The following is a 57,671-nucleotide window of genomic DNA, read 5'->3' as shown; positions in this document are numbered from 1 at the left end:
GGTTCTGTACCCTTCAAGGCGGGTTTTATCCTGCTGATGGGTACCACTCCCAGGGCTACCTTGATTTATGAAATCTTTTTTGAATTGGCCAACAATTTTCACCACAGCAATCTGCGCCTGCCCCTAAAAACAGATGATGCCCTGGGGCAGATCATCGTTACGCCACGTATGCATGGCATCCACCATTCGGTAGTAGCCCGGGAAACCAACAACAATTACTCCGTTATTTTCAATCTCTGGGACCGGCTGCACCATACCTTACGACTAGATGTGCCACAGGAAAGCATTAATATTGGCGTTCCTTATGTGCGGCATCATCAGGAAGTAGGAGAGTTCCTGATGATGCCTTTTAAAGAGCAGGTAACGATGAATAAATAAACATCGCGCTCAGACAAAGCTGGCGGGAAGACTGTATTATGTGGCACCTTCCACGGTAAGCAGTTTCTTATTTTTATCCCGCTGCCCAAATACAATGGAAGCAGTATATTCCGGTTGTACAGAGTTTTTCTATGACGGTGAGAGCCAATTATCAATCTGAAAAAAGAACCAACCAGACCCAAGCCGAAAGGACTGGTTAGGGCCTCCATATCATTACAAAAAGATTTGTAATGATTTCTATAGCCAACTATTCCCATTCCATAAAGTCTGTTGATATTAACAGCCTGCCGCAAGCACTTCAAGAGGGCCATCAGTTTTTTATTGAGGCTGAAAGTGTTTATGACCAGGACGAAAGCATTAAGGAAACGATAGACATCTATCTCCAAAAGCTCAATGAATATCTGGGGGCAAAAGAAAGCAATGTCAAAGCTGATTCCGAACCAAAGGAAGCAAAGAGTAAAAGTTCTTTTCCTCCAAAAGCAAAGAATGAAGCCAATTCTGCTAAGGCTAAGATTAAAGCACCTCTAAAGAGCAGAGCCCCGGGCAAAAAGGCTGCCCCAAAAAGCAAACCTGCCGAACCTGTAAGCAAAAGCCAGCCAAAGTTGGTGGCTTCCCAAAGCAAAGATGTCCTTTTCATCAAGCGCTTTATCAATATGCACAATAAGGTAAAGTCCAGGCACCAGATCAATCTCTTTATTAAAGCATTGCAGAAAGCAATTGTAGGAAGGGAGATCAGGAAAACCTCTAAGCATGCCGGCCACATTAAAGAGATTCAAAAGAAGCTTTGCGATCAGCATAATAAGATGAGCGATGGCGATAGCGTGAAAATTGCGATCAATGAACAATGGCTGAATGAGCTGGTAGCTGCTGCCGGAGGGGAAAAGGTGTATAAGTCGGTGCAGCTTATTAAAAGGTATATCGGGCTGCAGGGTGAGATGCTGATCACCAGGATCGAAAGTTTGCTTAAAGCTGTGCAGGCAGCTTTGAGCAAAAAAGAAATCACCTGCAGCGATCCTTACTATGACAAGATCAAAACTATTCAGAAGAACCTTGAAATAGCTAAAGAAGGGGGCAAAGTAAAAATAGAAAAAGCAGAATTGAACGGACTGGAAGGTATCCTCAACGCCTGCGGATGTTCTGCTAATTTATCAGGCTTAGAGGATTATGATCTGCCACCACTTACAACAGACGGGAAAGTAAAAAAAAAGCCCGATAAAGACTTAGACATCTTTGATTCAATGGACCAGCTGAATAGCCAGCCTTCAGATAACTCATTCAGACTTAAAGGTGATTTGGGAAAGATGTTGGGCGAGCTCGAAAGGTTTGAGCTGGCCATTACCTTAGAAGGGGATCAGGGAGGAGGAAAGACCAGGTTCAGTTATCAGCTTGCCAATGCTTTTGCGGAAATAGGTTTACAGGTAGCGGTATTCTCCTTGGAAATAGGCAGAAGATCAGACCTGATCAGGCGCATGAGGGAAGCTTATATTGTGGAGGTAAACCGGAAGAATGTGTTTATCACCGATAAGCTTCCCGAAGGACTGGAAACCATTTACAAGGCATCCAAAGCATTTGATGTAGTGATCATAGATAGCTGGAATAAGCTGAATGTCCATTCTTCTGAATTTGATAAGTTTAGGAAATCCTTTCCCAACACCATTTTTATCGTCATTTTCCAAAGAACTACCCAGGGAACCATCCGGGGTGGAACCGCTCCCCTTTATGATTCCGGAATCAATATAGAAGTAGTGAAAGCAGATGAAGAATTCTCAAATAATTATGCCGTGGCCACAAAAAACCGGTACGGTGAAACAGGTAAAAAATTTAATATCTCCTCCCAGAAACTAATTGGGGAATACGCTGAACAAGAATAGAGATGATAAAATTAGACAACACCATCAATATCGGGCACTTGCTGTTTAGCTCCATTTCTTTGCTTACCGTAATCATTGGCCTTTGGGTCAATGTAAATGTAAAGATCGCCCAGCTGGAGTTTGAAATAAAAACTCAAAAAGAAAAGAACCAGAAAATGGAAGTTCTTTATGAGAAGTTAATCTCGGAAGTGACAAAGGCCAATAAGGACGTGACGAAGCTGCTTTACGAGATAAAATTAGAATTGAAGGATAAACAAGACCGGCAAAATCGATGAACTATTTGAAGTATTTAAAAACAGCCTTCCTGATTGCGTTGGTTGTAGTGGCGGTACTCTTTTACACCACCTACCGGAAAAGTAAAGAAGAGCTGAAAAGTGTTTCTTCCCTCTATGAGGCTCAAAATGCTGCTATAGAGAAGTGGAAAAATAAATCCGGAGAGAACCTGGCAAGGGCGAAAGCAGCAGAGGTTTATGCCGGAAATGTTAATCTGGTGCTCAACCAGGAGCTGGAGGCGTTGAAGCATGAAGTAGGAAACCTGCGCAGGAACTTGATCAGCTATTCAAAAATACAGACTTCTACGGCAGGAAATTTTACGGCCCCTTTAACAGATACGGTGATAGTCACCCCTAATGCTGAAGAGGTTAAAGCAAAGCACTTTTCATTTAATGATGACTATTTGAAATTTAAGGGTACTGTACTGAATGATACCCTTATTTCCAGTTATTCCATCCGGAATGATTTTACCTACTACCACTATTACCGCAGGCCAGGTAAAAAGCCCTTCAATATATTCAGAAGAAAGGAAGCAGTAGCCGAGATAAAGTTTAAAAATCCAAATACAACCGCAGACACTATTTACTCCCTTGTCCTGAAAAGGGAGCCAAGCTGGTTCAGGAAATTAGTAGGATATTAATTCTCATATGAGTCCTTCAGACACATAAGTTGTTTTCATGTATCTTTTTTCTATAATTACACCCATGAGGCCTTTGTGGTCCATGAAAACCTGAAAATAAAAATGGTAGCATTGGTCATTTATGATAGAGACGGAAGGTAGGAGAAAATTAATAAATGTACAGCTTCTAATTTTCCATCAATTATTGGAAATTCTAATTCCTATTTTATTCTTAAGTGGCTATATTATCGATCAGAAGCGAAAAAAAGAGCTGGTAAATACTGCATGAGTTTGTTGCATTAGAAATTCCTGAGCTAAAAAAAAATCGGGAAGGAGAGTATCTTTGTTAATAAGGATTTGTAGGGAATTCTCAAGCAATAGTTGAAATCTGTTTTTGTTTTTTAATCTAATTTTTAACTTTCAGATCTAATTTTAGTTATCTCTTAACCAAAATGCAGAATACTGATATTTTTAATATGAGAAAAAGCGATCATTCATCCGATAATCCTGATAAACTAAGAGAGGAAGGGGCAAAAGCTTTATACGAATCTCTTAAAAAAAATCATCCTCATACCACTCTTGAGGAATGCTATCAGATCTACGATAAGATGCAGCATAAAAACAAAGAGCCTGACAATCTCCGGGAAGAAACTAATAACCAAGGTTAATCAAACCCCTCACGAAAAAACTCTTCAAGCGTCATATCCAAAGCCCTTACCACTTTTAGCAAGCTTGTATACCGCAGATCTTCACCTTTTTCATATCTGCCGAACTGGGCACGGGAAATATTATGCTCGTAGGCAAAATATTCGTAACTGGTGTAGCCTTTTTTGATTCGCAATGCTTTTATCCTGTTCCCCAGCTTAATAAGATCTTCATTCGGTAGCTTATCCTCTTTTTCTCTCATTTCACAAAAGAAAAGGAGCGGCTATTATTAAGTTACCATTAAATAGATACTACTAATAAGTGGCTTTTGAGTGAAAACGGCTATATTGAGGGTATGGATAATAATAAAATAATCGATCAAGTTCGAAAGGCGCTGGTGTCCTACGACAAGAACTGGGACGAATGGCTGAATAGTGATGCTTGCTTCCTTAATTCGATTGAAATAAAAGCAATTGGATATGTGCTGGCGTTTCAGGATGTAGAGGAATCTGCCTATTTATTAAATATTTCACGGGATGAGTATTTGCTAGTTCTGAATCATACTATTAAAAAGCTTGAAGAACAGCAGTTCAAATACATTGCATGGCTCGCCAGTAAGATGGTTGTGAGCAATTAGATTACCTCTCCTACCTTTTCGTCTGATAGTGGCATATGAGATAGTCGAATTTCAGGAAATACTTCTATATCAATTTTTTAAAATTCATAATCCGGAGCAGCGGCTACTGTTTCGGTCCGGGTTTCGTTCTCCCGGAAGCAGTAATCCATAAATTTTTCCTACAGCTTTCGCTTATTTCGCCATAAACCTTTATCATTACTTTCTCTCTGGGTTTTAGATAAAAGTATGATAACAGATTTAGTTGAAAAGCTACCCACTCATAAGAAAAGAAAAAAAACCTTCTTTGAGAAAATTAAGATATCTCAGCGAGAGACTATAATGGCTAATATAATTGCCTATTACCTTAATCCTCGAGAGGATCATGGCTTAGGTGGCTTATTTATAAAATCTTTGTTGGAGTGCTACCATCGTGAAAGAGCTAAAGAGGGGAAAGCCGAAGGTGAAGCTGATATTTCAAAGGAATTAAAGCATATAAACTTTGATTCAGCCAACATCTGGACCGAAAAACCTACCAATGAGAATAATCGCATTGATATTCTGGTTGAATCAAAGCAATATGTGATTGTGATAGAATTTAAGATCAATCACATATTGAATAATCCTCTGGGTGATTACATAAATTTTATAGAAGATAAATATTCTGAGGTACCTGAAGGAAACAGGTTCTATATAATTTTAACTCCCAATCGAAAGCAACCTGAAGGGGAAGCGGAGAAATGCAGAGTCGATTATTTTAAGCAAGTCATTTTAAGCCATTTCATTAAGAGAGTTGAGGAAAATATAAAATTTAGCGGAATTAGCTTGAATGAAAATGATCCGCAATACCACTTTTACAATGACTTTGTAAAAACTATTAAAAATCGAAGAAGGGAAATTGATATGTTGGAAAGCTACCAGAAGTTTGCAGAAGACCCGGAGGTCAATCAAAAGCTTATTTCAATCTATGATGATTTGCAGAAAATCGAAAAGGTGCTAAATGAAAAAGTTGATAAGCTAGAAAAGCTTGTTGGTGGGTACACCAAAATCCAAAGCAGTGAAAATAAACTCTTTAGTGTTATTGAGAAAAAAGCAGATTCTTATACTGTCAAAGTTCGCTTAACTCTAAAAGGCTGGTCTATTGAGTTTTGGCTGGAAGGAATCGAGCAAAAAGGCCTGAAAGAAGGTTACGAATTCAAAACACCATTAGAAGAAGTGAGGCAGAAGGTTGAAGAATATGAAAGAAAAAGAGCCCAGGCCGTTGCAGTCAAAAGAGAGTCCGGATCAAGCCATTGAAAGGGAAGTATAAGAAGTTCCTGTTAATCTGACCGTTAGTTATTGGCTTAAAAAGAAAACCCATTTAAATATATAGTCCTTCAAGAATTAATGAATAACAAGCTAAAAAACAGGATAGAAGCAACGGATACCAGTATCAATGCTCTTCTAAAAGATCAAAAGTTCTACATAGATTATTTTCAGCGGGAATACCGGTGGCAGGAAAAACATATTAAATTACTTGTAGAAGATCTTACCACCACATTTTTAAAGTCTTACAATCCAGATAATAAACGCTCGGACGTAGCCAATTACCAAAGCTACTATTTAGGCCCTGTAGTATTTAGTGTAAATCCTGATGATGGTAGAAAGTCAATCATTGATGGCCAGCAGCGGATTACTTCCATTACCTTGTTATTAATTTACCTTAATCACTTACAATCGAATAGCGAGCAAAGAGTAGCAATAAGCGAACTTATTTTTTCTGAAAAGTATGGTGAAAAGTCATTTAATATGACAGACGAATTGCGGGAGCCATGCTTGAAGGCATTATTTGAAGAAGGAGATTACAGACTGCAGGAAAGTGATGATGAAACTGTTCAGAATATGATGGAGCGTTATGAAGACATAGTGCAATCATTTCCTGAAGAAATAGATCAATCAGCCTTGCCTTTTTTTATAGACTGGTTTATTGAAAATGTGGTAATTGTTGAAATTACTGCTTATTCAGATGAAAATGCCTATACCATTTTTGAAACAATGAATGATCGTGGGTTAAATCTCACACCTTCAGAAATGCTTAAAGGGTATGTCCTTTCAAAAATAACGGATGCAAAGCAGCGGGCAGAAATTAATGATTTATGGAAAAACCAAATACAAAAGTTACACGAATATGGAGAGTCAGCAGATCAAACCTTTTTTCAGGCATGGTTTAGAAGTAAGTATGCGAAAAGCATAAGGCCAGGCAAAGCAGGTTCGGAAAATCAGGATTTTGAGCTTATTGGCTCAAGATTCCATAATTGGTTTAAGGATAATCATAAGACCCTATTCAAATTAAAATCTTCTGATGACTTTTACCAATTCTTCAGAAACCACTTTCCCTTCTTTGTGAAGTGGTTTACAAAGATCTGGAATGCGCATTCTGAGCTTGATCCGGATATGCCCCACACTCACTTTATTAATCATTGGGGAATTGCAGAGTCTCTTCAAGATCCTTTATTGCTAGCTCCTATCAATTTTGGAGATGATGACCTAACCATAAAAAGAAAGGTAGACTTTACTTCCAGGTACATTGAAACCTTTACAGTAAGGCGGGCCGTTAACTATCGGAAATTTGGGCAGACTTCAATAAAATATACGATGTTTAATTTAATTAAGCATATTCGTAATAATGATTTAGCCCAGCTGGGAGAAAACCTGGCTAAAGAGATCAAAAATATCGAAGAAAAATGGGATGGAGTAGAGAACTTTGGCATGCACGGTCAGAATAGAAAATTTGTAAAGCATTTACTCTCAAGAATATCTGCTTACATAGATAACCTGGTTGGCAAAGACACAAATTACGTAAGCTACCATCACCCTCAGGGAAGGCAATTTGAAATCGAGCACATATGGGGAAATAAATTCTCTGAACATAGGGATGAGTTTGAGCAGGAAGGGGATTTTCAAAGTTGGCGGAATTCCGTTGGGGCTCTCATACTTTTACCAAGTGGCACTAATCAGTCCTTTAATAGCGATAAATATGAAGATAAGCTGGAGCATTATATAAAGGAAAATACATATGCCCAGACTTTACATCCAGCCTATTATGTAAAAAATCCTAACTTCTTGAAGTCGAACTTAATTGATGAGTTGCAATTTAAGCCTCATCCTCAATTTAAAACAGATGATATAGAAGACAGGCAGGAATTAGTACAGCGGATTTGTGAGCAATTGTGGTCGACAGATTATTTTAGTTTATACCAGTAACTAAGCTTTTAAAAGCAGAGCCTAATGGATTCATAGTGCTTCTGCTAACTGGTAAAATTGCAGAGACTACTGGAGGAGAAAATATAGCTTTAGAAGACTGGAGCTATTAGAAAATAACATTAAGAGATAACATACTATATGCCAACGCTCAACTGGATAGGAAAAGAGAAGGTGGTGAACCACCACAGAGATGTGCCTTTCCGTGTCCTTGAACATAAATACGGCTTTACAGCTGAAGAGGGGGAAAGCTCAGAAGCAACCGGAAGTGGGAACATGATCATTCATGGCGATAATTTAGAGGCTTTAAAAGCTTTACTTCCGGAGTATGAAGGAAAGGTAAAATGCATTTATATAGACCCACCGTACAATACGGGAAATGAAGGCTGGGTGTACAACGATAATGTAAATGATCCAAAGATCAGAAAGTGGTTAGGAGATGTTGTTGGAAGACAGGGAGATGATTTGAGTAGGCATGATAAGTGGCTTTGTATGATGTATCCCCGGCTAATGCTGTTATACAAGCTTTTAGCAAGAGACGGGGTAATATTCGTTTCCATCGATGATAATGCCCTGTCATATTTATTGCCATTGATGAATGAAGTGTTTGGGGCAGGTAATTTTGTAACTAATGTGATTTGGGAAAAAGCCGATTCCCCAAGAAACTCTGCCCGACAGTTTTCTACAGACCATGATTATATTGTGGTTTTTTCGAAAAATTCTGATTGGACGCCATATAAGCTTCCTAGAGACGAGAAATCTAATTCTATTTATACCAATCCGGATAATGACCCCAGAGGGCCTTGGATCCCAGGTGACCCTTATGCTAATAAACCTTATTCAAAAGGAGAATACACAATAAAGGGTCCAACTGGGAGAACATTTCAGCCTCCTAAAGGAAGATTTTGGAGGATATCAGAAGAAAAGCTTAAAGAGTTGGATAGTGACGGAAGAATTTGGTGGGGACCTAATAATTCTGCTAGGCCTAGCATAAAACGATATCTTAATGAAGTCTCAGATCTTGTGCCTCGGACTCTGTGGAAGAAAGATGAAGTTGGCAGTAACAGAACTTCAAAAAATGAGATGAGGGCAATTTTTGCAGAAACCTCTTCTTTTGATACACCAAAACCTAGCCTCTTAATAGAAAGAATACTAAGGCTATCAACCAAAGAAAATGATATAATTCTTGATTCTTTTGCCGGTTCTGGGACAACTGCTCATGCGGTAGTTTCTCTCAATAAGAGTGATGGAGGTAATAGGAAGTTCATTTTGGTTGAAATGGAAGATTATGCTAATAGCACTACTGCAGAGCGGGTAAAGAGGGTGGCGATTGGATATGGAGATAAAAAAAAGGCTGTAGAAGGAACAGGAGGATCATTCGATTATTTTGAGCTTGGTGCTCCATTATTTTCCGGAGATAATCAGGAATATCTTAATGAGGCAGTGGGGGTTGAAAAGATCAGGCAGTACATCTGGTATAGCGAAACCCGTACCCCACTAATACAAAATCCATCTTCCTCAGATAACCAGTATTATTTAGGCTCTAAAGAAGCGACTGCCTACTATTTTGTGTATGATAAAAAGGCATTAACTACTTTGGATTATGAGTTTTTAGCCACCATCAAAACCAGAGCAGGGCAGTATGTGATTTATGCCGATAATTGCCTGCTCTCCAAAGAGTATATGGCAAAGCATAATATCATCTTTAAGAAAATACCGAGGGATATAACCCGCTTTTAAATGGCACCATTACCTGATAATAGCAATAGTTTTCTGCTTTATACTACCCCCAATGGCGATGTGCGGGTAGATGTCTTCCTGGAAGATGAAACCATTTGGCTCACGCAAAAGAGCATGGGAGAGCTTTTTGGAGTGGTTAAATCTACCATTAGCGAACACTTATCTAATATTTATGAGAGTGGAGAATTGGAGAAGGAGGCAACTGTTCGGAAAATCCGAACAGTTCAATTAGAAGGCGATAGAGAAGTAAAAAGAAATGTAGAATTCTATAATTTAGACGCTATTATTTCTGTCGGGTACCGCGTAAATTCGGCTAAAGCTACTCAATTTCGCATTTGGGCCACTAAAGTACTTAAGGAATATATTATCAAAGGCTTTACTCTCGATGACCAACGACTTAAGCAAGGGCAAATCCTTTTTGGGAAAGATTATTTTAAAGAACTTCTGGAGCGGGTACGCTCCATCCGGGCAAGTGAGCGAAGGATCTATCAAAAAATTACCGATATTTTCGCAGAGTGCAGCATAGATTATGACCGTAACGCTGAGGTTACCAAAGCATTTTATGCTACTGTGCAAAATAAATTTCACTACGCCATCACGAATCAAACGGCCGCTGAGATTATTTTCCGGAATGCCGATAGCAGCAGGCAAAATATGGGATTAACAACCTGGAAAAATGCCCCCGATGGCCGCATACTGAAGTCCGATACTACAGTAGCCAAAAACTATTTGCAGGAAAAAGAAATAAAACAGCTGGAGCGAACAGTTTCCGGCTATTTTGATTACATCGAAAATCTTATCGAAAGGGAGTATACCTTCACGATGCATGAGTTGGCAGAGAGTGTCAATAAATTTTTGACCTTTAACGAATTTAAGGTGCTGGGAAATGCAGGCAAAATCAGTAAGACACAGGCAGAAAAGAAAGCGGGCCTTGAATACGATCAGCTTAACAAGACCCAGAAAATTAATTCCGATTTTGATAAGGTGATTAGAGATATTAAGAAAAGAAAAAAATAAATGGAACTCAAAAGCTATCAGCAGAAAGTGGTTGCCGATCTTCAGGCTTACCTGGAATATGTGCAGGAGTATAAGCGAATTGATGTTGCTTTTAATAAATATTGGGAAGATAGGATCGGACCTTTTAATCCTCTCACGAAAGAGGGAATGGAGCCTTATAAAAATAATATCCCTAATGCGGCAAATGTATGTATAAAAGTACCCACAGCTGGAGGGAAGACCTTTATAGCCTGTAATGCTTTAGATACCATTTTTAATGCCTATGGTACTGAGCTGCCAAAGGTTGTAGTCTGGTTAGTTCCCTGGAGCAACTTACTCGATCAAACAGTAGCAAATCTTAGTAATCCTGAACATCCGTACCGCCAAAAACTTGATGCGCTGTTTAATCACCGGGTAGAAGTATATGAGAAAAAGGATACAGAGCAAGCTTCCAATTTTAACCCGACCGTAGTTCAGGATCAGCTTTCAATTATTGTGATGAGCTTTGCCAGCTTACGGGCAAAAAATAAGGAGGATCGAAAGGTTTATCAGGAAAACGGACAGTTGGCTCCTTTTGTATCCCAATACAAGGATCGCTCCCATATAATGGAAGACGTAGACGAAACTGCTCTTATAAACGTCATCAGGAGTCTTACTCCGGTGGTGGTAGTAGATGAAAGCCACAATGCGGAAAGTACCCTTAGTGTGGATATGCTAAAGGCATTGAACCCTTCCTTTATTCTTGATTTAACCGCTACGCCAAAAGAAAATAGCAATATCATTAGCCTGGTTCCGGCTATTGAGCTGAAAAAGGAGCACATGGTGAAGCTGCCGGTCATTGTCTACAATCACCATGATAAAACAGAAGTCATTAATAGTGCCCTGCACCTTCAAAGAAAGCTGGAGCTATTAGCAATTGAGGAGGCGAAAAAAGGAGGTAAATACATTCGGCCAATCGTGCTTTTCCAGGCGCAGCCAAAAACGAAGGATGATAATACCACTTTTGAGAAAGTGAAGGAGCAGCTCCTTAAAGTAGGCATTCCGGAGGAGCAGATAAAAATTAAAACTGCGAACATAGACGAACTGAAAGGCATTGACCTGATGGATAAAAACTGTCCCGTTCGCTATATCATTACCATTAATGCCCTGAAAGAAGGATGGGATTGCCCCTTTGCCTATATTCTGGCTTCCTTAGCAGATAAATCTTCTGCCGTAGATGTGGAACAAATCCTGGGCCGGGTGTTACGGCAACCCTACGTCATGAAGCATGCAGCCTCTTTACTGAATGTCTCTTATGTGCTTACTGCTTCGGCTAAGTTTAATGAGACCCTTCAGAATATTGTAGAAGGCCTGCAGGCATCCGGGTTTAGCGAGCGCGACTATCGCCAAAAAGATATCATGCCTGAGGAGATCAAAAAGAAATCAGGCGGTGATCCGATGGAATCCTTTCTCTTTCCTGAACAGCAGGGAGCTCAAAACGATGCAGAGGATGAAATTAATACTGAAAGAATATCTTTCAATCCTCAAATCGATGCCGCCCCAGCTTCGCAAGACAATGTAGTTACGGAGATCCAATCCATGGCAGAAGAACAGAACAGGGAAATGGAGGCTGAAATAGAAAAGCAAAAGGCTAAACCTGTTGATGATAATCTATTAATGGAAATGGGTGATAAAGTAAAGCGCTACAAAATTGTTGAGAAAAATCAGGATATAACTAAACCCATTCAGTTACCGCAGTTCTTTCTGGAAACAACCCAAAGTGAATTGTTTGGTTCCGGAGAGGTTTTTCTCAACCAGGAAGCACTACTCAAAGATTTCAGGCTTTCTAATGAGGATACGAAGATTGATTTTGAGCAAATTTCCTCCGACCTCTATAAGGTGGACATTGAACAGGTAGGGAAAGATCAGTACACTCCCCGCTTTACGAAGATAGAAGACCAGCAGGTGAAGGACCCCATGGTGGAATATATTCTGGCAAAGCCTAAAGAGAATCAGGTAAAAGATATAGCCCATCAAATCATCCAGATGGTAGGCAGTATATATCCCATTCCGGACCAGGAAATAAGAAGGTATATTGAAAAAATCCTTGATAGCCTGAACCCGGAGCAGCTGAAGGATATGTTAATCCGCAAATACAGCTATTCTGATAAAATTAAAGCTAAAATAAGGCTTCATGCTGATGCCTATGCGGAGGAGCAGTTCAATGATATGGTGAAAATCGGGAAGATCAACACCAAACCCACCTGGGCCTTTTCCGACATGATAGTACCCGGATTATTGGGGAGCTCAATAAGTAACTCCTTATATGAGCGAGAAGGCTCCATGAATAATTTTGAGACCTCAGTTATTACCGATATGGGCACGATGCCAAATGTTGCTTTCTGGCATAGAAATTTAGGCAGAGGGAAGGGGTTTTCCATTAATGGCTTTAAATCCAACCACTTCCCCGATTTTATTCTTGTTACTAACTCCGGCCATGTGGTACTGCTGGAAACCAAAGGAGATGACAGAGATAATCCTGATAGTGCATCGAAGAGGAGGTTAGGTAATAAATGGGCAGATTTGGCGGGTAGAGAGTATCACTACTTTATGGTATATGATAAAATTTCGCCAGAGGATGCCTTTAGCAGAACTAAAGCGAAGGAGCTGATTTCAAGGCTTTAGGGACTTCAGGCCAATTGTTTGGGATTTGTAAATGGAGCTAAGCGTGAAAAGCCGAAAAAGTACTTTCGGTTTCTTAAGGGGGAAATAAAAAAGCCGCAAATTAAGGTATTGCGGCCAACCACGTCCTTTACCCTATGGGCAATGACAATACAAATATATAATTCTATGGGTTAATTAAAAACACGGAATTGTTGGCTTAAAATTTTATTCAGAGGTGAAGCTGGACCTCTCTAATCTTTCCAATTCTTCCAAAAGCTCTGCCGCAGCGGTGGACCGCACCATTCGAAAATGTAAAAATTTTTACAAGGGGCGATAGCCTCCTGTTATTAATTCCCGATGTTGTTTAATGATTCAATTTTCATATTTGCAACAGAGTCGAGTTTTGAAGATGCATTATTAACTAAAGAATCTAATTTTTTGACTTTATCATCCTTTAAATTAATTACAGAGTCTATTTCCAGTACTTTATTTATTTCATTATTTACCATAGAATCCAATCGCTCTGTTTGGCTGTTTATTATCTCATTTATTCTTCCCTCTGCATTTTCGCTCAATTCATCACAAGAAACCAATAGGCCTATCGCTATAAGCAATAACAGGTTACTTTTTAATAATGATTTTATATTTTTATTTTTCATTAATCTACATTTAACTCTAATTGTGTAACATAAAGATACTACATATAAATCCCCTATGGCCTCTTTTCGTATGAAACCTAAAGGTTAATCATAATTCGTGAGTTTTCAGGAGAACCTGTCTGGTCAAGCCGAAACTAAAATGACTGAATGCTATGCAGCAAACTCCAGTAATCCCAACTTCAACTTCAAAGCCTTTGCTTTCAGCTTTAGAATCTTCACCAGATCAGCTTTGGAAACCACTTTTCCTCTTTCATTGGGCAGCATGCAATTGTCCCCGTCTACCTCCTTTGCCCGGTAATCCAGCAGATAGTTTAGTTTGGAAAATTCAGCAGCTCTTTCTTCAACAGTAGCCCCTTTAATGGCGAGCTTTTCTTTTTTCTTTACCACCTCGTCCATTTTAGCAGCAATGTATTCCGGGCTCTTGGTTTCCTCCATTTCAGCGGTGATGACAGCTACATCTTTTTTGAATTCCTCAATGATCTGATCCACATCATCTTCCAATGAATATCCTTTCGATGCCAGTACAGACCGCTCTGCTTTTCGAACTTCTGAGAGGTACATTTTGAATTCATTAAAGTTGTATTCATTGCCCCGCTGGCCAACTTCCGATCCGAGCTTAAAGAACATTCTTCCCAAACGGAGTAATTCTTTATCCTCCTTCTCGGCAGACTCTATAAAAGCTTCGGCATCTTTGATATGCTTTTGAATCCGCTCCAGTAATGATTTTTGTTCCTTTTCCGTTTTGTTGGTCCACCACCATTGCTGAAAGATGGGACTTTCTTTACTGGAAAAGGTTTCTTTAAAAGTCCTGGTAAATAAACTGACCTGCTCCCGGCACTTTGCCTGGTACTCATAATATTGCCTCAGCTTCCAATTGAACCTGGCCAGGACCTCTACATTACTTTCTGCCACGGCCAATCTGCGCCTGATGTCTTTCCGTTCCTTATCGATGGTCATTTGGGCAAGTGCCTGTGTATTGGTAAACAAGGCAAACTTTACTTCTTCCGGATCCAGCGATTCCAGGTCAATAACATTGCCCCGGTCGCCCCGGTACCAGATATCGTTGATGCGGGCCGTCTTTTCCTCCAGCTTCTGGAATACAAACACATCCATGCTATCCTGCACCAGGGGCATCACCGAACGGACATAGCCAAATTCATTGCCCTGCCGCCAGATGCGCCCCTCCAGCTGCTTTACATCCGTAGGGTTCCAGTCGGGATAGCAATTGTAAAGCACCGTTCCCTTTTTCTGCAGGTCTATTCCTTCCCGGATAGTGGCCGTACCGATTATAACCTTCACCACCCCATCCAGAAAAGCATCTTTAATGGCTTCTTTTTTATCTCCCGATATACCGGAAGAAATGATTTCTACTTCATCAAAGACGGTCCGCCGCGCGGTTTTGCCGCTATGTTTTACCCTGGTTTTATAGCCAACTTCTTTTTCCAGGTATTCCTTCATCAATGGGAAATAATCTTTCCCCCGGTTGGCATAAATTACCTGGCCGGACACTTCCTCCTTCTTATTTTCGTGGTGCGCTTTTACGGACCGGATGCATTCCATCACATAAAGGATCTTCGGGCTTTCCTCTACAAAATCCTTATAATCTTCCGGAGGACGGTTGAACTTATAAAGAAAGGGAGAAAGGGCGTTGTCCAGCGATTGTCCCATGGCCCGCATAATACTTCCATCTTTGGCACTTCCCGATCTTGCCGCTTCAATGATTGCCTGCTGGTTATCTCTTTGCGGCCCGCTCATCTGCAGATAGGTGACAATCTGCTTGTCATTCGGCAATCTTTTAATGCTGCCGTCTTCCTGGGTGGCATTGATCCGGGGCAGATTGACTTTACAGGGTCTTTTCACCCCGGCTTCTTCCCCGGTTTTATAGGCGATATGATTATGGATCAGGCGCTGCAGGATGAGCCGATTATTAAAGCTCTTTACCACCACGGCCTCCCGGATGGTATCATCATAGCTATTCACATATTCCAGGGACTGTAGCACAAAAGTTTCCATAAACCGCTCCACCGAGATGATTCCCATTTTCCGCATACTTTCATGGCCTACCAGCGATAGCATGGAGTAGATCTCCAGAGGACTATTGGTAAAAGGAGTAGCCGTCAGCAGCATCACATTACTGCCGAAAGTGCGCTGAATATAATTGCAAAGGAAAAAGGCTTTGACTGCCCTTGAGCTTTGGGCGCCCTGAATTTTAAAGCGCTTCACACCATCCTCATCGGTGGGCACATCGGCAAAAACGTTTTTAAAATTATGCCCTTCATCTATTACAATGTAATCAAAGCCAAGGGTATCAATATCTGCGATGGTGTTTTTAAGTCCTACACCTATTAATTCCCGGAAGGTCTGGTACTTCTTCTCCAGGTCACGGGCTGATTTTTCCTCATCCCTTGCCTGAGCCAGAATTTCACTAAGCTCCTGGAATAGGAGACCCATAACTTTGGAGGAAAAGCCTATCTTATTAAGGCCTTCGTAGGTCAGCATGGTAATGGTATTTTCCTCTACGGCCTTCTCAAAATCAAGCTTTTTGATGATGTCAGTGCCGAGGTTGTACCAGTCATTTACTTTTACGCCGGTATGAGACAGTACCCCAGGGATAAACTCTCCGGAGCGCGGATCAGTATAGCCAATGATTTCCCGTACCCATTTCTGATAAGTGGGATTAGGAACCACAATGAAGGGGCGCTTACACTTTCCGGAAAACAAAGCGTTGGCAGCCGTAATGATGGCCGACATGGTTTTTCCTACCCCTACATCATACGCAATAATGCCGGAGCCTGCGATCTCCATAAAGGCAATCGCTTCCCGTTGCGCTGGTGTAAACTGTAAACTGAACTGCTTGAATTTATAGGAACATTGAAAGCCAATCGGCACCCGGTGATAGGGGATAGAGCTGTAGCCATTGTACACCCTGTTCCAGCTGAAGTCTATCTTTTGCTGATCCTCAAAAGTGACTGCTTCGTAGAGGAATTTACTAAATAGTTCTTCCCCTTCGATTCTGCCATATTTATCGATGGTGGACTTTTCTTCATCCGAAAACTTTTTGCCTAAATTTTTCCCGTTCAGGTAGTACTGAATGATTTCATAAGCAGATACTTCCCTGAAATGATGATTATCCAGAGAACGCAGCCATTCGGTAAAGGCTTCGTTAAGACTGTATCTGGCAACAGGAATGCCCTCCTTATCTTCGCTGTTGGCAGGAAATTCTATACCTGTTTCGTCTCTGAGCTCTGAAACAATGAAATTTTTGGCAAAGTCGGAAATAGCCAGGATCTTGGGTCTTTCATTAGGGTCAGGATTCGTTACGGTGATCAGCTTTGGTTTTAAAGAGTTAATCAGCTCCTCATGTTTACGGAAGACAGCCTCTCCGAATTTCTCCACAATAGCTTCCTTATCTTCCTTCAGCTGCAGCTCCCGGTCATACATATTGCCATAGGCGAAGTAGGGGTAAGGCAGGTAATCTCCTTTAGAGTAAAATAAGATCTCCTTTTCTACCCATTCATTCAGCACCTTTTCATCCGTTCTCATTCCGGTGCTTTGGCGGCTGACATGCTTTTCGTTGACCAGGTATTTATGGCCATCCGTCCCGATAAACACCAGATAGTTTATGCCGTCGTACTCATTGGAGAACTTTGTAGGCTTGCCGATGATATTCCCTTTCTTCACGCTGGTCACGTTCTCCCAACGGTTATCCTTGATAATGGTATCTTCAGTTGTCTTTAGAACTTCCTCGCTTTTACCCGCCTTTGAATGGACATAGTACTTTTCCCAGCCTTTCATGGGGAAGCCAAGCGACCTTTTATACCAGACCCATGCCTTTTTCTCTTCTTCAGAAATACCTTTGTTATAAAGAGTATCCACTTCTTCAAAAGAAAGAGTCTTCTTGTTTTGCTGTTTCTTTTCTTCCTCTGATTTTTTCAGAATAGAGTGTACGGTAAGATAATTCGTATTTACAGTTTCCAAATCCGCTTCACCCAGTTCGCCCAGTCCATCCAGAAAATCTTCTTCATCAAGGCCATTGAGGGCATAGTTGTTTAAGTCTTCCAGATTATCATTTCCTTTAAGCAGATCGAGTTTTAGTTTAAGGGCTTTGGCTTTGAGCTTCATCATATGAATAGTTGGTAGTTTTAAGTTTTCCCCAGCCATACCGGCCTTTAAGGTTCTTTCAATATCTTCTTTCAAGCCTTTAATCGTTAGCGGGAACTCTCTGGAGGTGCTGATAACTTCTTCCCCGGCTACTTTTTCCGGGTGTATTTCAAACCAGGTGTTGTACCTGCTGATTTCGGTAAAGGATAGCGGGGTATTAGGGTGATTTTTCTTTGATAGGAGCTGAAAAATCTGGTTTTGTGCTTCCTGATGTGCATTATTGGGTGGAAACACCCCATTCCGGAGCAGGGCAATATTCTTTTCTACAATTTCCCTTCTGCTTTCGCTGATGTTGCTTTTAAGCTCTTCTCTGTATTCATCCAGCAGATTTTCAATGTGCTCTATGCGGGCTCGGTAGTAGGAGAGAGATTTAGTCATTGTGAAGCCTCCTTGAATTACTCCATCTCACTTTCCAACTGGGCTATAGCGGCTCCTACACCCACTCCGTTAGTAATGGCATAGCTAATGGTCATGCTCTCCGCTTTTTTATAACCGCTTTGAGTTTTAATCATTTCGCAAAAGTTAGGCGTAGCCGACGGATTACAGCTTTGTAGCTCCCTGCGTATAAGGAGCCTAAGCTGTTTTACCTGGTCTCTTTGAGCGTCTTTGTGATTCATTCAGTAATGATAGCAGGAGGAAGCTCATTACTTTCGGGTTGATTCTGTTTTGGAAAGCTAAAGGGGGTACTAAATCCGCATTGTACTTGATGAAGAGATTGAGCCGTGGGAAGTATTAGTATTATTGAGCTTAATTATAGAATTAACTCTAAATTTAGCAAAGTTTAGAAATGATGGTCAGATGCAATGTGTCAGAAAAATATTAAAACCATAAGAAATATAAATCCCCTTTGCAATGGACTTTTTCCAGTAGCTGGCTGCCACTAAATAAGAGATAAGAATATGACTTATATCACCGGTTGGAAGAATAAGACTTCTGTTTTCATAGCAGCAGATAGTGCAATTACATACGACAACAAGGCAAGTGTTGAGAATGCAAAAGTTTGGAGTGATGTTTCAACTTTTGGTGAAAAGCATATTTTGGCAAGTGAAAGAGTTACACAAGAGCAGTGGTTAAAAATTTACAACCTTGAGGACCGTCTAATCTTAGCATTTGCAGGTAATGTGAGGACTGCACATGAAACAATTGACATCTTAAAATTCGCTTTAAATAATTCTGAATGGAGAGATATAAAAGGGTGTTTTGAACATGTGTGTAAAGAATATGGAGGTGGTGAAGTCCGAATCATTGCGGGGTTTATTGAGAACGAAATGCCCATTTTGGTTTCCTATGATTGTAATAGCGTTAAGGGTTATAAAGAGCATGATTTCTTTGAGCCAGTTCATGCGGGAAGTATAAGTTCTGAATTTGTTGAGTATTCCAATCAACTTTTCTTCGAACTTCGACACCGTACCATTAATGACGAGCAGAATTTAGTTAGTATTTGTGCTGTATTTCAGTCGTTTAAGTATGTAGCTGATTTAATTGGGCAAGGTGTAGGCGGGCATTTCTCTGGGATTCGAATAGATAAATTCGGCATCCACTGGCAAAAAGACATTAGCTACTTTCCATTTCAACATAATGGACAAAACCTCCAATCTTTCCATCTTTCTGATGTTTTTGGGGAGGCTCAAGCCGTAACAGTAGTGGTACGAGATAATCTGGAATTTATTGGCAATACATTTACACATTTTCGTTTTTCACGAAGACCATTTGGGAATTATCAACCTAAAGCCGTATTAGAAAGTCAAGAATGGCAAGATAAAAGGTTTAATTGGGCCTGTAAATGGAGCGAAGAGGTAAATCATATCATTGATATACTTGACGCGGATTATTTTATCTTTATCAGTACTAAACTGCCTATTATTATTTCAGTTTTTTCGAAGGAGTTTATAGAGGCTTTTTCTTTATTTGAACTAAAGGTAGAAGGAGAAGAAAAGGCATTCTTCTTTAATTCCGAAACTCTTTTTGACTTCGTTAAATCGCTAACTACTCCAGTAGATGATGAGTTTACTGTTCAACTATTCGTAGATCCTAAGATGCAGAGTTTGAGCAAAAAATAGAAAAACGTTAGGCAATAAATAGCCCCGAAACAAGGTGGGCTAAGGTAGGTAGCTCACTCCCGCTTTTCGTCGAGACGGCTATGGCAAGAAAATGGAATCATTCCCAATTAGATCAACCCTTCATCAGCGAAAGAATAGTATCCTTGTTTTGCGACAATTATATGATCCAGGACCGGGATATCGTGTAATTTTCCAATCTCCTTAAATTTATTCGTTAAAGTAATATCTGCCTGACTGGGCTTTAGATTATTAGAGGGATGATTGTGGCTTAAAATCATGCTGCTGGACAGGCTTTTTAAGGCAATGCCAAATACAATCTTTAAATCGGCAATGGTGCCAGCAACACCACCCTTGCTATGGCGGTAAAAGCCAATGATACTGTTTTTTCTGTCGAGGTAGATGACATTGAAATATTCCTGGGTTTCTATGGTTCCTCTTTTGTATTGCTTCCTGATAAAATCCTGCACATCGGCTGAAGATTTGATATTTCCCAGAATGCGCTTTCCTTTATTGTAGCTGATTTTAATTTCCGGAATGAGGTTCGGTTTAAACTGTCCTTTTAAGCCTGAAAGTTCTCCTATAATCAGGTCAGGCTTTTCGGAATAGCTATAAGGCTTTGGTTTAGCATATGCTATTAGGCTCTTCTTTCTGTCATTGTTACGTTTCATCTTATTTTTTTCTGAATACAAGAATATCGGTAGGTACGGGGCTGGATGCAAAAACCGGAGGCAAACGATATGCATCTATTAATTCGCAAAGTTTAGCCAGGTCCTCTTTCAGTTGATCGTAGGTATTGCCGTTTCTTAAAAATCCGGAAGAAGTAATGTATAATAGTAAACCTCCCGATTTCAAAAGAAGCAGGCCGTAATACATAAAAAATATCTCGATCTGCAGCACTTTGGGCTTTGGGAAATAGCTGCTGAACATATTTTTGTACTTCCCATATGGAGGATTCCCAATCACTAAACCAAAAGGGTACTCATCAAGCCAACTTACTCCGTTTCTCATCTTTTCTGTGAACCTTGGTGGTTCCAGAAAAGCCGTTTCAAAATAGCCCCGATGAATAGTGGCCTCAGGATAGTTTAATTCAGCAATCCGGGCCGTTGTTTCATTGATTTCGAAGCCTACAAGCTTACTTGCTTTTGGAGCGCCGGCAAAAAATCTTCCCGTACCACAGCTTGGTTCCAAAACACTTTCCCCCGCCTTAAACCCATGGTGTCTGGCGAGCTCCCACATGTGATTGCAGATAAATTCAGGAGTATAGTATTCGTATAGTACTCCTTCGCCTTTTGCACCTTTGCCTCCCTGTCCTCCGGATCCTTCATACTGATTAATAAAGGCAAGGTCACTTGGGGAATAGACTTCCTCCAGGACATCCTTCCTTTTAATAAACTCCTCTATCTCCTGGTTCAACTGGTGCTGATTCATGGCTGCGTAAAAGATTAAAGTTTACCTTCTTTTTTCAGCTCTTTTGAGGCCCGTTGAATAGCCTTCGTCCATTCTTCATTCGTTTTCCTGATTTGCTTCGCCCTACGGCTGATCATAGTAACTCTTGCGGTGTTGGCTTTTTTTCCTCCGGAAGAGCTCTTGCAGGCTGCTTGATTTTTACTTTTCATTTTCTTGGGATTCAAGTGGTAAATTGAAAAGTAATGATATGGAAAGGAGAGGATTAGGTTTCGCTTTGGTTCGGGATTGGGGAGGTATTTTTGCGGGTTTACTTCTTAGCTATTAAGCGTCTAGCTGCATGGAACTTAGGGATCATAGTTTGAAATTTGAAATCTATTTTCGTAAACTACCGTTTAAATTATATCACATAAGCTTTGAATATAATCAGTATATTTGCATTATTTACGTGCAATGAAACAGGAAACTCTTAAACGACTCTTTAAATCAATAGAAGGTGATAAAAACGATGACCTTGTCAAAGTTGCTTTGCAAATTATTAAAGAGGAGGAAGATAAGGGACATACAAAGCTGTCGCATCAGCTTAAAAATATTCTAGAGGAGAATGTTCATAGAAATGAGGGTCTTAAGAAGGAGCTAAAGAATATTTTCCCAAATGAGATTCCTATAAGCCAACGTACCAAATCCCCTCTAGTTTCCCAGATTAGCAGACAGGATCTAAGGCATCATATGATTTTGCCTGACATAATTGAAGATAGGTTTCAGAGAATAGAAAAGGAGTATGTTGCAAGAGAAAGGCTTGCTATACATGGACTAAAGCCGTCGCGTAAAATATTGCTTTATGGCTCTCCTGGAAATGGGAAAAGTATGGGTGCAGAAAGAATAGCCTGGAATGTTGGATTGCCGTTTTATAAAGTCCGGTTTGAAGCCTTACTCTCTTCTTATCTTGGGGATTCTCTGAAAAATTTAAAGAGCATATTTGAAATAGTAGGTGGACACCCTAGCGTACTTTTGTTAGATGAATTTGACTTTATAGCAAAGTCAAGATCATATACCCAGGAAGTGGGTGAAATGAATAGAATAGTAAATTTACTGTTGTATTTATTAGATGAGTATGATTCTGAAGGACTATTGATTGCAACTACAAACCTTGAAACATCCATTGATCCTGCTATTTTTAGACGTTTTGATGAAGTGATCGAAATAGGAAAGCCCTCCAAAAATGAGGTTAAAGCCCTCCTCAAGATGTCCTTATCTTCCATGAATACATCTAAAGATATATCATGGGAGAAAATACTAAATGAATTAGGGAATATATCTGCAGCTGAAACAGTAAAGATCGCTCAAAGTGTGTCAAAGCTTGCTATTATGAGCAATGAGAAAATTATAAACCAACAACATTTTGAGAAAATTTTAAAGGAGTTTAATCCTTTAAAGCAATAAATGCATTAAATAGTATATGCCAGATTTTCCTCATTTAGAGCTACCTGTAAAAGTCAAAGGTCAGCATAAGGCTCATGGTGGTGGTAAACCAAATCCCAAAACACAAGCTAACATTCAAAATAGGCAAGTTCATGGTTCGCAGTTAAATAATCTTTCAGGCAAAAAGATAGCTGAGTGGGAAGAGGCAAGGAAGAACAGGCCTGAAAATCTTCCTGATTTACCTGAATCTATTTCTTTATTTTTGGAAGTAGACCCTGGTAGTTTTTCAATTGAAACACTAGAAAGCATCTATGGTATAGAGCTTGTTTCAGAAGAAAGTGACGGATTTATTATCGGAGCTTCAACCGATGTGAGCTTAACCAAGCTTAAAGAGAAAATTGATCAATTCATCAATCAGTCAAGTCCAAAATACAAAAACTCTGCGGCCAAATTGTGGAATATAATTGAAGGGCAACAGTGGAAAGTAGAGCAAATATTATCAGATGAATTAAGGGAGAAATGGGATTTAATAGAAGATAATACTGAATATTATTTTGATATCAGTATTGCCTGTTATGTAAGAATTAGTGACTATCCTGAAAGAAAAGAAGGTGTAAGTGATGAAAAATATCTGGAGAGTCTTGAGCGGTGGAATAAAAAAAGGGAAAGTGCGCAAATAAAGCAAAGTGAGCTGGAGATGGAAAGGCAGACTCTTTTAGAAAATTTCATCGAACCTTATGGAGAAGTGACATCCGGATATATTGGATACGATGATAGCTTTACTTGTAGAATTAAAATTACAGGAGCAGGGATTAAAGATTTGATTTTTAACTTTCCGTACCTGTTTGAGGTGACGGAGTATGATGGTTTACAAGAACCAGCCACGGAACCACAGGAACATGATTTTGAGTATGATCCTGAGTTAATCGCCCCTTCAGAGGATGCCCCAAGAGTTTGCGTAATTGATAGTGGCATTCAGGAAGGACATAAGTTGCTAGAGAAAGCTATAGAATCGGGAAAGTCAAAATCTTATGTGCCTGACGATGGATCCGTAGCAGACAAAGTAGGAAATGGAGGACATGGTACTAAAGTAGCAGGGGCAATCTTATATGGGAATGTTGTGCCTAAATCTGGAAAGTTCCAATTAGAGACTTGGCTTCAAAATGCCCGCATCTTGGACAGTAATAAGTCTCTCGATAAGCTCCTCTTTCCTCCGGATCTTATGAATAAAGTGTTTTCCGATTTTTATGAGAGTGGGAGCACGAAAATATTTAATCTATCCGTTAATTCAAGATTCCCTTGTAGAACGAAGCATATGTCTGCCTGGGCAGCACAAATCGATAAGCTTTCTTATGATAATGATGTTTTGTTTATCGTATCAGCAGGAAATCTAGCACGTTCTACACCATGGAGGAATAATCCTGGAATTTTAGAACATCTGGATAGTGGAGCAGAGTATCCTGATTATCTTTGTAACAATTCCTGCAGAATAGCAAATCCATCGCAAGCGTTAAATGCATTAACGGTAGGATCCATTGGCATCAGTAAATATGAAAATGAGGACTTAATTTCTTTTAGTGATACGGATGATATTTCATCTTTTTCCCGGACAGGCTTAGGAATTTGGGGAAGTATTAAGCCGGAGTTGGTAGAGTATGGTGGTGATTTAGTAAGAGAGAAGAGTTCCATTAATGTAATTCCGAATGATGGCATTTCTGTTGATCTAGTAAGTTCAACGTTAGATGGCACACCTGCAGTAAGCAAAGATATTGGTACATCCTTTTCTGCCCCTAAAGTAGCTCATATTTTGTCCTCAATTCAAAAAGCTTTTCCTGGGGAAACTACTCTTCTTTATCGAGGTCTGGCAGTCCATTCAGCAAGGTGGCCACAAAAAGCGTTTGAGGCTGATAATCATCTAACGTCTTTGAGACATTATGGCTATGGAATACCCTCAAAAGAAAGGGCAATCAGAAATAACCTTGCCAGAATAACTTTCATTCAAACTGATACTATTAAACCAAAACAGGCAAATGTTTATTCCATTAAAATACCAGAAGCTCTCAGAAGACCTGGAGATAACTATCAGATTTTAATAGAGATAACCTTGTCGTACAAAGCTGAGCCCAGGAGAACCCGCAAAGGAACAAAGTCATATTTATCTACTTGGCTGGATTGGGAAACTTCTAAAGAGGGAGAAAAGTTTGGTGCATTTAAAAGTAGAATGCTCAAAAATGTTGACGCCGGGGATGATGCTGACAGCGATAATTCGGGAAGAGGAATTGATTGGGCTATAAGAAAGCAAATTGATAAAGGGATTCCGGGCGTGAGGCTTTCTGAAAGTACCCTCCAAAAGGATTGGGCTATTGTTCCTTCCTATAATCTACCTGAAGAAATTGGCCTTGCAATAATTGGCCATAAAGGTTGGGAGCGAAACTTAGAAGAAGAAGTGCCCTATTCTGTCATTGTTAGCTTTGAAGCTATTAATCAAGATATTGACGTATATGAAATCGTAAAAGTTGAGAATGAAATTGAAGTTGAAGTTAGGGTTTAAAACTGGTAAAGCTTGTTAAAGTTCAAAATTTTGGATTGGATTAGCTCTATCGCTCCCTTAAGGCTCCCCCAGCTTCTCAAACAAAAACCTCACCACCTCCGGTCGAAGGAGCTTGGTATGCTTCTTATACCCGAACCGTTGGAGTTCTTCAAAATAGAGGTGGATCCAGGCTGAGAAAGTTTTGGTGCAGACATTGTATAGAGCGGCCATCTCGTGCTTATAGTACGCTTTTTCTTTTACCCTTGCCTCATCGTCATGTAGATCGACCGGCATGAGCTTTTGTTTGCCATTATGTAGCAGGTCATAATAGGAAGTGGAGACTGGAGCTGACATATTAATGGTGTTTAAGGTAAACTAAATGACCAAAACGATTTATATAAGCCAGAGGAATGGTTTGGGGCCGGCTACCTAAAAATGGAGGATACTCCTCCGGAATATATTCTTCTCCAATATAATTTCCGATGAACCCTCCGATCAGGATAAAGGGGTATGTTTCTTCTGTCTTTAATCGCTTTGCCGCCAGAAAGCCTGCTAAGCTGCCTATTAAGGCCAAGCCTGCTTTTTTCGAGTTTTTAGAGAGTTTCATAAGCTTTCTGTTTGTAGTAAACATTGGCAAAGAGCAGCATGGAAGAAGCCATCAGGGTTCCGGCAGCTATCTTTTTGAGCGTCTGTTTTCTTTCATCCCGGAAATCTACCAAAGTGAGCGTAAAGCTATTCCCATGCTTCTGTCGGTGTATTTTAGCCAGCTGCATGAATTGCTGATAGTCCTCGATATTGGCAAATACGATACAGCCTGCAGAGTATTTATCAATCGTTTTGGTAGTTCCGGTCTGACTGGCCCTGTGAATATTAATGCCAAACATCCCTTTATCTTCCAATCCGGTTTCAAGCAGGTTGAATAAGCCCCTTCTGTCATAGTTTCTGATTACCGTCACCTCTTTTACCTGCACCAAGGCTTCATAAAGTCCCTGGTGGTATCCGATGGCATAGGCATTTTCATACTGGCCTTTCTTCAGGAAAGCCGTGCCCTGGGGATTCATTGGATTATCCAGCCAGAATTGCCCAGGGTCCGTGGTACCCTTGAAAATATGGTAGATCCACTTGCCTTCATCGTTCGTGTAGAAGACATGAATCTCATCATCAAAGGCATTGCTTCTTAAGTGCCTGCTACGGTAGGCGACAATGTTGAGCTGATAAGGCTTTTCGTAGATCTTAAAGCCTTTTGATTTTAATATTTTCCGGGTCTTGCTCAGCATTATTTTCTTCCTATAAAATCACTGACTGCATATACCTGTCTTCTGAGCCTGCGCTTTTTAAAAACACCTATGCCCTCTCTGGATCCTCCTTCATTGGTATTCCCCTCCACTGTAATTATCCAATTCTCACCCCACCTATCTACAAAGCCTATATGGGCAGGCCTGCCTAAGTGGGAATACCAGATGCTGAATACATCTCCTGCTTCAGGCTCTTTGCGTTGGAACTTGCCTCTTAGGTAAACTATCCTGCTTATTGTAAAATAGGCAGGTACCCATGCACTATGAGGAGCATCCACCTGCGCTTGCTGATAGCACCAGCTTACAAAGGCTGCACACCAGGGATAGCCGGGACCTAAGCCTGTAGAAGTTAAATATTCATTTACTTCTTTGCCCCGGTTTGCTCCCCCTTGCTCCACAATGCCTATCTGGCTACTGTAGATCTGCCTCACCTGCTCCCTTTTGCTTACAGCACCCTGGCCAGCAGCACTAAAGCAAATAGCAAAGCAAAAAAGATAGAGACAGATAATTTTAATTTTTTCCATGGTGCAATGAGTTGGAAGTCGTGAGCAAATTGATTATCCAGGTAATGATCGGTGGTAGGCCAGATCAGCTTCATCAGGATTCTCACCACTCCATGAAGGATGTATAAGCCGATTACTGCGAAGAGGTATATCTGGAATACACCTGCATCATAAATACCTGCTGTAGGATCCAGCATCCGTAAGAGGATAGGGCTGTTGAACCATAGAAGTAATCCCAACAGAATGGAGGAGAATTCCCGCCAGACCTTGGCAAAGCTCAGGGCTTTTCTGAAAAAGGGTTTGCTTTTATGGATAGCGTTCCCCCACCATTTTTTGAATTGTGTCATTTTAAATCAGTTTTAAATTTTGAGAAGGGGCATAAACGCTTTCTCCGGTTTTGGTTAAGATCTGAAGCACTCCCTTGTGCTCGTTGGTTACATAGCCAATCAGGGTATCGGGATTCAGTAGCGGGTGGATCACCTGGCCATTCCCATTCTTCAGGAGCGTAGGCCTCCTGGTAATAGCCATTTTTAAAAGCTTTGCATCTGCCTCATAGCCTTGTAAACTTCCAAAGCCAGATAAGGACCATACGCCTCCGGCATTCTGTTTCAGGCCCATCCTGCTGAACTCTGCTCTTATCTTTACCTTGGCCGGTTCATTATTGGCAAAGGCTACGCTTAGTAAAGCATTCACTAAAGAAGTAACTCTTGTTCCGAATATCCTTTTATTTATGAAATAAGCACTCACGGAAGAATACTGGCTGACATTCTGAATTTTTTGAAGACCTGCCAGTACGGCAAATAAATTTCTTCGGTTGGCGGCAGCAAGAATTTCGTCAGCAACCGCCTTATAGTTCGTAGAACTTGCAACACTTACACTCGTTTGAGCCGAGCCTGCTGCATTTTTTCCTACAATTTTCGAGAAATCGCTTTCAAAGACTATTTTGGCATATCCTGCAGCTTCCAATGCATTTTCAGTACCCCGGCCAAATACACCATCTACTTCACCGTTGGGCTTCATGCTGGTGCTTCTAATATGGCTTGCAGCTTGTCCTCCCAAGGCTATTAATGCCTTTTGAAGCATGGCCACCAGGTTTCCTTTTGAGCCGTTTTTCAGAGGGAAGTTTTCTTTGTTGACCTGGATAATCTGTTTTACCTCCTGATTCACCACCGGTTGAACCGTACTTCTTTTAGATGCATTGATGTCCTGCAGTAAATTATAAACCAGGTATCCACCACCCAACAAAATGCCTGTACCTAACCCGTAAAGAATATATTGCTGTGTATTTATCTTTCTACTAATGGAGGACTTAGTATTGCTGTCTGGAGCAGGCTTTTTAGAAGTAGTGCTCACTGCTTTTGAGGGAATATTTCCGGTACCCTTCCATTTTTGTCTGCTATTGTGGGGATTTTTCATATTCCTCTTACGATTTTGAGTTTAAAATCTGCATTGCCTGAATATAATCCTCTGTCGATAATTCATCTTTGAGGTCTGCAGCCAGGTTATTTCCATACAAATCGCGGTACGCATTCTGCACTTTTGAAAACATGGCTTTGCCGGGAATTTCTTCTAACGTTCTGAATACAACTTCTTCATCCGTTCCCCATCCAAACCAGGTATCATTCTCAAAGGCCATCTTCAGCTGCGTGGCATAGGCGGCAGGGTTCCCTTCATACAAGGCATTCTTTTCCCGCAGTCCCTGCTTCAGATTTTTCACCATATAGCGGATTCCGATAAAGGTGCCTGCACCAGCGGCTGTAGCCAGAATGGCTGCCACTATCTGGCTGCTCACATTTACCTTGGGTAAACTTTTATATGCCATCATAGCCGGAATCATGTTAACGGATGCCTAACTTTATTTTGACCAGATTCCTGACCAGGGGGTCGGAGTTGAATAACTTATTCATTTTGATGACTCCCTCACCGCTTACGCTGATGATCATATTTTCAAGGGCTTTCTGTACGGCCTTCGCTTCCTCAGTATCCTTGGCTTTAAACCGAATGGGTAAATTAAATTCCTGCATTTTCTTGGTCTTTTAACTGTTCTTTAGGTTCACTCTGTACCTCTTTATGATTTCTGGATGCTTTCCTTATCCTGGACAATTGGTTGAGGTAATACATTATTTTCTGCATAAGCTGCAGGTCCTCTTTTACCGCCGTTCCCATCAGGGAGACTATCTCAATCAGCTGCTCAAACTGTTTATCGTCAAACAGGCTTCTGAAGTATTCAGCGATATTTAATAAATTCCGCTGCTCCTCATCTAAGCCCGACGTTTCCAGCATTTTTCCCTCATCTCCGGCAAGCTCTCCCAGAGAGGCTGCCAGGCTTTTCAGCTCCCGGGGATACCTTCTTGCCAATCCGCTGATGGCGCCGGGCAGCAGCGTTTTGCCTAGCTCTATCAGGCCGAATTTCTTTGCCAGTTCCTCAATCTCCTGTGATTTCTCCTCCAGCTGGTCTTCGGCTTTTTCCAGCTTCTTTTCCAGCTTTTCGATTTCTCTGTTAAGATGATCCCTTTCTTTTTTCAGTGCCTCAAAGTCCCTTCGCAGCAGCTCTTCCTCCAGCATTTTATTGACCCGAATACTCACTCCATTCAGGCTTTCTTCGCTGCTCCGGCTCAGCTCTTCCAGTTTTTCCCTGAGCTGCTGATTTTCAAAAGCCGCTTTTTGAAGGGCCAGCTGACTGGCTAAAAGCTGCGGATGCTGATTTTCATTTTCACGCGAATCACTACGGGAGACTTTCAGATGGCCATTGCCATTGAGCTTGTAATTGACGTATGCACTTTCATTTGACAGACCCAGCAATTCCATTTCCTCATATTGTTCATCTGTCAGGCGAACCGCCCCCGGATTTCTTTTTCTATGTTCCTGTCGTTCTTCCATTTTTACTACTGTTGAAAAATCACCTGGATGAATTGTGCTCGTCTTGTTGAGGAAGTGTAATTGGTAATCCGGATCTGGTCGGCATGCTCATGTACATTTTCAGATAAACTGGAGTTGCCGTAATCATATTCGCCATAGTCTGATTGGATGGAAATTCCTTCATCTGCCGAGATAAGAAAATAGATTTCATTGAAGGCATTAATTTCTTTCGTTACTTCACCCTGAATGAGCAGGTCATGGTAGCGCATCAGAAATTTGTCATAGCCTCTTTCCTTCACTCGCTGTTCGGCATACCGGAGAATAAATTCTTCGCTCATGGTCTATCCTTTAAAGGCACCGGCTCTTCCTCTATCAGCAGCCATACTTTGATGCGGTAAGGAAACTCCCTTACATTCCCGGCATCTTTATAAGCGCCTGTGATGTATCCGGTGTTTCCCTCCACATCCACTACCTCCATGTTCAGGTTAACAGGAAAGTCAAAACCTTCTGAGAAATCTATTTTTGACAGAAGGTTGGTTTCTTCCTGGTTCTCCTGATGCTGACTGTCGTATACATCAGCCTTAAAAAAGAGGCCCTTCTTCTCAAATAATGCGATTTCTCCTGTTTTCATGGCTGAAGTACCTGTTGAATGATTTCTATTTCAATCTCGCTATGGTTATCTTCCTGGCTCTTCCAGATGTAGTAATCTTCCCGGATACCGGTTGCATCATCAAGTATCGAAGTAGTTGCCGGATTTCTGGATTCTACAGCTTTTCCACCCATTTTGATGACCGGATTACCCAGACGCTTAGGTTGAGCATAATAGGTCCAGTCATCGTGGTCATGATCATCATCGTCCTCATCCTCATCGTCCTTATGATGCTCTTTTTCATTGGGCTGAATCCGTATAACAGTTCGTTCAGAAAGGATAAGCTCTGAATCTAAAGACTTGATAAAGCTCTCAGAGGATTGTTTGCCCGGTCCTGTTCCAAAGTAGCACCTGCCAAAGACAGTAGGTTCGCTCATATCGCTGACGGTGCTGCAAACAACGATGCCCACCACTTTCGTGGCATTGAAGGGAAGCTTTTGAGCAAAAGTCTCGTATTGTCCTTTTGCATGAATCTCAATCTCCACAGCAAGCAGTTTTCTTTTAAGTAAAAGTGACTGGTATTCTTCCTGCTTGTCACCTCCCAGAGCTGTTATCTGCCGCTTTTCTATTTTCCGGAACATCTTAAATCCTTTCTTCTATTAAAAGGATCACCTTCACCTGGTAGCCACTTTCAATAGGTGCCCGCTGATGATCTTTATCCTCATAGCGGAGCTTCACGGATAGATCTCCCGGAAGGACATCTCCTAACTGAAAGAACCTTTCATGCGGGCCTACACTTACAGAAGACATCAGGAACTTACTGTCAAATCCTTCCGGAAAAATCTCATCACCGCCGATTTCTATTCGTTGGGCACCACGGTAATACAGTTTATCAGGATAATCGGAAGAAAGCTGGATAGCCCTCACAGCGATGGTTTTCTTATTCAGCTCCCAGTTAAGGGGACTGTAAGACTTATTAGCCTCGTTTACAGAAAATGTAAACACCTTCCTGATTTCTCTGCTTTCCTTTTGCATCCGTACTTACTTAATGGTTGTTCCGAAATAGTTCAACTGTTACGCCGGTATCGTAGAAGTACCGCCCAACACTACCTTGATCATGGATTTATCCGGGGCATCCTCACCAAGCTCAATGGTAAATTCAAATTCCTCGTCGTCCCGGATAAACCGTGGATTTTCGAGGTAGTAGGTGCCCAGATTGATGGTAGAGTTATTATCGGTAATAAACTCCTGCATGGGTCTTTCGTCAATAATCAGCTTCTTATTGGCCATCAGGGTAAATACACCATTTTGCAGACCGGCGATCTTTTTGATCGAATCAAAGTTGGCCATTTTAATCGCTTTCTTCCATTCCGAATCATTGGTGGGCACTTCGCCTTCCAGCATACCGGCCAGTAAGATGATGCGGTTGCAAAGGAAAAGTCTGTCTTTAGGAAGCTTCGTCTGGGTAACATTGGTTACACCGATCTCTTTGGCATCCTGGGTTTCGAACATATTGATATTCGCTTTTCCTCCGGACCTCTTAATGGAATAGTAAGCAGCATCCGCTAATTGCAGCCTGCCTTCCTTGATGTCCAGTGCCATCTTCACCATGGCAGGATCGTACTTTTTACCGGCATCTCGGAGGGCCGTATGGGCATTGACAATTTCCAGGAATTGTTCTCTTGAACCTTTTCGCATGTTCATTTTAGTTATGATTTTGGTTGAAATTTTTTTAGTGGAATTTTCCTTAGGCGATGGCGTTTAGCTCCAGTTCATCGACACCTGCCAGGGCAGTAATATCGGTGCTGCCCAGATAGCCCTGTAACTCGCTGATATCAGGGCTGCCAAATCCCTGCACATTCATGCCTGTTATATTTTCAGGGTTTCCCTGTTCTAACTGGCGGATAATTTCATCCACCTCCGAAGTATCAAAGCTGCCCCTGTCTACCATTTCGCTGCCTACAAAAACCATGGGTCGTTCTATCGCTGCCAGTTCTCCTAAATCCATTTTCTCTGCCAGGGAAGGGGAGAACTTGTCCAGGTATACCTTTTTACCGAGTGCTTTCAAGGAGCTCAATGCTCTGTTCTTAGCGCCTGCAATTTCCTGCTGAAGGCCATCCATTCCCTGCATCTCCTGTTCTTCTGTTTTTGAAATAAAACCATTGGAGGCGACCATGCCTACACCGGCAGCAGAAAGCCAGTCGTATTTGTACCAGGCTGCTCCAAAGAGGGTGACTATTCCTACGAGCAGGCTTGGCCTGCCTACTGCTGAACCGATCAGCATGCCCACTACGCCAGATCCCAGTTTCTTTCCGGTTTCGATAAGGCTTTCTTTTACCATTTCACTTTTTTCCATTAGACTAATATTTGTTGACCATTAAAATTTTCTACAGTAATACTTTCGGAGCAAGCTTGTCCTGCTTTCTAGGCTGCTTTTTTTTGCTCGAACTCTTTGAGGCCTTTGCGTTTTTTGCTATTGTATTTGCTGAAGGACTGTCTGAGTTGCTTTCTTGCTTTGCTGTCCCTGTTTTGGGTTTGCCCTTTACTTTCTTATTGGAAGGGATGCCGCTGACTGGTTTGCTTTTCTTGCTTTTTGACTGCTTTACCGCATACAGGATTCCGCCTGCAGCTACTGCGACCCCTGCGCCGACTATCAGACTGGTTTTATTCTTTTGGAACCAGCTTAGCTCTTCTACTGTGGAAGGCTTTTGGGGTGGTAATGTGATAGTTGGATCATTCGTAAACCTTTGGAGCGGTTGCGGTACTGTTGTTTTCGGAACAGTAGTTTGCAAGGCAGTAGTGCGCGGAATAGTTGTTCGCGTTACGGTCGATGGTCGTACCTGCAGGATGCTACTACTGGTCCTTGGAGTAGTGTAGCTTTGCCTGACAGCAGTTTGAGCTACTTTTGGGGCAGTATAGCTTTGTGTGACCGGCTGCGTAATCCTTGGTAGAGAGGGAGCTGGTGCAGATGGTGGTTTAGCAGTACTTATCAGGCTTTGAACCTGGTCTTTGGCATTTCTTGCTTTATCAAATACACCGGTGATCTTGCTGAGTAAAGCTGCTACGGAACCAACGGCAGCAGAAGCAGCTGCAATAGCAGTAGATGCTACTAGACCTAATCCTTCTATCTCTTCATCCATGTACTCCTCTACCAGATCGGGATCAGATTCCAGAATAAAGCGCTCGAATTCGTCAGCATATTCCGTCACTTCACCTAAACCCTCCAGTCCGCTTAAAGGCACTGCTTTATCTTTATTGCCTTTTCCTTTCAGGATAGCATTTTTCAGATTTTGCTTCTTGCCTCCGGCTAATTCATAAATTTGATTTGCCTTCTCGATAGCTCTTTTCAGCTTCCCAAATTCGGACATGTTTACCCCCCTTTTTCTTGCTTCGGCATCGCTGAGGTATCCGAACCGTAACCTTTCCGCTACTTTAAAAAGGTTTAGTTTCATGGAAGCCAGAAAACCGTTCCTAAGCAGAATGGTAGCAGGGTTGGCGTAGCGATTGACCGTGGAGATAACCGGTTTCAGGATTTTCTTTCCTGTGAACTTAGCTGCTGTAGAAATACCTTTGGCAACCGGCTTTAGCACTTTCTTTCCTACAAATTTGGCGGCATTCTTAAGACCTTTGCCAATCTTTTTGAGGAAGCCTAATTCACCCAAGCCATCTACCATATACAGGTTTTCCTCTGCATCGGCATACATGATTACATTGCCATCTTCATCCTGAATTTCATAGACTATTTCAGGATTCTGTACATAACCCAAGGCTTCCAATGCTTCAATCTGTGCGCCATTCAATCCATCTGTATAATCATATTCAACCTCTGCAATATCAACTGAATCGAGTCCGGCGGCATCCATGCCATCTAATCGGTGTAACTCCATGATTTTAATTGGTTAATTCTTTTACTATTTTATAAGTACCATACCCAACTCCTGCAATAGCCAGGGCAAGGCCTGCTATGTGAAGCGGTTTGTTCCATTGAGCATTAGCTGGCAGAACGGTTTGGACATATTGTTCTTCAGGAGCCAGTCTTAACGGAGCTATATTCTGTGATGCTAATCTTGCCTCAGATATCGTTGACACCTTACTGGCAGCGGGCTTTTCTGGAGGTTCCGGGGCAGTTCGGGCCTCATTACTGTACTGGTAGATGGATACCTTAGGCTCGTATTGAGTGCCGGAATTTGTCCTGGGCTTTGTAACGATCTGTCTAAGCGTTAACCGCTGCTTTATTACAGCTTCAGGTTTTAGAGTAAGAACACCTAAGTCATCCGATAGTAGATCTGCCGAATCCACACCACTCACTTCACCGAACCTTATACCATTAATCTCACCTGATAAGAGATTATCTCCCATGGTGAAATCCCGGCATTCTGAAAAGGGCACTTCGTAGTTCGGGTAATCTGCCACGCAATCAATGGTGATATAGCCAGAAGTAGAGTTGCTTAGCTCCTGGTGGTTATTTCCATCTTTTGGTACGATAGGGTAAATATGCTGGAAGTGGCTTTTACCTCCATACTTCGTGATCCTGACCTTGTGCGGGATATTTAAAATGCGAAGGATACTGGAGATAAAGACAGTATAACAGTCACAATCTACTCCCTGGTAGCGATCTGCCCATGTTCTGGAAGGTCTTCGTACCTGTTCAATACCCGCTTCATCTTTTTTGTACTGAATATGCTGGTAAACAAAATTCCATATATTCCGACAGGTCTCTTCCAGGTCTTTTCCTTTTAATATAGGCGCAATTACCCTGGTGTCATTTTTAGTCTCTTCGACTAATGACTTAATCAGGTTGATGGTATGGTGGAGTTTTGCTTTACCCTTTCCTTTTACTACCGTATCCTGCTTTACGCTGACAGGAAAAAGCTTATCATACTCCCGACCTGGTCTTATACGTCTGTGTCGTAATGTTTCCATCAGAAACTGAGTTTTATAAGGTCTTCTTTCAGGTAAGGAATACTATTCACCCTGGTAGAGGTAGCAGCGATAATTTCCAGATCAGTCTTTTCACCGCTTCTGATCCTGTTGATCAGGCTCGTTCCCAAGGACTGGATTAAAGTGAGCCAGCCAGCTGACTGTATGTTCAGGTCAAATGACTGTTCTCCATATTGAGGAATACTGATCACCTCATTCTTCAATGCGGAAGTGCCTAAGGAGGATCCTTTATACAAGATGTTTACAAAAGGATACTGGATCTTTAGTGCGATAGGATTAGGATTTTGTAAGGTGACCCTTGCTTTAAATTCTATACCGGAAAGGCTTACCTTATGGACCTTCACAGAAGTCCGGGTATTAATAGAGTTGGAAGCATTGTTCAGTCTCAACAAATATCTGCCGGCAAAAAAGGCAGCTATACCACCTGCAATCCATTTGATCATACTATCGGTTTTAAAAGCCCGAATCAAATGTGAGCAATCCTGAAAAAACATTCAAGGAGGCTTGTTAAAGGGGGTTTTTTGGAGAATTATTAAGGAAAAGAGAGCATTTCAGCGGTGGTTTGGGGACCTTGGATTGAAGTGCTGGAAATAGCTGGCGAAGCTGGGCTCTTTTGTTTTATTTGAAGTGTCTGTTGATAAAAAAAGCCTTATTTTTAGAAGGTGGATAAAGTAGCAACATTCAAATTCATGGGTAAATCTGAGCTGGCCGCAAAGCTGGGCATCAGCCGGGAAACCCTGCGGAAAAAGCTGAAAAAAGTGAAGGGGCTGAACACCGGCCGGAGGCAGCTGCTATATCCGGGGGAGTTAAAATTGATTTATGAAGAGTTTGGGATTTTGAAGGGTGGTTAAGCCTTTTTGATCTGAAAATTCATGTTCCCAGCGTGGCACAGTTGCTTAGTTCTTCTGCTTGATCAAATTATAATTTCCTTCACAATCATATCCTTTTCATCTGTTTTGCTTTCAGCGGTCATCAGGATCAACGTGCCATTGCCTTATCGGCTATACGCTTACTGCCATTTGAAAAGGGATGGTTGTTTGCAACAAAGTATAATAGGTTGGCTGCTGTTTCTTCAACGGTCGGATATAGATTCTGGTCTCCAAATGATTGGTAAATTGTACTAAGGGAGCTATTAAAAGAACCATCTTTTTCCCCTTCCAAATAGCCAGGATCCGCCAAATTTTTAATTTAAGCCGTGAAAGCCATTCAAGGCTTCCTCATAGGTAATTTTAAATACTTCATTTGCAGAAATTGTTTACCTGTAAACGCTGATGACCATAGACATCCAATATATCAAGGACATAGGTGTAATCTGTAACTACTCTTAGCAGACCTTGGGCCTCATCGGCAGAGAGCATTTTATTATTGATTACATTTTCAATTAATTTTACAGACTGCTGTATTTCTTTTTGCTCTTGAGTCTGATCCTGTAACCGCGTTTCATTAAAGGGCATACCCCTGTGCAAGATATTGTATTGTCTCAACAGATTAGTTGCCCAGATCCGAAATTGTGTACCCTGTTTTGATTTTACCCGATAACTTACGGAGATTATTCGAAATTCATTATATATTTTTGAGATGAGGTGGTTTACGATTGGAAAATATACTTGCTTGCCATTCTTTTTTTCGAATACGCACCTAAAAATATTTTCCTTCGGAAAGTTCTCCTACACTCCTCAAATCTTACGAACAAGAGAAGGAAGAATTTGCTACTAAACTTTATAGTTAATTTGATAGTATTCTTTTATATTATTCAGCACCTTCTGAAACAGGTGGGTCACATTTTAACCAATGCCATAACGATAGGCTCGCTCTTTTACTTAGGGCAACCTAAACAGACGAATATGAAAGAAGATTAGCCAGGAGAAGTGTGGCTGTATTATCTATAATTAATTGAATTTTCAAACTACATGGATAAATTTCTGGAACAATTAAATCATGAATTTCATAGGCCGTTCGAGAATTCGGTACTAATTTTTTGCATTATCCTTCTCATAATTCTTTTGGCACCTATACTGTTGCGCAAGATTCGGATTCCAGGAATAATCGGGTTAATTGTATCCGGAATTATCATTGGACCTCACGGCCTGAACATGATAGAGCAGAATGCGGCAGTAGATTTATTCTCAACAATTGGCTTGCTTTATATTATGTTTATTGCAGGCCTGGAGCTGGACTTAAAAGAATTTAGCAAGAATAAGCATAAGAGTGTGATCTTTGGTTTTCTGACCTTCATTTTTCCTTTGGCGATTGGGTTACCTGTGTGCATGTATTTACTTGGTTATGGATTTATGACCAGCTTGCTCACTGCAAGTATGTTTGCCACTCATACTTTAGTAACTTATCCAATTGTCAGCCGATTGGGAGTTTCAAAGAATGAAGCAGTTGCTATTACCGTGGGGGGCACTATTTTAACTGATACTGCAGTTCTAATAATTCTGGCAGTAGTAACAGGTGCTGTGGAAGGCGGGTTGACAAGCGAGCTTTGGATAAGGTTAGGTATTTCCTTTTTTGCTTTTGTTGCCTTTGTGGTGCTTGTTATTCCGGCTGTCTCCGGATGGTTTTTCAGGCATTGGGAAGATGAAAAGCATGCCCACTATATATATGTTCTTACCATTGTTTTTTTCTGTGCGTTTATCGCTGAAATTGCTGGTCTGGAACCAATATTAGGGGCTTTTGCGGCCGGCCTGGTGCTTAATAAGTTTATTCCCCATACCTCACCTCTCATGAACCGGATTGAGTTTGTTGGAAACTCTCTGTTCATTCCTTTCTTTCTGATCAGTGTAGGAATGCTGGTAAATATTGATGTGTTAATGCAGGGTCCTAGTGCACTTATTGTTGCGGCAGCCCTAACAATTGTTTCGCTTTTCGGTAAATGGATTGCCTCTTACCTTATTGCCTTGTTTATGAAATATAGCAAAGCCCAGCGCAACGTAATTTTCGGGCTCAGCAGTGCCCATGCCGCAGCCACACTTGCAGTAATCCTGGTAGGTTACAGAATCGGCATTATAGATGAAAATATCCTGAATGGAACTGTAATTCTTATTCTCATTACCTGCCTGGTTGCTTCCTTTGTCACAGAAAGTGCCGGAAAGTCCATGGCTCTTGTAGAGGACAGGAAGGATCCTACTACCTCGCAAAATCATGAGGAAAAAATTCTGGTACCTATTTCTAACCCTGATACGATGGAAAGGCTGGTAGATTTTGCCCTTACCATTAAGAATCCGGTTTATGATACTCCCATTTATGGTCTTGCAGTGGTGCAGGATGATGAAAAAGCACAGGTGAAGCTGTCAGAATCCAGAAAAATTCTGGAGAAGGCTATTGCGCATGCTTCCTCTTCCGACCAGCAAATAGAAGTAATTACAACCATCGATCAGAATGTATGTGACGGAATCCGGCGGGTTTCGAAAGAGGTAGCGGCTACAGATATAATATTAGGAAGCTCATCAAAAGTTGCCTTTTCTGACAGGTTTTTTGGGGGCTTTATCCATACGCTGCTTAATTCCACCCACCAGGAGGTGCTGGTTTATAACCCCTCCATGGCCTTAAATCTACACCAGAATGTGAGATTAATTTGTCCTCCTCATTCAGAGAAGGAGTTTGGCTTTCATAGCTGGTTGGAAAAAATCATGCGATTGGCAGGCGCCCTAACAGTTGATATTTATATTTACTCTTCTAAAACATCTTATGACAATATCAATAATTTTATCAGGGAAAATAAACTGAGTAATGAGGTGAAGCACAAGGATTTTAATGAAATAGAAGATTTTCTGGTGTTGGCTAAGGATTTTAAAAAGCAGGATATAATAGTGGTGGTATCGCCAAGGAAGGGCAGTCTCTCCTATAACTCCGTACTTGATATGGTGCCAATTAAATTAAATAAACACTTAGCAGCCTATAGTTATATTGTGGTATATCCTAAAGTGGAGGAGTCAAAACATTTATCTGAAATCTCTCAATATGTTTAATGTAGAACAGTTACTGAAAACCACCCAATACATTAGCAGGAGCAATAAAATGAAAACCTTAGTTCCGGTTTAAGTTTTAAACCTGCCGTAGTGAAAGAAGCCTTGTATTCATAGATTGATTTCTGGCAGCAGTCGAAAATAAAGGATGTAAAAACAGAAAGTCAGGAGAAAGTAAGAATTGCTTATCTTCTTCTTTAGGTGATATGCTGAAATATTGCTTTTTTATATAAACAAAGGATGTTTATGTTCCTTTATGCCGGAATTAGTACCGATTACCTGTAGAGATTCACATAACTGTAATATGGATTTCACAATAAAGAATCCCTGGGAGATTCTTTATTTAATTCTTTGTTTAAGCTAAGGGCGGCGCTTATTAGGCCAAGATGGGTAAAGGCTTGAGGGAAGTTACCCAAATGCTCACCCTTTACCCCTAGTTGTTCTGCGTAAAGCCCTACATGGTTGGCATAGCCAAGCATTTTTTCAAAAAACAGGGTGGCTTTATTTAGTTGCCCTGCCCTGGCAAGGCACTCCACATACCAGAAGGTGCACATGGAGAAGGTTCCCTCACCTCCAGTGAGCCCCTCCACTTCTTCATCAGGGCGGTAGCGATAAACCATCGAGTCAGATACCAGTTCCTCTTCAATGCGTTTAAGTGTGGAAAGCCACTTGGGATCGGTGGGGCTGATGAAGCGTATGATGGGCATAAACAGAGTGGCCGCATCTACCGTTTTGGCTCCTTTAAACTGGACAAAGGACTGTAGCTCCTCATCCCAAAACTCATGATGAATGGTATGGAAAATTTTATCACGCTCCTCCTTCCAGCTCGGGTTCAAAGGGTATGAATGATTATGTGCAATACGCATACCCCTGTCAATGGCTACCCAGCAAAGTAATCTGGAGTAAAGGAACTTTCGCTTGCCTCCACGCACCTCCCATATTCCCTCATCTTCTCTTTGCCAGTTATTGCACACCCACTCTACCTGCCTGGAGAGGTTTTGCCAGAAGCCGTAAGAGATAGGCTCCACATATTTGTCGTAGAGGTATACCGAGTCTAATAATTCACCATAAATGTCCAGCTGTATTTGATCATAGGCACCATTGCCAATGCGAACGGGCCGTGATTGTTTATAGCCCTCCAGGTGGTTAAGTTCTATTTCCTGCAGATCTAACTTTCCATCCAAGGTATACATCAGCCTCAGGTAATCTCCATCAGGAATTTCATTACATTGCCTTTCGACCCACCTCATAAAGGCGGTTGCTTCTTTTTTATAGCCCAGGTTGATTAGAGCATAAATAGTGAAAGAGGCATCGCGGATCCAGGTGTAACGATAGTCCCAGTTACGCTCTCCTCCCATATCTTCAGGCAAAGAAAAGGTTGGTGCTGCCACAATGGAGCCATAGCGGTAGGAGGTCATCAGCTTTAGTGCCAGTGCCGATCGATGCACCATTTCCATCCAACGGCCACGGTAATTACATTTTCCAGTCCAGTTTTTCCAGTAATTGATGTTGTCGAAGAGACTTTTTTCAACAAAAGATCTTAACTCTTCTATCTGAACGGGTTTTTGCGCTACCTCCTCCAGCATAAAATCAGCCAGACCGCCGCCTCCAAGGGTAAACTCGGCATAAACATCCCCATTTCTATGTTGAAGAGGTACACTGCTTAGCAGGCGCAGCATCAGTCGGCGGCTGCCCTGGCTGGTGAAGATTACCTCATGTTCGTTTATCTGGGTGATGGTATGATTAGCTCTGGCATAATCAAAGCGGGGGCAGCATTCCAGCTTGAAGCGCATTTTGCCCTTAATGCAGGCAACTCTTCGGATGATTTCTTTACCCCCATAGTTTTCTTCCTCGGGCATAAAGTCAGTGATCTCCGCAACACCTTCATCGGACAGGAAGCGGGTGAGTAATACGTTTGTTTCGGGTAAGTAGAGTTGCTTATGATTTATATCTTCCAGTATAGGATGTATATTGAAGAATCCACCCTTGTCTTTATCAAGCATTGCTGCAAATATGCTGGGAGAATCAAAGTCAGGAAAGCACATGAAATCGATAGATCCCCGCTTACTTATCAGAGCCACGGTATTTAAATCTCCAATAATCCCGTAATCCTCAATCGGCTGATAGTGCTTCATTTTGAAATTTATTAGTAATAGTTGCAAAACCTTGTTAATGGGTAATTGTTTGCACACCGATACCTTCTGTAAGGGGCCAATATAGTTTATATTAGTAATTCAACAATTTGAGTGAAATGTGAAGAAATAGCTCTATATACCTGACATAATCATTTTGAATATTTGGTTAACTGACTTATTATCAGGTGATAATCATTCAATATTCACCTTAAACAAAATTATAAAAGTTTGCTTTTATAAATAAAGAAGTATTACTACCAAGAGGAATTAGAAATCATGTTTAAAAAAATTGCAGTCCTGATTGAATTCTCTTCTCCGGTAGTTCCCCTTCTTTCTGAAGCAAAAAGATTGCAGGAGACTTTTAAATGTGAGCTTTTCTTTATTCACGTTGAAAAGAAAGATTTGTACGAACAACAGGTAGAGCAAGAGGAAGGAAAAGAGCAGGGATCAACACGGGAATTACTTTTCTTAGATCCCGAAGCCAAACAATTCATTATTTGGGAAACAGGAAACCCTGTAGTCAAAGTCCTGGATTTTTGTAGAAAGGAAGGGATAGATCTTTTAATCACAGGGGCCTACAAAAAAGATAGTTTGATTGATTATTATATTGGCTCCACAATTTTGGATATAATTAGAAATACGATTTGTTCTACTCTTATCCTGAAGGATCCTTCTGAAGAACCATTTCCTTTTAAGGATATTGTAATTGATGGTAGTGACCGGGGCTCTTCAATGAAGGCGTTGCAGATTGGATGTTCTATTGCCAGGTTTGCAAAATCTAATCGTATTCATGTGTTAAAAGGAATACAACTATTTGGCTTTAAGATGTCTGTTGCATCAGAATATTCACTAAAGAAATATAATACGAAGAGAAAAGGGTTAATAGAGGGTGAATTAGATAATTTAAGTGAGAAATTAAAAGCCATAGATACCTCAGGACTTAAAATCCATCTCCGGGTAACAAAGGGCAGGCATGGCGCAGAAGTTAGCAATTTTGCAAAGGAAATGGGAGCCGATCTTATAGTTGCACCGGGTCCTGATCACACTTTAGACATTATTGATAGGATTATTCCTCATGATATTGAATTTATTCTGAAGGATCTACCTAGTAATTTCCTTATTGTGGTATAGTTAAGCATTGTTTATAATGAAAAAGAAATATATATTACAGCTAAAATTATATTCAGCCGCATGTCAAATATAAGAACCACAATTCTTTAAGAAAGGTTATAATTTTTTGTAACCATTGATGGACGGGAGGTATCAAAAGCGAAAAGCCCGGAAAAACTTTTACATTCTTCCGGACTTTGAGGTATAACCATCTCGGTTACAAACTAGTCTAAAAAAAAATCGCACTAGAGAGAGATTAAAAAATAACCAAACTATTATTATAAACGCTGGTTATGGGCTTTTGTTGTAAAAATACTTTCCTCTTCATGAATAAAAGGTTATATGGTTTCTTTTGAGTGCTTGTTGGGCATAAATTTCGGAAACAAATAGCTAATGAAATTGTATTAGCTTCAACTTCATTAGCTATTTGTTTGAGGAACCAGTGTATCTGATTATACACAAAAGGCAGGAAGATGAGCGGTGGCTAAATCTGTTTATTTCGGCTTCAAACCTTTAACTTACCACGGAGAGCATTAAATTGTGTCTTTAAATTATTCCACCGTATTATTATCCTGGTGTTGCAATGCTAGTGTAGGTTTAGGCTTTTTCTCTGCTTTATGTACCCCCATATGCCCATTTAGTGCCTTAACAGTTCTGAATTCCCTGTGGCATTCCGGGCAAATAAATGGTTTCTCTATTTCTTCATCCATGTTTACAGCCTTGTTTACACTTTTGATTTCCGATATTTTCTCCACAAATAGTTCTGCATAGCTATATCCGGTAAAGGCAAGGATGGCTGAAAGAAATATTTTGGTAAACCCCGTGATGTAAACATCCTCTATAAAACCGAAAGGGTTATAATATAGCAGGTTGATTATAAAGGCAAAAAGGGCATATAATTCCGGCTTTCTTTTGATGAAATGGATTGTGAACACAAGGATGGTGAGATCAAAACTAATGGCATAAAATAGTGCATAAACACTTTTAAAATAGTTGTTGCCATCAAAGGGAGAGATCTTGTAAAACAGCTGGTGGGTATGCAATATCATGGGAATGGTACCGGCAATTACCACCAGAAAGATAAATTTGCGGGAGAACAGGAAAGTCTCAAATTGTTCAAAAGATGTGGTTTTCATAGTTTTTTGATTGTCCTAACCGGAATCGAATCAAAATTCGCACCGCGAAATAATTTGCGGGTTATATACGGTGCCCTCGTTTAAACTTAGCTAGTTCAGCTCCGTCGTCTTTATTTTCATAGATAATAGCCGTTTCCCACTTTCCCTTAAAGGTTTCCAGCAGCATTTTCTCTAGCCTTTGTATTCCTAAAGCCTGATTTTGCTTTGCTCTTCGGTGGTTTTTATCCAGAGAATAAAAAGTCCTCACATTGCCGTCATAAAACCACACAATGCACTTACTTAAAGCTTCACGCTTTCCTATTTCTGATATCATTGGAGTGGATTTTGATTTGTAAACTGTATTGTAAACCCGCATAATAGGCTTGCATCAAAGCTTCATCTTTAAATTTGCTCAGCCGCTTTTCATGGATTCTGAAAAGTTGCAGCCGGGAATGGTTCTTGAATCTACCTTTTTCTTGATTATGTGTCAGGGTTTCTTTTTTCACCTTCTCCAGCTCCAGTTGGTTGCGGATTTCTATTTTCAGAGTTTCCTGCCGGACATACCATTCCCAGGTGTTGATAAAGCCGTTCTTTTGATTTTGAGGATCAAAGTAAACATGCGGCTTTTGTGGTATCCAGTGGTTTACATCCCGATCCAGCCACCTTTTTACCATATCTACTCGTGCTAAAGCCGTATTGTGGTAAGCAATCCATTGACTTTGAGAATATCTGACCCTGAATTTACCGTAAACGGATTCCCAGATCAGGTTCAGCACTTCATTATTCTCAGGATCACTTAAAATTATATCCGGATAAAGGATTGTTCTGGCATGTTGCCAGAATTGCCGGATCAGCGAAAGTAGGAAAATGCGCTCCGCCTCCTCGCCATTTTTTTGTTCATGTTTCTGCTTAGGTGGAGCAGAAATGGCTTGTTTGGAAGCGGAGCATTTACCATTTTCCCCCATGTTCTTGTGGTGTTCCTGTAATGTTCCTGTGGCGATGCTTGGCTCGCCATTCTCGTCCGCCACCTTGCGGACTCCTTTGTCTTCTGGATTGGCTATATCAGGACTTATCGACTTACCAACAGTGCTATTAGCATTTTCTTGTTCATGGGGTTCATGAACTAAAGGGTGAAAATTTTTCACATTAGCGCAAAAAATATCGGAAATGGAAGGAATTGTATTCAATTTTTGGGCTGGAAACACCTCTCCCAACAACAGTTTTGGGTTTATCCACAGTTCTGTTCCACCGGAGCCCCTGCGTTCTTCCCCGATAATGATTCCGGCCTTTTTTAAGCGTTCTTTGTGATTGATGATGGTCCTGACCGTGCAACCCTGTTCTTTGGCAAGGCTTATATTAAATGTTCTAAAGCTTGGCAGCTGATCAGGAAGTACAGGTTGTAAAAGAGATGCCCTTTTCAACTGTTTCAGATAAAGCCTTACAATAGAAAAGACCGTTGCTCTGTGGCTGTTGCTAAGACAATCGGTAAGCCTGGACTGAGAGGAGTTGTGTTCGTCCATGTATGCTTTAGTATTGGCAAAAACAGTACTAAATTCAAGATATATAGGGCTGGATGAAATCTGTTGCATCGTCACTGCTTTAGAGGTTTGATATTTTGCAGTTCCCGGAGAGATGCTAAGATAGCCTTAAAGAGCCTGGCGTTTTTGTGAAACTTATCTCCTAAAAGCATTGCACTTTTCTCACCAAATTCCCTTTTTATGTAGTTAAAGGTTTGCTCATTTAGCTCACACTCCAACTCCAAATAAGCTATTTGTTCTTTGAGATTGGCCATGTTTACAGTTTTTAAGGCTATAAAATAATTTTCTGTCCTTCGATCACCTGATTAGCGTAGTGCACTAATTTGAGTAGGGACGATTCTTTAATGAGGGCGGATCTCTTTCTCCGGTCATAATATCCTTCCAGGATTTTGCATTTCAGGAATAACCCGAGTTCTCTTGGGCTCCAATGAAATTTTTCCATTACATCGGGGTATTTTTCGATCAGTTCGGCGGGGGTGAAAAAAAGGTTCTTCATTTTATTAATGGTTAAAGTGAGAGATAAGGCTTCCAAATATGTTGGGGTACCTGAAAACTGCTATTAATATAATCGAACATTCGATAAATCTATGTTGCGACGATTAAAAAAATCATCCTTTAAGTGCAATTAAAGCGTATTATCTTCAGCCTCATACATATATCTTTCCAGTTCGGAAGCATGTATTTGCCAAGCTCCTCTACTTCTCTCTTGTCTGGCCTTGAGTTGTCCTGTATTACAGTAATGGATAACAGTGCTGTACTTCATGCCGGTGGTCTGACTGAATTCTCTGGGAGTAAAGAATTCTTTATTATTAAGGCTGTTGGAAATAATGTCCCGAAGGTCATTTATAATCCTGCTGTAAAGGCTTTCAAGATCCCCCACAGTAGCCAATTGGTTTAATTCTTCCCTGGTCATCTTTGAATTATTTAGATGTTTACAAATAATGATGCTAAGGTCAAACTTTATTTTTTGCGCAAAAAGAGGATGAGTAGGAGGGCGTGCTAACATTATGTGGAACAGTAGGGGGAGCTTAACATTTAAGGATTGAGTATAATAATCTAATAGTTAGGTAGTTGGCCTAATGAGAAAAATTTTATGAAGGAATAAAATTTTTTATGAGTGAAGTAGATTAATCTATTTGGATAAGGGATGTCGCAATTATGTGCAGATGAATTGTAAACAGAGGGAAATTTTTCTAAATTTGCATTCCTGTTGCGAGGCAGTAATGCCACTTTTTTGTTTAACTTTTTGGTCCCGTAGTTCAACGGATAGAATAGGAGTTTCCTAAACTCTAGATAGGCGTTCGATTCGCCTCGGGACCACACTTTTTTCTTCCCTCAATTTACGTTCACTAATAGTTCACTAGCTAAATTTTAGCGCTTTAATTTTTTAGGTTAATGATCTTAAAACTAGCGAGTTAATAAATTTTAATAGAGAGAGGTAAAAAGTTTCCTAAACTCTAGATGCAAGCGGCCGCCGCTGCGGTTCGATTCTTGCCGGGACCACTCAATGAAAACAAGATCCCCTGTAAACTATGCGTTTGCAGGGGTTTTATTTGTTGTAGAGGGGAATTATCTGCGAGGCTGCTGCCAGTAAAAAAGGATCTGCCTCAGATTTCTTGAAAAGAGGGGAGATTTGCCTCGGGGAGCAGTTAAAGCCCCTTCCTTTTGCAGGCTGGTGAGATAAGCTCCTTTTGTAATGGTGATGAAGCATTAGGCATCGCAGGGATATGCCGCCCTGCCGGTTTAAATAAGATTATTGGCCGTGGCGTAGCGCATCAGGTCTGCTACATTTTTAGCATTTGCTTTTTCGCGGATGCGTGCCCGGTGGGTGAAAACAGTATGCTTGCTGATGTGCAGCTTTTCCGCGATGGCCTCGCTGCTGTTTCCTTCCAGCACCAGCTTCAGTATTTCCAGCTCCCGAACAGACAGGAGCCCTTCCCCTGCCTTCGGAAAGTAATGGTTCACCTGGATGATAGTCTGTATTCCCTCCTCATTCTTACATTTTACGACGTCTGTGATTTTATTGTCCTCCCTGAAAGAGGTAATATCTGTCCAGAAGCCTAAAATAACCAGCGGTCCGTGGTGGTCGGCCTTCAGTACTTTGTTTTCCTGCAGGAGGGTGATAAAGTACTGGTCACGGTGCTGAAAGCGAAAGGTGTGCTGAAAGCAGTAGTCAGGATGACTGTCGGGATCCAGTTCCTGGATAAACTGTATGCGTTTTGGAAAAATAGTATTGTAAAAGACTTCAGCATCCTGCTGGTTATGCTGGAGAATAGTAAGGGCAATGCCCTCTGCCAGAAACTGCTCCCTTTCATAGCCGGTGAGCTGCTTTACCCCCGCGCTAAAATGGTAATACCTCCCGGTCCGGTAATCCAGGATATAACTGACGGTTGGCCCTTCCTCCAGGAAAGGATGCTGCTCCGGGTACTTTTCTAACTCGCACACCTCCTCCCGGGAAGTGTTTAATGAGCTGACTTTTTGCAAATACTGGGTAAATGAATAGCCTGGTAGGTGTTCCATAAGGGTTAAAGCTTCCTTAGCTAAAAAATGACTGCTTAATTTAAAAAAATATATGTAAAATACACAAAATTGTGTATTGAAGTAAGTGGCTATCACGCGTATATTTGTTATAACATACTGATAGTAAGTGTGTAATAAGTTTGAAATGTAAGCAGCGGCTGTAAATTAGTTATGGCCACTTTAGCCGGACAGATTCCGGCTCTATCTTCTATCTCGGAAACATTTTTGAGGCAGGGAGGAATGGTGAGGAGAACATTGAACTTTCTGCTTCAGGAAGGTTAAGAGGTATCCGGGAATTTTTTATAAGACCATTAAACTTAAAAAGCATTCATTAAAAAAAGGACAGTACCAGGGAAGCTTTAAGCGGCTTCTTCGTACGCAAAAGAGCAGGTACCCCGGTACCGCAACCCATTACAAAGCCTACTCCGTTTCCGGCCCAAACCGGAAGATCCCCCGCAGATTTCCTTTTTCCATATTGCATCATCTTTTTTCCGGTATTAGCCTGCAAAGGCTACTGAAGATTCTTTCTGCAGGAAGAAAGCCGGATAAGAAGCGCCCGGGGCAGCCAGGCAGGCATCAAAAAGATCATACGCCTCACCGGATCTGGAAAAGGAAGAACAGCAGGGAAACCCGACCTCCCGCAAGGGAGGAAATACAGAAAAAACAAACTATGAACTGACCTTTTACAACAACAACACATGAAACTTTTTACACCCACCTCAGCAACGCTCCTTCTCCAGGGGAGCAGCTCACCCGGAAGAGGGTCTTCAACGGAAGGCATCTCCGTAATAAACCGCTCAAAAATGGAACTATGCCTCCTGTTCCTGCTATTATTAAGCTTTTGTAGTCTGCAGCTGCGGGCACAGGAAGCCCCCGCGCCGGACAAATATACAGAAGCTGGGCTGGCAGTCCCTACCGTAACATCAGATAAAGATGACTACGCACCAGGTGAAGCCGCCATTATCACCGGCACCGGCTGGGCTTTAGACAGCCTGGTCGACATCCACCTCGAAGAAGAGCCTGCCCACGATCACCACCATGGCTATCATGACACCAAGGTAAATGCTGATGGCAGCTGGGAAATAAGGTACCCGATTGAGGAACGGCATTTGGGTACAAAATTTACTGTTGTTGTAGATGGTAAACAGAGTGGCTATCAGGGATTGGCTTATTTTACGGATGCAATCAATACTTCTATATCACTAACAAGCCCTTCATCTGCTTTGCAAGGTTCTAGTATAACAATTACTGCAACTTTAACACAAATCAATGGAACAAAAAGTGGATCTGCTGTAAGTAACGCAGAAATTAAGTTTTACTTAAATAATATTTTAATAGGTAACTCAAATACAAATTCATCTGGTGTCGCTTCTTTGTCCCATGTTATTGTGCAACCTACAGGAAGTTATAATGGAAATAGTGGTATAAAAGCAGAATTTTTAGGGACTACTGAATATAATAAAACATCTTCACAAAACCCTTTGACGGTTACTTCTTCTACTTGTACTGCACCAGCAATTACTACACATCCTTCTTCTACACCTACAGGATTTACATATGGTAGTGATGCAACATTTAGCACAACTATTTCAGGAATTGCCGATAGCTATCAATGGGAATACAGAATAAGTAGCACAAGTACAACATGGATCCCTATAACAGGCGCAACTTCTACTTCTTATACAGTTACTAAGCCAATGGTTTCAATGAGTGGATATCAGTATCGCATTAAAGTTTCTGGTTGTAATACCAATGTTTACAGTAATGCTGCCACATTAACTGTTAGTCCAAAAGGCATCACAGGTTCATTCACAGTTCCTGCAAGCAGAGCTTATAATGGCCAGACTGGTGCTACAGTATCTAGCCGCAGCTTGAGTGGTGTGTTAACTGGTGATGTGGTGACATTAGACGGTGGTGAAGCAAACTACGACAATAAAAACGTAGGCACTAACAAAACTGTAAATCTGGCCGGTGCTTCTCTTTCTGGTGCCCAGGCTGGTAACTACAGCCTATTAGGTGTAAATACTACCACTGCAGACATCACTGCCAAGCAGCTTACAGCTTCTATTGTGGCTGAGAATAAGGTATATGATGGTAGTGATGCGGCTACTGCCACAGGTAGTGTTCCATCTTCTGACGTAATCTCAGGTGATGAGGTATCAGTGAGTGTATCCGACGCTAAGTTTAACAATGCCAACGTAGGTACAGGTAAAGCGGTAACTGCTAATGTTGCAATCAGCAATACCAACTACAGCCTGTCTTCTGCCACGGCTTCTACCACTGCAGACATCACTGCCAAGCAGCTAACAGCTTCTATTGTGGCTGAGAATAAGGTATATGACGGCAACACTTCTGCTACGCTTAGCAGCCAGTCTGTAAGTGGTATGGTGAATGGTGAAAAAGTAGGCTTAGCTGTAACAGCAGCTAACTTTGCCAGTAGTGAAAGAGGTACACATACAGTAACGGCTACAGGTCTTAGTCTCACTGGTGCAGGTGATGTAATCAGAAACTATAGCCTGCCTAGCGGTGCTACTGCTACTACTACTGCCACTATATTTGCTGTACCAACTATACTTAACTTGACAGTTTCAGCACCGATGCCCCTTAATAATACATCAATTGCAAATGTCACTTTTGGACCAGATGTATTTTCCCCAACTTGGGTAATTACTAGTCCGTCTAACACGACAGCAACCAATACTACTACTGTAAGTAGTTCTGCAGAACTTAAGATTACGAGTTCAGTAGTTGGTGTACATTCCGCCTATTTAACCTACAAGGATGGAATGGACAAAGTTTACACTTCAGGAATAGTGTATTTAGTGTTCTATGATCCTTCTGCTGGCTTTGTTACGGGTGGCGGTTGGATAAATTCCCCTATAGATCAATCAGGCGAGCGACCTTATATGGCAGTATCCGGTAGAGCTAATTTTGGGTTTGTTTCTAAATATGAGAAAGGAGCAAATAAACCTTCAGGCAATACAGAGTTCCAGTTCCAAGCTGGTGGGATGAACTTCAAAAGCTCCAATTACGAGTGGTTAACAGTAGCAGGAAATAGAGCCCAATATAAAGGTTCTGGAACAATCAATGGTTTTGGAGACTTTGGCTTCATGTTAACAGCAGTAGATGGTGATTTATCCACTACCAAAACTGACGATTTGTTGAGAATAAAGATTTGGGACAAAAGCTCTGGTAAGGTTGTATATGACAACTTATTAAATGGTAACCAAGATGGTGGTAATGATCCTTCTTTATTAACTGAAAATTCTGGCACAAGAATTACCGGCTCTATCGTAATTCACCAACCAGTAAAAAGTGGCACTAAGAGCGCTCGTGAAACAACTGAAATCACTGAAGAGCTGGCTCAACCTGAAGCAGGTGAGTTCCTGAGCTATCCGAATACCTTCTCTGAGCGCACAACCATTGCTTTTGTGCTGGAAACAGAAACCGCCTATTCGCTGGAAGTGTATGACCTTAGAGGCGTGCTGGTGAAGGAAGTAGCAGCCGGAACGGCAGAAGCTGGTAGGCGCTATGAGTACGAACTGGATGGCAGTAAGATGGCAAGCGGCATGTTTGTGGCCCGCCTGCTAACTCCTTCCGGTATACAGCAGCTGAGGATGATTCGCCGGTAAACCGCTCACAGAATAAGAAATCCTTACATAATTTTAATGAAACGAAGGCCCGGAAGCATCTTCCGGGCTTTCCTTTTTTAAGACCTGTCTACCCCTGGCTTCATGTGTTTTAGTACTAACCCTTTGTTCAATAGCCGGTGGGGCCCTGGTGTTCCCGTTCCTGCCCAGGCGGAATCAGCTGGTTTAGCTTTAATCTGCCTGTGGCCCCTGTTCCGGGAGATTTGGAAGAGGAACGCTTCAGGCCAGCAGCAGTGCTAAAGTGTAAATAATGGGGAAAGGGATGGGTCAGGTATAGTTTAAATTCAATTTTATTAAGTAGATTTAATTCAGTAAACGAATCAGAACCTTTCATACTTACTTTTATTCAGATGTCCAGTATTTTAAAAAGTTCATTGCTGATGGGTGCAGGTTTCAGCCTGCTTTCCTTGCCTGTATGGGGGCAGCAAAGCAAATTAATAAGCCGCGCCAACCAAATGGCCGAGAAAATTGAGCAGAAAGTCATTGACTGCCGCCGTTATTATCACCAGTACCCGGAGCTGAGCAACCGCGAGTTTAAAACAGCTGCTAAAATAGCCGAACAGCTAAAGGCGCTCGGTATAGAGGTAGAAACAGGGGTGGCCAAAACCGGTGTAGTCGGTGTTTTAAAAGGAGGAAAGCCCGGACCCGTGGTGGCGCTCAGGGCCGATATTGATGGTTTGCCTGTGACGGAAAGAGCCGACCTGCCGTACGCTTCTAAAGAAGTGGGGGAGTATAACGGGCAGGAAGTAGGCGTAATGCATGCCTGTGGGCACGATACCCACATCGCCATGTTGCTGGGTGCAGCCGAAGTGCTGGTGAGCATGAAGGATCAGCTGAAAGGAACAGTTAAGTTTATCTTTCAGCCCGCAGAAGAGGGAGCCCCGGCCGGAGAGGAAGGGGGCGCTTCGCTGATGGTAAAAGAAGGAGTTCTGGAGAAGGGGCCAAAGCCTGAGGTGATTTTTGGTTTGCACATTAACTCTCAAACCCCGGTGGGTACGCTTAAGTATAAGCCGGGTGGTACCATGGCTGCCGCCGATATCGTCCGAATTAAAGTAAACGGAAGCCAGACCCATGGCGCATACCCCTGGAATGGCGTGGACCCTATCGTAGTATCGGCCCAGATTATCAACGGCCTGCAAACCATTGTAAGCCGCCAAACCGAGCTTACCAAAGAACCGGCTGTAGTCACTATTGGGATGGTGCATGGCGGGGTACGCAATAACATTATACCGGAAGAAGTGAAGCTGGAGGGAACGGTGCGTACGCTGGATCCTGAGATGCGGAAGGATATTCATGAGCGCATTCGCCGGACAGCCACGAACATTGCCGAAAGTGCCGGCGCTACGGCAGAAGTGGTGTTCGACCCGCAAACGCCTGTTACCTTTAACGATCCTGCCCTTACCGCGCAGATGTTACCCACCCTTGAGGCCATTGCCGGTAAAGACAATGTGGTGCTGGCAGATGCCGTACTGGGAGCAGAAGATTTCGCTTTCTTCCAGGAAAAGATCCCCGGCCTCTACCTTTTCGTAGGCGGTATGGCAAAGGACAAGAAGCCATCTGAAGTGGCTCCTCACCACACCCCGGACTTTGTAATTGATGACAGCGGCCTGACACTTGGCGTAAAAACCCTCACCGGCCTTACGCTGGACTATATGGAAGCCAAAAGTAAAAAGTAAAGGATAGCATTTTCTTATCCTGTTTTTACCGGGAAGGTCAGCTCAACAAAATAAAAATCCGCTGCAAAATGAATTGCAGCGGATTTTTTGTTTGGGAGGAGAGTATAGGTGATTTATTAAGGATTCGTAACCTCGAAGGTCGATTCATTTTCCGTGGTGTTGCCGGCAGCATCGGTGGCGGTAATGGTTACATAATACGTACCGGTGGGTGCATCGGAAGGAATCGCCTTTGTTTCCTGGATTGCCTGCCGGGTTGGGTCTTCAAATTCGGTAATCGTTTCTTCATATAACGACTGCTGGCTTCCGGCTATCCAAACCGTTACTTCAACATGTACCTCCGCCAGGTGCTGGTTGTCGGTTACCAGGGCATCGACATACACTTCGCTGCCGCGCGCATGGCTGCTGCCTGGCTCGGGCGAGTAAAGGGCAATGGCGGGAGCTTCTGTATCGGCTTCCAGTAAAATTATCTGTACACTGCCTTCGGTGCTATTGCCGGCCGTATCTGTGGCGCGCACAATAAGGGTGTAGTTTCCGGCAGCAAAACCATCTACGGAAATGCTTTCCGTTAAATCAGCTTCTTTTGCATTATTTAAAAAGTCCTGCGGGTTTTCGGTATGCACCAGCTGCGGTTCCCCGGCAGCGCCCTGCAACCAAACAGTCACCTCTTCGAGGCTTGCTTCATCTTCGGCCAGCGCCTCGAGCGCAATATCCTGGTTCAGGTAGAATTCTGCATTGGCAGTCGGGCTGCTGATGGTAACAGAAGGAACAGTGGTATCGGGCTTCCGTACCTCAAACTCAATACTTTTATCCCTGCTGTGCCCCTGCAGGTCGGTGGCCATGGCGGTAAGGGTGTAGGTCCCTTCAGGCGCATCGGAGGCTAAAACAATCTGCTCTGTAATGTCGGTTTCAGTGCGGCTGTCGGTAAATTCTTCGGCATATATTTCCTGTGTCTGCCCGTCGGGGAAGCTAAGGGTTAAACTGGCGGAGGTCAGGCCTTCTTCATCTGTAACGGCAGCATTTGCTTCGACTGTTTCGCCGGGGGTAAATACGGTTCCGGCAGCCGGTGAATGGAGGGTGATAGAAGGAGCCAGCGCATCGGAGGCTTTCAGCAGGATGTTTACACTTTTCTCAGTGGTATTCCCCCCGGAGTCGGTTACTTTTGCAGTAAGCGTATACTCGCCAAGCGGCGATTCGGCACTAAAGGCGTGGGTTAGGCGAATTTCCGTGTTGGTACGCCTGTCGGTATAGCTTTTGGTAAACAGCTCCTCCACCTGCCCGCCCGGAAGGGCTAACTGCACCAGGGCACCGGCCAGTTCAACATTGTCGCTGGCATTGATTTCGACCGACATTACATCGTCGGTATCGAATTCCCTTCCTTCGCCGGGGTTAAGAATGCGGAGCGTGGGAGCGGAACCATCGGCTTCCCTTAGCTCAATTTTAGTGGTTTCAGTAGCTTTATTTCCTGCTGGGTCGATGGCTTCCACGGTAATAGTATATTCGCCGGCGGCCGCCTCACTATCCATAACAATCTGCTCTTCAATGACGGTCTCTGCAGGCTGTTCAGCCAGCTCCTCCGTATAAACCTGTTGAGCTTCTGCTCCCGGAGCAGTTACATAAATATTTACTGTTTTTATGGCAATGTTATCTGCCAGGCTGGCATTAAGGGCTATTTCCTCTGCAGGGCCAAAGGTAGCGCCCTCGCCGGGGGTGTTAATGGTAATGGCCGGCGCCTCTGCATCGGCCTCTTCGGCTTCCCGGATGTTAATGGTAATGCTTTCGTCTGTAACATTGTCGAAAACATCGGTCGCCTGTACGGTGAGCAGGTACTCCCCGGGGGCAAGGGTGCCCAGCAGGCTTAAAGAAAGGATGCGGTCAATGAGCACTTCCCGATTATTGTTGGTGAAATTGTCTTTGTTTTCGTTCAGCACCATGGCCTCTCCCGCTGGTGGTGTAATAATAAGGCTTACTGCCTCCAGCTCAGATTCGTCCGTGACAGCGGCTTTAACTACCACATCATCTTCCTGCCCATAAGTAGCGCCATCGGAAGGGGACGTGATGGCTACCAGGGGGGCGGTGGTATCGGGTACAGCTTCATCTTCGCAGGCCATAAAAAGGCAGGCGAGGACGGCAAAAGTTAAAAGAGAAAACTTATTCATGCTTATTCTTCGGTTGAGTTTAAAAAGAAAATGCTGAAGCAGGCCGTAAAAAGTTGACTGGCTTAAAGGGGGCTTCAGTTTATATAGGACTGATAAAAGAGGGAAAGGTTGGGTTTTAGGGGAACATTTTTAAGGAGGCTCTTTCTTTTCTTTTAAAGGTACAATGCCCTAACGGTTTAGCTATATTAAAGTGTTGCGGAGAAGCCTTTACCAGGAAAGAGGATGCGCCACTATCAAATAATTAGTACCTTCCGGCTTCAGGAAAACTAACTGTTCCGCCTTTGGCAGCCTTCCCTTCTGTAAAAGCGGCGGTTAAGAACAGAGCAGGTGTAGGGAGGGGCCAGCTTTAATCTTTAACGGCCATTTCCTTGCTGAAGTATACCGTAAATTCACTTCCTTTTCCTTCTTCGGTTACTACCTCTATGCGGCCTCCGCGGTTTTCGATGATTCGTTTAATGGTATACAGGCCAATGCCGGTGCCCTCTACGTGGGTGTGCATGCGCTTAAACATGGTGAAGAGCTTTTTTTGCTGCTGTGGGTTCATGCCCAGTCCATTGTCCTTGATGCTGAGCACCAGTTCATTTTCCAGCTCTCTGCTTTTAATTTCTATGACTGGCTGCTTATGGGGGTTCCTGTACTTCAGGGCATTGGAGAGGAGGTTGTACAGGATGCTTCGCAGGCTGCTCCGCTGGTAAGTGATTTCCTCCACCTCGTAGTTTTCCCTTATTTCTGCATTGCTCTCATCAATCAACTGGCCAATATCGGTCTTTACATCCTCCGCTACTTCCTTTAGCTTCACTTTTTCCACCACTGCCTCTTCCAGGTCGCGCTGTACTTTGGTTATTTCGACAAGGTCTTTGATGATGAGATTTAACTTTTTTACCGAGCGTTCGACCATTTCGAGTAATTGTGCCTCATGGGCGTCGGCTTTAGGCAGGAGACTGGGCCTGAGGAGTGTCATGAGCCCTTCCAGGTTTGCTACCGGCGATTTCAGGTCATGAGAGGCGGTATACACGAAATTGTCGAGATCGGTATTAATACGGAGCAGGTCGGTATTTTTCTTTTGAAGCTCTTTATTTAGTTTTTCAAGCTTTTTGTTAAACTCATCGAGCTGCTCCCTTGCTGCCACCTGGTCGCTTACTTCATAGCCGAAGGTGATAATACCATCTGTTTTACCCTGTGCATCTTTAATGGGTTCCAGAATAATGGTAAAGTAGCGGGTGTAAGGCTCTCCTGTATTATCCCAGTCGAGCTGTACCGGAAACTCTTTGCTCATAAACCGCTCGCCACTATCTACTACCTGTTGCAGCAGCTGATGGATAGAAGCGCTAAGGTCGGGTAGTACTTCTTTCAGAGGCCGCCCTTCAATAGGTCCGGTATGACCTAAGGCTTTTACATATTCAGGATTCGCTAACTCGTATTCCAGCTCAGGGCCACGGGATATCGCCAGCAGAGCAGGGGTTTGCATAAAAAGATTATGCAGGCGGTTGCGCTGCCTTTCTGCTTCTGCCAGGGCCTCTTCCTTTTCTTTATGGGCTTCCCGCAGGCTTTGCAGCAGCTCTTCCTGCTGTGCCTGGGCATTTTTTTGTTCGGAAATGTCCTGTGCCATCAGGAAAATGCCTGCCACCTCCTCATTTACCCGGTGAGGAATAATATGCACTTTGGTATGCATATTTCCCACGCCATACTCCTGGTATTTTTCATAGCTCAGCTGTTCGCCGGCCAAGCCTCTGTCGATATACTCCTTTGCATTTTCATACGCCTTCCGGCCGGTGGTTTCCCAGATGGGCCTGCCGACAATTTCCTCTTTCTTTTTACTGAAAAAGCTTTCATAGGCCTTATTAACAATGCCGTAACGGTAGTCTTTCTCAATATAGGCAACATAGGCAGGAAGGGCATCGATGGCGAGTCCTAACTGCTCCTCGCTGCTCTGCAGCTCCTGCTCGCTTTGGGCCAGGGCACTGCTGCTCTTATTATATTTTTCCTCCAGCGCCTTATTCGACTTCGCCAGCTGCTCCTGGGCGGTGCGAAGTTCCTCGAGGGTCGTCGCCAGCTCTGCATTTTGCTGTTGTATCAGCAATTCTGCCTCTTTCCGGCGCGTGGTTTCATGTACCACAAAAACACCACCTGTAATTTCGCCTTTTAAGTCTTTAAGTGGTACTACGGTGGACTGGTAATAGCCTTTTCTGTGTAAAAATGGCTTTTCAGCAAGGTGAATGGTCTCTCCTTTTAGTACATCCTGTAACCGGAAGCCAGGCTGGCTGCCCTTGTAGGAAGGGAATACTTCATAAATATGCCGACCGATGACACCTGCCTTAGAAATGCCATGCCACTTCTCCATTACCTGGTTAAACTCGGTTAT

General features: G+C 42.1%; 56 protein-coding genes, 1 tRNA gene and 1 pseudogene (2 of these 58 cut by a window edge). 20 read left to right on the top strand and 38 right to left on the bottom strand.

Going from position 1 to position 57,671, the window contains the following annotated elements; translation table 11 throughout:
• From F752_RS0105570 to F752_RS0105545, 5 genes are all read left to right on the top strand, one after another.
• Positions 1–378 carry the end of a sterol desaturase family protein gene (locus F752_RS0105570; RefSeq protein ID WP_017730746.1) on the top strand. The gene continues 441 nt to the left of window position 1, outside the view, so only the last 378 of its 819 coding nucleotides appear in the window; its start codon lies beyond the left edge, outside the window; its stop codon occupies positions 376–378.
• A 230-nt stretch (positions 379–608) separates the two neighbouring features.
• Positions 609–2,249 (top strand): hypothetical protein, encoded by a 1,641-nt coding sequence (locus tag F752_RS0105565; protein WP_017730745.1) that lies wholly within the window; start codon positions 609–611, stop codon positions 2,247–2,249.
• Between the two features lie 2 nt (positions 2,250–2,251).
• The gene (locus tag F752_RS0105560; protein WP_017730744.1) at positions 2,252–2,524 is read left to right on the top strand and encodes a hypothetical protein; all 273 of its coding nucleotides are present in this window, start codon (positions 2,252–2,254) and stop codon (positions 2,522–2,524) included.
• A gap of 5 nt (positions 2,525–2,529) precedes the next feature.
• On the top strand, positions 2,530–3,162 hold the full coding sequence (locus F752_RS0105555; RefSeq protein ID WP_152425040.1) for a DUF6549 family protein: 633 nt from the start codon (positions 2,530–2,532) through the stop codon (positions 3,160–3,162).
• A 431-nt stretch (positions 3,163–3,593) separates the two neighbouring features.
• On the top strand, positions 3,594–3,809 hold the full coding sequence (locus F752_RS0105545) for a hypothetical protein (RefSeq protein WP_017730741.1): 216 nt from the start codon (positions 3,594–3,596) through the stop codon (positions 3,807–3,809).
• On the opposite strand, the gene F752_RS0105540 is transcribed toward F752_RS0105545, so the two are convergent.
• A complete protein-coding gene (locus F752_RS0105540) occupies positions 3,806–4,048 on the bottom strand; it encodes a helix-turn-helix transcriptional regulator (protein WP_017730740.1) in 243 nt (80 codons plus the stop codon). The genes F752_RS0105545 and F752_RS0105540 overlap by 4 nt on opposite strands.
• A 93-nt stretch (positions 4,049–4,141) precedes the next feature.
• Between F752_RS0105540 and F752_RS0105535 the strand changes: the two genes are divergently transcribed.
• From F752_RS0105535 to F752_RS0105510, 6 genes are all read left to right on the top strand, one after another.
• Entirely contained in the window at positions 4,142–4,423 is a 282-nt protein-coding gene (locus F752_RS0105535) for a hypothetical protein (protein ID WP_017730739.1), read from the top strand.
• A 225-nt stretch (positions 4,424–4,648) separates the two neighbouring features.
• Positions 4,649–5,695, top strand: coding sequence for a PD-(D/E)XK nuclease family protein (locus tag F752_RS0105530; protein WP_017730738.1), 1,047 nt, complete (start codon positions 4,649–4,651; stop codon positions 5,693–5,695).
• Positions 5,696–5,785: 90 nt separating this feature from the next.
• Positions 5,786–7,642 (top strand): DUF262 domain-containing protein, encoded by a 1,857-nt coding sequence (locus F752_RS0105525; RefSeq protein ID WP_017730737.1) that lies wholly within the window; start codon positions 5,786–5,788, stop codon positions 7,640–7,642.
• A gap of 138 nt (positions 7,643–7,780) precedes the next feature.
• Positions 7,781–9,379 carry a site-specific DNA-methyltransferase gene (locus tag F752_RS0105520; protein WP_017730736.1) on the top strand — a complete coding sequence of 533 codons (1,599 nt, stop codon included), beginning with the start codon at positions 7,781–7,783 and terminating at the stop codon, positions 9,377–9,379.
• Positions 9,380–10,396, top strand: coding sequence for a virulence RhuM family protein (locus F752_RS0105515; protein ID WP_017730735.1), 1,017 nt, complete (start codon positions 9,380–9,382; stop codon positions 10,394–10,396).
• Positions 10,397–13,039, top strand: a complete 2,643-nt coding sequence (locus F752_RS0105510) for a DEAD/DEAH box helicase (protein ID WP_017730734.1) — start codon at positions 10,397–10,399, stop codon at positions 13,037–13,039. It abuts the gene before it with no gap.
• Between the two features lie 326 nt (positions 13,040–13,365).
• On the opposite strand, the gene F752_RS0105505 is transcribed toward F752_RS0105510, so the two are convergent.
• The 3 genes from F752_RS0105505 to F752_RS0105495 form a co-directional block, all read right to left on the bottom strand.
• Positions 13,366–13,677 carry a hypothetical protein gene (locus F752_RS0105505; RefSeq protein ID WP_017730733.1) on the bottom strand — a complete coding sequence of 104 codons (312 nt, stop codon included), beginning with the start codon at positions 13,675–13,677 and terminating at the stop codon, positions 13,366–13,368.
• A 150-nt stretch (positions 13,678–13,827) separates the two neighbouring features.
• The gene (locus tag F752_RS0105500; protein ID WP_017730732.1) at positions 13,828–18,216 is read right to left on the bottom strand and encodes an SNF2-related protein; all 4,389 of its coding nucleotides are present in this window, start codon (positions 18,214–18,216) and stop codon (positions 13,828–13,830) included.
• A gap of 17 nt (positions 18,217–18,233) precedes the next feature.
• The gene (locus F752_RS0105495) at positions 18,234–18,455 is read right to left on the bottom strand and encodes a hypothetical protein (RefSeq protein ID WP_017730731.1); all 222 of its coding nucleotides are present in this window, start codon (positions 18,453–18,455) and stop codon (positions 18,234–18,236) included.
• Positions 18,456–18,737: 282 nt separating this feature from the next.
• Here F752_RS0105495 and F752_RS0105490 point away from each other — a divergent pair, with 282 nt between their 5' ends.
• Entirely contained in the window at positions 18,738–19,898 is a 1,161-nt protein-coding gene (locus F752_RS0105490; protein ID WP_017730730.1) for a hypothetical protein, read from the top strand.
• A 107-nt stretch (positions 19,899–20,005) separates the two neighbouring features.
• Here F752_RS0105490 and F752_RS23550 read toward each other — a convergent pair whose 3' ends face one another.
• Genes F752_RS23550 through F752_RS26205 form a run of 3 tightly spaced genes read right to left on the bottom strand, consistent with a single transcriptional unit; the run spans position 20,006 to position 21,514 of the window.
• Positions 20,006–20,566: a JAB domain-containing protein gene (locus tag F752_RS23550; protein ID WP_017730729.1), complete on the bottom strand. Its 561-nt coding sequence runs from the start codon at positions 20,564–20,566 to the stop codon at positions 20,006–20,008.
• 1 nt (position 20,567) lies between these two features.
• The gene (locus tag F752_RS0105480) at positions 20,568–21,326 is read right to left on the bottom strand and encodes an N-6 DNA methylase (protein WP_017730728.1); all 759 of its coding nucleotides are present in this window, start codon (positions 21,324–21,326) and stop codon (positions 20,568–20,570) included.
• A 14-nt stretch (positions 21,327–21,340) separates the two neighbouring features.
• On the bottom strand, positions 21,341–21,514 hold the full coding sequence (locus tag F752_RS26205; protein WP_160164086.1) for a hypothetical protein: 174 nt from the start codon (positions 21,512–21,514) through the stop codon (positions 21,341–21,343).
• Between the two features lie 241 nt (positions 21,515–21,755).
• Here F752_RS26205 and F752_RS0105470 point away from each other — a divergent pair, with 241 nt between their 5' ends.
• Together F752_RS0105470 and F752_RS0105465 are read left to right on the top strand one after the other, a co-directional pair.
• A complete protein-coding gene (locus tag F752_RS0105470) occupies positions 21,756–22,745 on the top strand; it encodes an AAA family ATPase (RefSeq protein WP_017730726.1) in 990 nt (329 codons plus the stop codon).
• A gap of 16 nt (positions 22,746–22,761) precedes the next feature.
• Positions 22,762–25,275, top strand: coding sequence for a S8 family peptidase (locus F752_RS0105465; protein WP_017730725.1), 2,514 nt, complete (start codon positions 22,762–22,764; stop codon positions 25,273–25,275).
• 57 nt (positions 25,276–25,332) lie between these two features.
• Here the strand turns inward: F752_RS0105465 and F752_RS0105460 are convergent, their stop codons facing one another.
• From F752_RS0105460 to F752_RS0105375, 18 genes are read right to left on the bottom strand one after another with little or no spacing between them, the layout of a single operon-like run.
• Entirely contained in the window at positions 25,333–25,608 is a 276-nt protein-coding gene (locus F752_RS0105460; protein ID WP_017730724.1) for a DUF4248 domain-containing protein, read from the bottom strand.
• Between the two features lies 1 nt (position 25,609).
• Positions 25,610–25,861, bottom strand: a complete 252-nt coding sequence (locus F752_RS0105455) for a hypothetical protein (protein WP_017730723.1) — start codon at positions 25,859–25,861, stop codon at positions 25,610–25,612.
• A complete protein-coding gene (locus F752_RS0105450) occupies positions 25,848–26,531 on the bottom strand; it encodes a hypothetical protein (protein WP_017730722.1) in 684 nt (227 codons plus the stop codon). The genes F752_RS0105455 and F752_RS0105450 overlap by 14 nt, the downstream gene beginning before the upstream one ends.
• Positions 26,531–26,980, bottom strand: coding sequence for a CHAP domain-containing protein (locus F752_RS0105445; RefSeq protein WP_017730721.1), 450 nt, complete (start codon positions 26,978–26,980; stop codon positions 26,531–26,533). The genes F752_RS0105450 and F752_RS0105445 overlap by 1 nt, the downstream gene beginning before the upstream one ends.
• A 14-nt stretch (positions 26,981–26,994) precedes the next feature.
• Positions 26,995–27,399: a hypothetical protein gene (locus F752_RS0105440; RefSeq protein ID WP_017730720.1), complete on the bottom strand. Its 405-nt coding sequence runs from the start codon at positions 27,397–27,399 to the stop codon at positions 26,995–26,997.
• Between the two features lies 1 nt (position 27,400).
• On the bottom strand, positions 27,401–28,468 hold the full coding sequence (locus tag F752_RS0105435) for a peptidoglycan-binding domain-containing protein (RefSeq protein ID WP_017730719.1): 1,068 nt from the start codon (positions 28,466–28,468) through the stop codon (positions 27,401–27,403).
• A gap of 7 nt (positions 28,469–28,475) precedes the next feature.
• Positions 28,476–28,877 carry a hypothetical protein gene (locus tag F752_RS0105430; RefSeq protein ID WP_201766049.1) on the bottom strand — a complete coding sequence of 134 codons (402 nt, stop codon included), beginning with the start codon at positions 28,875–28,877 and terminating at the stop codon, positions 28,476–28,478.
• Between the two features lie 13 nt (positions 28,878–28,890).
• Positions 28,891–29,076 (bottom strand): hypothetical protein, encoded by a 186-nt coding sequence (locus tag F752_RS0105425; protein ID WP_017730717.1) that lies wholly within the window; start codon positions 29,074–29,076, stop codon positions 28,891–28,893.
• On the bottom strand, positions 29,063–29,932 hold the full coding sequence (locus tag F752_RS0105420) for a coiled-coil domain-containing protein (RefSeq protein WP_017730716.1): 870 nt from the start codon (positions 29,930–29,932) through the stop codon (positions 29,063–29,065). Before F752_RS0105420 ends, F752_RS0105425 begins: the two co-directional genes overlap by 14 nt.
• Before the next feature lie 5 nt (positions 29,933–29,937).
• Complete coding sequence (locus F752_RS0105415) at positions 29,938–30,249, bottom strand: hypothetical protein (protein ID WP_017730715.1); 312 nt, start codon at positions 30,247–30,249, stop codon at positions 29,938–29,940.
• Positions 30,246–30,542: a hypothetical protein gene (locus F752_RS0105410; RefSeq protein ID WP_017730714.1), complete on the bottom strand. Its 297-nt coding sequence runs from the start codon at positions 30,540–30,542 to the stop codon at positions 30,246–30,248. Before F752_RS0105410 ends, F752_RS0105415 begins: the two co-directional genes overlap by 4 nt.
• Positions 30,539–31,141 (bottom strand): hypothetical protein, encoded by a 603-nt coding sequence (locus F752_RS0105405; protein ID WP_017730713.1) that lies wholly within the window; start codon positions 31,139–31,141, stop codon positions 30,539–30,541. The genes F752_RS0105410 and F752_RS0105405 overlap by 4 nt, the downstream gene beginning before the upstream one ends.
• Position 31,142: 1 nt before the next feature.
• Positions 31,143–31,535 carry a hypothetical protein gene (locus tag F752_RS0105400; RefSeq protein WP_017730712.1) on the bottom strand — a complete coding sequence of 131 codons (393 nt, stop codon included), beginning with the start codon at positions 31,533–31,535 and terminating at the stop codon, positions 31,143–31,145.
• Between the two features lie 39 nt (positions 31,536–31,574).
• Complete coding sequence (locus F752_RS0105395) at positions 31,575–32,198, bottom strand: hypothetical protein (protein WP_236613982.1); 624 nt, start codon at positions 32,196–32,198, stop codon at positions 31,575–31,577.
• Between the two features lie 49 nt (positions 32,199–32,247).
• Positions 32,248–32,856, bottom strand: a complete 609-nt coding sequence (locus tag F752_RS0105390) for a hypothetical protein (protein WP_017730710.1) — start codon at positions 32,854–32,856, stop codon at positions 32,248–32,250.
• Positions 32,857–32,887: 31 nt separating this feature from the next.
• A complete protein-coding gene (locus tag F752_RS0105385; protein WP_017730709.1) occupies positions 32,888–34,387 on the bottom strand; it encodes a hypothetical protein in 1,500 nt (499 codons plus the stop codon).
• Positions 34,388–34,391: 4 nt separating this feature from the next.
• Positions 34,392–35,423 carry a hypothetical protein gene (locus F752_RS0105380; RefSeq protein WP_017730708.1) on the bottom strand — a complete coding sequence of 344 codons (1,032 nt, stop codon included), beginning with the start codon at positions 35,421–35,423 and terminating at the stop codon, positions 34,392–34,394.
• Positions 35,423–35,884 carry an LEA type 2 family protein gene (locus tag F752_RS0105375; RefSeq protein WP_040664351.1) on the bottom strand — a complete coding sequence of 154 codons (462 nt, stop codon included), beginning with the start codon at positions 35,882–35,884 and terminating at the stop codon, positions 35,423–35,425. Before F752_RS0105375 ends, F752_RS0105380 begins: the two co-directional genes overlap by 1 nt.
• Positions 35,885–36,130: 246 nt before the next feature.
• Between F752_RS0105375 and F752_RS26005 the strand changes: the two genes are divergently transcribed.
• Positions 36,131–36,292, top strand: a complete 162-nt coding sequence (locus F752_RS26005; protein ID WP_017730706.1) for a helix-turn-helix domain-containing protein — start codon at positions 36,131–36,133, stop codon at positions 36,290–36,292.
• Positions 36,293–36,419: 127 nt separating this feature from the next.
• Here F752_RS26005 and F752_RS26965 read toward each other — a convergent pair whose 3' ends face one another.
• The 3 genes and pseudogenes from F752_RS26965 to rhuM all read right to left on the bottom strand — a co-directional run.
• Positions 36,420–36,602, bottom strand: coding sequence for a Fic family protein (locus F752_RS26965; RefSeq protein WP_407635419.1), 183 nt, complete (start codon positions 36,600–36,602; stop codon positions 36,420–36,422).
• 77 nt (positions 36,603–36,679) lie between these two features.
• Complete coding sequence (locus F752_RS26960) at positions 36,680–36,895, bottom strand: hypothetical protein (RefSeq protein ID WP_026135539.1); 216 nt, start codon at positions 36,893–36,895, stop codon at positions 36,680–36,682.
• Between the two features lie 3 nt (positions 36,896–36,898).
• A pseudogene (gene rhuM, locus F752_RS26955) lies at positions 36,899–36,991 on the bottom strand (RhuM family protein); the annotation flags it as partial.
• A gap of 360 nt (positions 36,992–37,351) precedes the next feature.
• Here rhuM and F752_RS0105350 point away from each other — a divergent pair.
• Complete coding sequence (locus F752_RS0105350; RefSeq protein ID WP_017730704.1) at positions 37,352–39,412, top strand: cation:proton antiporter; 2,061 nt, start codon at positions 37,352–37,354, stop codon at positions 39,410–39,412.
• Positions 39,413–39,720: 308 nt separating this feature from the next.
• Here F752_RS0105350 and F752_RS0105345 read toward each other — a convergent pair whose 3' ends face one another.
• The gene (locus tag F752_RS0105345; RefSeq protein WP_017730703.1) at positions 39,721–41,544 is read right to left on the bottom strand and encodes a glycoside hydrolase family 15 protein; all 1,824 of its coding nucleotides are present in this window, start codon (positions 41,542–41,544) and stop codon (positions 39,721–39,723) included.
• A 276-nt stretch (positions 41,545–41,820) separates the two neighbouring features.
• Here F752_RS0105345 and F752_RS0105340 point away from each other — a divergent pair, with 276 nt between their 5' ends.
• A complete protein-coding gene (locus F752_RS0105340; RefSeq protein ID WP_017730702.1) occupies positions 41,821–42,675 on the top strand; it encodes a universal stress protein in 855 nt (284 codons plus the stop codon).
• Between the two features lie 530 nt (positions 42,676–43,205).
• Here F752_RS0105340 and F752_RS0105335 read toward each other — a convergent pair.
• The 6 genes from F752_RS0105335 to F752_RS0105310 form a co-directional block, all read right to left on the bottom strand.
• Complete coding sequence (locus F752_RS0105335; RefSeq protein WP_017730701.1) at positions 43,206–43,790, bottom strand: C2H2-type zinc finger protein; 585 nt, start codon at positions 43,788–43,790, stop codon at positions 43,206–43,208.
• A gap of 61 nt (positions 43,791–43,851) precedes the next feature.
• Positions 43,852–44,103, bottom strand: a complete 252-nt coding sequence (locus F752_RS0105330; protein ID WP_017730700.1) for a hypothetical protein — start codon at positions 44,101–44,103, stop codon at positions 43,852–43,854.
• Positions 44,078–45,358, bottom strand: coding sequence for a hypothetical protein (locus F752_RS0105325; protein ID WP_017730699.1), 1,281 nt, complete (start codon positions 45,356–45,358; stop codon positions 44,078–44,080). Before F752_RS0105325 ends, F752_RS0105330 begins: the two co-directional genes overlap by 26 nt.
• Positions 45,359–45,360: 2 nt before the next feature.
• The gene (locus tag F752_RS0105320) at positions 45,361–45,561 is read right to left on the bottom strand and encodes a hypothetical protein (protein WP_017730698.1); all 201 of its coding nucleotides are present in this window, start codon (positions 45,559–45,561) and stop codon (positions 45,361–45,363) included.
• 17 nt (positions 45,562–45,578) lie between these two features.
• On the bottom strand, positions 45,579–45,803 hold the full coding sequence (locus tag F752_RS0105315) for a hypothetical protein (protein ID WP_017730697.1): 225 nt from the start codon (positions 45,801–45,803) through the stop codon (positions 45,579–45,581).
• 129 nt (positions 45,804–45,932) lie between these two features.
• Complete coding sequence (locus tag F752_RS0105310; protein ID WP_017730696.1) at positions 45,933–46,220, bottom strand: MerR family transcriptional regulator; 288 nt, start codon at positions 46,218–46,220, stop codon at positions 45,933–45,935.
• Between the two features lie 335 nt (positions 46,221–46,555).
• Between F752_RS0105310 and F752_RS0105305 the strand changes: the two genes are divergently transcribed.
• A tRNA-Arg gene (locus tag F752_RS0105305) sits at positions 46,556–46,627 on the top strand.
• Between the two features lie 423 nt (positions 46,628–47,050).
• Here the strand turns inward: F752_RS0105305 and F752_RS25220 are convergent.
• Entirely contained in the window at positions 47,051–47,827 is a 777-nt protein-coding gene (locus tag F752_RS25220; protein ID WP_017730695.1) for a response regulator transcription factor, read from the bottom strand.
• Between the two features lie 698 nt (positions 47,828–48,525).
• Here F752_RS25220 and F752_RS25215 point away from each other — a divergent pair.
• Positions 48,526–51,459: a YDG domain-containing protein gene (locus tag F752_RS25215; RefSeq protein WP_017730692.1), complete on the top strand. Its 2,934-nt coding sequence runs from the start codon at positions 48,526–48,528 to the stop codon at positions 51,457–51,459.
• A 368-nt stretch (positions 51,460–51,827) separates the two neighbouring features.
• A complete protein-coding gene (locus F752_RS0105275) occupies positions 51,828–53,153 on the top strand; it encodes an amidohydrolase (RefSeq protein WP_017730690.1) in 1,326 nt (441 codons plus the stop codon).
• Between the two features lie 116 nt (positions 53,154–53,269).
• On the opposite strand, the gene F752_RS0105270 is transcribed toward F752_RS0105275, so the two are convergent.
• Complete coding sequence (locus F752_RS0105270) at positions 53,270–55,309, bottom strand: DUF4625 domain-containing protein (RefSeq protein WP_017730689.1); 2,040 nt, start codon at positions 55,307–55,309, stop codon at positions 53,270–53,272.
• 346 nt (positions 55,310–55,655) lie between these two features.
• Positions 55,656–57,671, bottom strand: partial view of a PAS domain-containing sensor histidine kinase gene (locus F752_RS25210; RefSeq protein WP_262491825.1) — the 3' portion only. It continues 81 nt past the right edge of the window; only the last 2,016 of its 2,097 coding nucleotides appear in the window; its start codon lies off the right edge, out of view — the gene reads right to left on this strand; the stop codon is at positions 55,656–55,658.

This window comes from Nafulsella turpanensis ZLM-10 (genome assembly GCF_000346615.1).
GTDB classification, from domain to species: Bacteria; Bacteroidota; Bacteroidia; order Cytophagales; family Cyclobacteriaceae; genus Nafulsella; species Nafulsella turpanensis.
The sequence above is the reverse complement of the archived record's forward strand: the minus strand, read 5'-3'. Positions and strand labels throughout refer to the sequence as shown.

What these genes read in the sequence shown, in the direction of transcription:
- F752_RS0105565 (WP_017730745.1), top strand. Translation starts at nt 609, where the DNA reads ATGATTTCTATAGCCAACTATTCCCATTCCATAAAGTCTGTTGATATT.
- F752_RS0105560 (WP_017730744.1), top strand. Translation starts at nt 2,252, where the DNA reads ATGATAAAATTAGACAACACCATCAATATCGGGCACTTGCTGTTTAGC.
- F752_RS0105545 (WP_017730741.1), top strand. Translation starts at nt 3,594, where the DNA reads ATGCAGAATACTGATATTTTTAATATGAGAAAAAGCGATCATTCATCC.
- F752_RS0105540 (WP_017730740.1), bottom strand. Translation starts at nt 4,048, where the DNA reads ATGAGAGAAAAAGAGGATAAGCTACCGAATGAAGATCTTATTAAGCTG.
- F752_RS0105535 (WP_017730739.1), top strand. Translation starts at nt 4,142, where the DNA reads ATGGATAATAATAAAATAATCGATCAAGTTCGAAAGGCGCTGGTGTCC.
- F752_RS0105530 (WP_017730738.1), top strand. Translation starts at nt 4,649, where the DNA reads ATGATAACAGATTTAGTTGAAAAGCTACCCACTCATAAGAAAAGAAAA.
- F752_RS0105525 (WP_017730737.1), top strand. Translation starts at nt 5,786, where the DNA reads ATGAATAACAAGCTAAAAAACAGGATAGAAGCAACGGATACCAGTATC.
- F752_RS0105520 (WP_017730736.1), top strand. Translation starts at nt 7,781, where the DNA reads ATGCCAACGCTCAACTGGATAGGAAAAGAGAAGGTGGTGAACCACCAC.
- F752_RS0105515 (WP_017730735.1), top strand. Translation starts at nt 9,380, where the DNA reads ATGGCACCATTACCTGATAATAGCAATAGTTTTCTGCTTTATACTACC.
- F752_RS0105510 (WP_017730734.1), top strand. Translation starts at nt 10,397, where the DNA reads ATGGAACTCAAAAGCTATCAGCAGAAAGTGGTTGCCGATCTTCAGGCT.
- F752_RS0105505 (WP_017730733.1), bottom strand. Translation starts at nt 13,677, where the DNA reads ATGAAAAATAAAAATATAAAATCATTATTAAAAAGTAACCTGTTATTG.
- F752_RS0105500 (WP_017730732.1), bottom strand. Translation starts at nt 18,216, where the DNA reads ATGACTAAATCTCTCTCCTACTACCGAGCCCGCATAGAGCACATTGAA.
- F752_RS0105495 (WP_017730731.1), bottom strand. Translation starts at nt 18,455, where the DNA reads ATGAATCACAAAGACGCTCAAAGAGACCAGGTAAAACAGCTTAGGCTC.
- F752_RS0105490 (WP_017730730.1), top strand. Translation starts at nt 18,738, where the DNA reads ATGACTTATATCACCGGTTGGAAGAATAAGACTTCTGTTTTCATAGCA.
- F752_RS23550 (WP_017730729.1), bottom strand. Translation starts at nt 20,566, where the DNA reads ATGAAACGTAACAATGACAGAAAGAAGAGCCTAATAGCATATGCTAAA.
- F752_RS0105480 (WP_017730728.1), bottom strand. Translation starts at nt 21,326, where the DNA reads ATGAATCAGCACCAGTTGAACCAGGAGATAGAGGAGTTTATTAAAAGG.
- F752_RS26205 (WP_160164086.1), bottom strand. Translation starts at nt 21,514, where the DNA reads ATGAAAAGTAAAAATCAAGCAGCCTGCAAGAGCTCTTCCGGAGGAAAA.
- F752_RS0105470 (WP_017730726.1), top strand. Translation starts at nt 21,756, where the DNA reads ATGAAACAGGAAACTCTTAAACGACTCTTTAAATCAATAGAAGGTGAT.
- F752_RS0105465 (WP_017730725.1), top strand. Translation starts at nt 22,762, where the DNA reads ATGCCAGATTTTCCTCATTTAGAGCTACCTGTAAAAGTCAAAGGTCAG.
- F752_RS0105460 (WP_017730724.1), bottom strand. Translation starts at nt 25,608, where the DNA reads ATGTCAGCTCCAGTCTCCACTTCCTATTATGACCTGCTACATAATGGC.
- F752_RS0105455 (WP_017730723.1), bottom strand. Translation starts at nt 25,861, where the DNA reads ATGAAACTCTCTAAAAACTCGAAAAAAGCAGGCTTGGCCTTAATAGGC.
- F752_RS0105450 (WP_017730722.1), bottom strand. Translation starts at nt 26,531, where the DNA reads ATGCTGAGCAAGACCCGGAAAATATTAAAATCAAAAGGCTTTAAGATC.
- F752_RS0105440 (WP_017730720.1), bottom strand. Translation starts at nt 27,399, where the DNA reads ATGACACAATTCAAAAAATGGTGGGGGAACGCTATCCATAAAAGCAAA.
- F752_RS0105435 (WP_017730719.1), bottom strand. Translation starts at nt 28,468, where the DNA reads ATGAAAAATCCCCACAATAGCAGACAAAAATGGAAGGGTACCGGAAAT.
- F752_RS0105430 (WP_201766049.1), bottom strand. Translation starts at nt 28,877, where the DNA reads ATGATGGCATATAAAAGTTTACCCAAGGTAAATGTGAGCAGCCAGATA.
- F752_RS0105425 (WP_017730717.1), bottom strand. Translation starts at nt 29,076, where the DNA reads ATGCAGGAATTTAATTTACCCATTCGGTTTAAAGCCAAGGATACTGAG.
- F752_RS0105420 (WP_017730716.1), bottom strand. Translation starts at nt 29,932, where the DNA reads ATGGAAGAACGACAGGAACATAGAAAAAGAAATCCGGGGGCGGTTCGC.
- F752_RS0105415 (WP_017730715.1), bottom strand. Translation starts at nt 30,249, where the DNA reads ATGAGCGAAGAATTTATTCTCCGGTATGCCGAACAGCGAGTGAAGGAA.
- F752_RS0105410 (WP_017730714.1), bottom strand. Translation starts at nt 30,542, where the DNA reads ATGAAAACAGGAGAAATCGCATTATTTGAGAAGAAGGGCCTCTTTTTT.
- F752_RS0105405 (WP_017730713.1), bottom strand. Translation starts at nt 31,141, where the DNA reads ATGTTCCGGAAAATAGAAAAGCGGCAGATAACAGCTCTGGGAGGTGAC.
- F752_RS0105400 (WP_017730712.1), bottom strand. Translation starts at nt 31,535, where the DNA reads ATGCAAAAGGAAAGCAGAGAAATCAGGAAGGTGTTTACATTTTCTGTA.
- F752_RS0105395 (WP_236613982.1), bottom strand. Translation starts at nt 32,198, where the DNA reads ATGCGAAAAGGTTCAAGAGAACAATTCCTGGAAATTGTCAATGCCCAT.
- F752_RS0105390 (WP_017730710.1), bottom strand. Translation starts at nt 32,856, where the DNA reads ATGGAAAAAAGTGAAATGGTAAAAGAAAGCCTTATCGAAACCGGAAAG.
- F752_RS0105385 (WP_017730709.1), bottom strand. Translation starts at nt 34,387, where the DNA reads ATGGAGTTACACCGATTAGATGGCATGGATGCCGCCGGACTCGATTCA.
- F752_RS0105380 (WP_017730708.1), bottom strand. Translation starts at nt 35,423, where the DNA reads ATGGAAACATTACGACACAGACGTATAAGACCAGGTCGGGAGTATGAT.
- F752_RS0105375 (WP_040664351.1), bottom strand. Translation starts at nt 35,884, where the DNA reads ATGATCAAATGGATTGCAGGTGGTATAGCTGCCTTTTTTGCCGGCAGA.
- F752_RS26005 (WP_017730706.1), top strand. Translation starts at nt 36,131, where the DNA reads ATGGGTAAATCTGAGCTGGCCGCAAAGCTGGGCATCAGCCGGGAAACC.
- F752_RS26960 (WP_026135539.1), bottom strand. Translation starts at nt 36,895, where the DNA reads ATGCCCTTTAATGAAACGCGGTTACAGGATCAGACTCAAGAGCAAAAA.
- F752_RS0105350 (WP_017730704.1), top strand. Translation starts at nt 37,352, where the DNA reads ATGGATAAATTTCTGGAACAATTAAATCATGAATTTCATAGGCCGTTC.
- F752_RS0105345 (WP_017730703.1), bottom strand. Translation starts at nt 41,544, where the DNA reads ATGAAGCACTATCAGCCGATTGAGGATTACGGGATTATTGGAGATTTA.
- F752_RS0105340 (WP_017730702.1), top strand. Translation starts at nt 41,821, where the DNA reads ATGTTTAAAAAAATTGCAGTCCTGATTGAATTCTCTTCTCCGGTAGTT.
- F752_RS0105335 (WP_017730701.1), bottom strand. Translation starts at nt 43,790, where the DNA reads ATGAAAACCACATCTTTTGAACAATTTGAGACTTTCCTGTTCTCCCGC.
- F752_RS0105330 (WP_017730700.1), bottom strand. Translation starts at nt 44,103, where the DNA reads ATGATATCAGAAATAGGAAAGCGTGAAGCTTTAAGTAAGTGCATTGTG.
- F752_RS0105325 (WP_017730699.1), bottom strand. Translation starts at nt 45,358, where the DNA reads ATGCAACAGATTTCATCCAGCCCTATATATCTTGAATTTAGTACTGTT.
- F752_RS0105320 (WP_017730698.1), bottom strand. Translation starts at nt 45,561, where the DNA reads ATGGCCAATCTCAAAGAACAAATAGCTTATTTGGAGTTGGAGTGTGAG.
- F752_RS0105315 (WP_017730697.1), bottom strand. Translation starts at nt 45,803, where the DNA reads ATGAAGAACCTTTTTTTCACCCCCGCCGAACTGATCGAAAAATACCCC.
- F752_RS0105310 (WP_017730696.1), bottom strand. Translation starts at nt 46,220, where the DNA reads ATGACCAGGGAAGAATTAAACCAATTGGCTACTGTGGGGGATCTTGAA.
- F752_RS25220 (WP_017730695.1), bottom strand. Translation starts at nt 47,827, where the DNA reads ATGGAACACCTACCAGGCTATTCATTTACCCAGTATTTGCAAAAAGTC.
- F752_RS25215 (WP_017730692.1), top strand. Translation starts at nt 48,526, where the DNA reads ATGAAACTTTTTACACCCACCTCAGCAACGCTCCTTCTCCAGGGGAGC.
- F752_RS0105275 (WP_017730690.1), top strand. Translation starts at nt 51,828, where the DNA reads ATGTCCAGTATTTTAAAAAGTTCATTGCTGATGGGTGCAGGTTTCAGC.
- F752_RS0105270 (WP_017730689.1), bottom strand. Translation starts at nt 55,309, where the DNA reads ATGAATAAGTTTTCTCTTTTAACTTTTGCCGTCCTCGCCTGCCTTTTT.